This window comes from Cecembia sp. (assembly GCF_007126775.1).
GTDB lineage: Bacteria > Bacteroidota > Bacteroidia > Cytophagales > Cyclobacteriaceae > Cecembia.
This window is the reverse complement of sequence record NZ_SLAP01000187.1, coordinates 1-56791: the sequence shown is the minus strand read 5'-3', so window position 1 is coordinate 56791 and position 56791 is coordinate 1. Positions and strand designations below refer to the sequence as shown.

The window sequence follows — 56791 nt, the reverse complement described above, 5'->3', positions numbered from 1 at the left end:
ATTGTGCCAGCGGCAAACCCATCGGTAGCAAATCCAGCGCCTAAATAAACCCCAACCGTCCCAGCGGGACGGCCTGTAAAATTTAATTTATCCGATTAACTTCACTCAATTTCTTTTATCTGTGTATCTACATTTTTAAATTCATATCCTAAATTTTTAAAAACTATGGCAAATACATATACCCAAATTCATATTCAGGTAGTTTTTGCGGTGAAAAACAGAGCCACTTTAATCCGACCTGAATGGAAAGATGATCTGTTCAAATACATGACAGGAATCATTCAAAAAAGAGAGCATAAATTACTGGCCATTAATGGGGTTCCTGACCATGTCCATATACTTATTGGACTTAGGCCTCATCAATCAATTTCTGATTTGATGAAAGAAACAAAAATCGGATCGATGAACTTTATTAATGATTCCGGTTTGACTAAATCAAAATTTTCATGGCAGGATGGATATGGTGCATTTTCTTACAGCAGGTCCCATATCAGCAGGGTTATTAAATATATTCAATTACAGGAGGAACATCATAAGAAAAAGACCTTTTTGCAGGAGTATACCGAGATGTTGGAAAAATTTCAGGTTCCATTTGAGGAAAGGTATTTGTTCAAACCTGTGTTATAAAAGGTCATTATTTCAAATGCATCCGGATAAATTAAGAAAAGGGAATTTTTCAATGGGCAATCCCTTCAGGATTGACGCGCGAATTCAATTGTCAATCTGCCACCGATGGGAAATCCCCGCGGGATTGGTGGTTGATTTATCTGTAATTCTAGTTAACAATGGGTAATCCCGCTGGGATTATGGGGCACAAATAAATGCTAATTAGCTAACGATAGGCAATCCCTACGGGATTGGTGGATAGGATTGCACGTTAATTGGCTAACGATGGGCAATCCCTCTGGGATTGAATCGTACCATCGACCATCCATTTGCTAACTATAGGGGATCCCTATGGGATCTGATTCATCCCCTATTGTTTTCTCTTCCTTTAATTAAACTCTACAAAATTGAAAACCGGATTATCCTTGCAATTGCTGCCGTCCCCAATTCCAAATCTCTTTCTATCGATTAATTTCCTACCTTATTCAATTTTTGGATTTCAGGGAATTGTGCCAGCGACACAACCCATCGGTAGCAAATCCAGCGCTTCAATGACCCCCACCGTCCCTGTGGGACGGCCTGTTGGTATTGTTTGATAAAAGGCTATGATATTGTTCTTCATTTAAAAAGGAAGATTAATCAAGACCTTCCCTTCAAGAATACGAGTGAAATACAAAAAGGCTTCACCTTGTCATTTCGAAGGAGGAACGACTGAGAAATCTATCAGAATCTCATTTCTTGGTTTATTATAGATTTCTCCTTACAGTCGAAATGACAAGGAAAGACCTATGCTAGTGGCAGACCATCAGAGCAAGGAAAGCCTCAATCCAAAAAACCTTAATGAACCCTTTAACCCCTTAAATCTGAATGGTTTTCTCCTCGCCTGCATCCTGGTCCCTCCCTAAAATCAGCCAAAAGGCTGATTGCTTAACGGTCAGTCCTGAAAACCGAGCTACCCCTTTTTCCTTTTGCCTTTTGCCTTGGCTCTTATTCCTCACACATTCACCGCCAACCAATCCCCCACCTCGGAAGTCTTGTAGGCCTTACCCCCTTCGGCAATATCCTCTGTCACCACTCCTTCCGCCAAAGACTTATTCACTACATCGGTAATGGCCTGGGCCTCGTCCTTCATGTCAAATGCATAATCAAACATCATGGCCGCAGACAATATTGTAGCCAATGGATTGGCAATGTCTTTACCCGCCGCCTGTGGATAAGAACCATGAATGGGTTCAAAAAGCTTATTCTCAGTACCCAAAGAAGCTGAAGGCATCAATCCCATGGAACCGGATATCACCGAAGCTTCATCGGTCAAAATATCCCCAAAAAGGTTTTCCGTAATCAATACATCATAAGCTTTGGGCCATTGAATCAGACGCATTGCCACGGCATCTACAAATTCATATTCCACTTTAACATCAGGATATTCAGGGGCCAGTTCCTGAACGGTCTCCCTCCACAGCCGTGAAGTAGCCAAAACATTGGCCTTATCCACACAAGTGAGTAATTTTCTTCTCTTTTGTGCGGCTTCAAAACCCATTCTGGCCAAACGGGTAATCTCTTCTTTGGAATACACATTGGTATCAAAGGCTTTCGTCCCCTGCTCATTTCGTCCCCGAGGTTCTCCAAAATATACCCCTCCTGTCAGCTCCCTAAAAAAAACAAAGTCCACGCCTTCTACCCTTTCGAGCTTCAAAGGCGATTTATGGATCAAGGAAGGAAAGGTAAAAGTCGGTCTGACATTGGCAAATAAACCCAGCTTCTGCCTCATCCTCAACAAACCCTGCTCTGGCCTGACTTTGGCTTTTGGATCATTGTCATATTTTGGATCTCCAATGGCCCCAAAAAGCACAGCATCTGCCCTCAGACAAACCTCATGGGTGCTGTCAGGATAAGGATCTCCGGTACTGTCAATGGCCGCCGCACCAACGACTGCCTCTTCAAAGTGGATGGTGTGTCCGAATTTCTTTCCTACTGCTCTGACCACTTTTACAGCCTGAGCAATTACCTCTGGGCCGATGCCGTCACCCGGCAACAGCGCGATGTTCATTTCCATATAATGTTGTATTTTCTGTTTCTGGATTGATTTCCTGTCCTTTAATAGGACTTGTATTCCCTTTATCCAATTGCTCAATGATATTCAGCATTTTCTCTGTAGCCTTTAAAGCCGCTACAGTCTGATCACTGTCCAGACCTTTGGTTTTAAAAATCCTGCCATAATCCCAGGTGATCACCGTTTCCACAAAGGCATCTGTTTTCCCTCCCGGAGGAATGGTGACATGATAATTGGTTAGTTTGGGTAATTTCTGGTGAATAGATTTATAAATTTTACTCAGTGCATTCATAAAGGCATCATATTGACCGTCTCCTGATGCGCCTTCCTCATAACTTTCTCCATAAATATTAATTTTCAATTGAACGGTGGGCTTGAGTCCCTTGGAATGACTCAGATTGTAGCCCTCAATAAATATGTTGTGGCTAATAGAATTGTTCTGCAATACGTCAGAAATAATATAGGGAAGGTCTTCTGTTGTCACCCTCTCCTTTTTATCTCCTAATTCAATAATTCTTTGGGTCACCTTGACCAATTCATCAGGGTCCAGAGAAATTCCCAATTCCTGCAAATTCTTGACAATATTGGCCTTTCCAGAAGTCTTTCCCAATGCATATTTCCTTTGCCTACCGAAACGCTCAGGCATCAGGTCATTGAAATAGAGATTCTTTTTATTGTCCCCGTCCGCATGGATACCGGCAGTCTGGGTAAAGACATTTTCACCGACCACAGGTTTATTGGCAGGGATATGCTGTCCGGAAAATTGTTCTACCAACTTACTCACCCGATAAATCTTATTTTCCCTAATATTCAATTTGAAATCTGTAAAATCCTTAATTACAGCCGTAATAGATTCCAAAGGTGCATTACCAGCCCTTTCTCCCAGGCCATTGACTGTGGTGTGTATTCCACTCACTCCATTATGAATAGCCTCCAAAACATTAGCTACAGATAGATCATAATCATTGTGGGCATGGAAATCAAAATGTGTGTCTGGAAACTCTGTTGTAATCAACCTGATAAAATGAGAGACTTCTCTGGGATTCAATAATCCCAAAGTATCTGGCAACATGATCCTCCGAACCCCTAATTCAGATAACATGCCGATCAAATCCATGGTGTATTCCTGAGAATTGCGCATGCCATTAGACCAGTCTTCCATGTATACATTCACGCATTGCCCCTGAGACCTGGCATAACGAACACATTCCTGAATTTCCTGAAAATGTTGTGCTTGGGTTTTGCGAAGCTGATGGATCAAATGATTCAAAGAGCCTTTGGTCAGAAGATTCAACACCTTACCACCTGCAGCTGTTATCCAATCCACAGATGCAGGGGTATCCACAAATCCCAAGACCTCTACCCTATCCAGAAAGCCTTTCTCCGATGCCCACTGAGTTATCCTTTTTACACCCTCCATTTCTCCTTCAGATACCCTGGCAGACGCTACCTCAATCCTATCTACCTTCAATTCCTCAAGCAACCATTTGGCTATCTGAAGCTTCTCAGAAGGTAAAAAGGAAACACCCGAAGTCTGTTCTCCATCCCTTAAGGTAGTATCCATGATTTCTATTTTCCTTTGATAACCCATATTGGTTGATTGGTTATTAGTTAATTAGGGATTATTAATTAGAGAAGATTGATAAGTAATTAGTGATCAGTAATTGGTTGATTGGAAGAAGAATTATGGATTAAGGTTAGCCATTGATATTCATTCACTCCAATCCTAATTCTACATTCTACATTCTAAATCCTCTCCCTGCATCCTGGCACCTCTCTAACCCGAAAGCTTTCGGGGGTCCACTCCACATTTTATTAACGCTCGGTCCTGAAATCCGCCTTACCTTTTCGATGCAAACTCCTCTATCTCGACTTTAATGTTGAGAAGGTAATCGATATCATCAAAACCATTTTTCATGTTTTCCTTCTTGTAAATATTGATATCAAACTGTTCTGACTGACCTGTACTTAATAAGGTAATGGTCTGCTTGTCAAGATCTACCGTCACCTGGGTATTCGGGTCAGCTTCAACCGCCTGAAAAAGAGTCTCCGCAAATTCGGGACTGATTGTTACGGGCAATACACCGATATTCAGACAGTTATTTTTAAAAATATCTGCGAAAAAGCTGGAAACTACGCATCTGAATCCATAATCATAAAGGGCCCAAACTGCGTGTTCTCTGCTGGAACCGGAACCAAAATTTTTACCTGCCAATAGGATTTTACCGGAATAGGTAGGATCATTCAATACAAAATCCTTTTTAGGTTGGCCCTCAGAATCATAACGCCAATCTCTGAAGAGATTATCTCCAAAACCTTCCCGTTCAGTGGCTTTGAGAAATCTGGCAGGAATGATCTGATCAGTATCCACATTCTCACTGGACAAGGGCACTACTGTGCTTTTCAGCAAATTAAATTTATCGTAAGGCATTTTTTTGCAATTTTTAATTAAAATACATCTCTGGGGTCTGTGATTTCTCCGGTAACTGCAACAGCAGCAACGGTCAAAGGACTGGCGAGAAGTGTCCTTGCTCCAGGACCTTGACGTCCTTCAAAGTTTCTATTAGAGGTAGAAACTGCATATTTACCCGCGGGAATCTTGTCATCATTCATTGCAAGACAGGCCGAGCAACCTGGTTGCCTGAGTTCAAAACCTGCTGCTTCTAGAATTTTAACCAAACCTTCCTCATGAGCCATTTTCTCTACTTCTCTAGAACCAGGTACTATCCAAGCTGTGATGTTACTGGCTTTCTGCCTTCCTTTTACAAATCCTGCTACGGCCCTGATATCTTCGATTCTACCATTGGTACAACTCCCTACAAATACATAATCCACTTTCTTGCCCTTAATTGGTTCCCCAGGTGCAAACCCCATATAATCCAAGGATTTCATAAATGAGGCCTTATTACTGCCCTCCATGCCTTCGGTGGTGGGAATACTGTCTTTTACTTTGATCCCCATGCCTGGATTGGTACCATAGGTAATCATCGGCTCAATATCATTGCCATCGAAATGGTATTCTTTGTCAAAAACTGCCCCTTCATCTGTTTTTAACGTTTTCCAATAGGTCAACGCTTTCTCCCAGTCTGCTCCTTTTGGGGTATATTGTTTGCCTTTGAGGTAATTGAAGGTGGTTTCATCGGGGGCAATCAAGCCCCCTCTTGCTCCCATTTCAATACTCATATTGCAAATGGTCATCCGCGCTTCCATGCTGAGCTTTTGAATGGCTGAACCCGCATATTCTACAAAATAGCCTGTTGCTCCTGCAGCGGAAATCTTGGAAATGATATACAGTATAATATCCTTCGAAGTTACCCCCCTTCCTAACTCTCCATCCACGGTAATTCTCATTTTCTTGGCTTTGGTCTGCATGATACATTGCGTAGCCAGCACCATTTCCACTTCAGAAGTACCTATACCAAAAGCGATGGCTCCGAAAGCTCCATGGGTAGATGTATGACTATCCCCGCAGACGATGGTCATGCCTGGTTGAGTAACCCCCAATTCCGGACCGATCACATGGACAATGCCATGATGCGCTGAACCCAGATCGTGCAACTCTATCCCATACTTTTTACAATTTTCCCGAAGTTTTTCAACCTGCATACGGGATAATTTGTCCTTGATGGTCTTATCCTGGTCTACCGTAGGAACATTGTGATCCGGAGTAGCTATGGTCCGCTCTGGATAAAGCACACCTATTCCACGTTTTTCCAAATTCAGAAAGGCAACCGGACTGGTTACTTCATGAATAAAATGTTTATCAATGAAGAACACATCGGGCCCGTCCGGTACAGAACGGACAACGTGTGCATCCCATATTTTATCAAATAATGTTTTCTTTTCCATGTTAATCGATAGTCACTTTGTCTTTGACGGGTATTTTGTTTAAGGCATCCACAAAAGCCTGCGCAGAAGCCAGCACTATATCTGTATGAGAAGCAAAGCCATAATACGGTTTTTCCCCCTGCATCAAACGCATGTGTACTTTTGCAACATCATCACTGCCTGCAGTAATGGCCTGAATTAGAAACTCTTCCAATACATAATGTGGTTTTACAATAGACTCTATGGCTTTTAGCGCAGCATCAACCGGACCATTCCCGGAAGAAGTGGCTTGATGGCTTTTATCACCAATTTTCAATTTCACATCTGCTTTGATGGCACCATTGGACTGATAACTGATCTCCTGTAATTCGATAAAGGTGGACTCATCCATATATTTACCAACCAAGGCCAAAAGGTCCTTTGGTCCTATATCCCTTTTGGAATCAGCAAGGGTTAGGAACTCTTCATAAACCTTATTCAGGTCTTCACCCTCAAGCACAACACCAAGGTTATCCAAATGGTGTTTCAATGCTGCCCTTCCACTTCTTGCTGTCAATACGATAGAAGATTCATGTACACCAACTTCTTTCGGATCAATGATCTCATAATTTTCTCTATGTTTCAAAACACCATCCTGATGAATACCGGAAGAGTGTGCAAAAGCATTCCTTCCCACAATGGCTTTGTTTGGCTGAACCGGCATATTCATCAACTTGGAAATCAAACGGCTTGTACCATAAATCCTTTCGGTTTTGATGTCAGTATGGACAGGTATGCTTTGATGACATTTAATGGCCATCACTACTTCTTCCAAGGAGGTATTACCAGCCCTTTCACCAATGCCATTGATGGTCAGCTCGGCCTGTCTTGCCCCATGCTGAATGCCGGAAATGGTATTGGCTGTAGCCATTCCCAAATCGTTGTGACAATGGGTGGAAATGATAGCCCTGTCGATGTTGGATACATTTTCTTTCAGGTAACGGATAATCGCACCGTATTGCTCCGGAAGACAATAACCCGTAGTATCCGGAATATTGACTACAGTAGCCCCAGCTTTAATGGCCTCCTCAATGATTTTTGCAAGAAAAGGAAGCTCTGCCCTTCCTGCATCTTCTGCATAGAATTCCACATCCTCCACAAAACGTTTGGCAAATTTTACAGCCTTCACCCCTCTCTCGATGATGTTTTCAGGAGTAGATCTCAGTTTGTACTGAATGTGATAAGGCGACACACCAATACCTGTATGTATCCTTCCCTTTTTTGCATATTGGAGTGCTGCAGCAGCTACTTCTATATCCTTCTCCACAGCTCTGGAAAGGGCGCAGATGATAGGATTAGAAACTGCTTTTGAAATTTCAACTACTGAATTGAAATCACCAGGGCTGGAAATTGGAAATCCAGCTTCAATGATATCTACTCCCAGTGCTTCCAAAGCCTTAGCCACCACTATCTTTTCCTGGCTGTTCAACTGACAACCGGGTACCTGCTCTCCATCACGGAGTGTAGTATCGAATATCCATAGCTTTTCACTCATCATTTTATCAGTTATTTTCGGGTCTCAATTTTCTGACTACGGCTCCCGCCTGCCACATTTCTGATTCTCTTAATTCCTTCAACTCTTCCTCCAATTTTTCTCTGTAATCGGATTTTGAATTAGAATCAATGGACTTTTGTGCCTCTTTCCCAGTTTTTACACTGTTATAAAGCTCCTCAAATACGGGTTTGGTGGCATCTCTGAATGGTTTCCACCAGTCCAAAGCACCCCTTTGTGCTGTAGTGGAGCAATTGGCATACATCCAGTCCATACCATTCTCTGCCACCAAAGGCATTAAGCTTTGGGTCAATTCTTCTACTGTTTCATTAAAAGCCTCAGAAGGTGTATGTCCATTAGCCCTTAATACTTCGTACTGTGCTGCAAAGATTCCTTGAATAGCCCCCATCAGGGTTCCTCTTTCCCCTGTAAGGTCAGAAGTCACCTCACGGTAAAAATCCGTTTCAAACAAATAACCGGAACCTACTCCGATTCCCAGGGCAACTACCCTTTCTTTTGCCCTGCCAGTACCATCTTGGAATATAGCATAAGAGGAATTCAAACCCCTGCCTTCCACAAACATTCTTCTTAAGGAAGTACCTGAGCCCTTAGGGGCTACCAGAATCACATCTATATCAGCAGGAGGAATAATACCTGTTTTTTCTTTGTAAGTAATTCCGAATCCATGAGAAAAATAAAGCGCTTTTCCAGGTGTCAGGTATTTTTTAACAGTAGGCCAAAGGGTAATCTGACCAGCATCAGAAAGTAGGAATTGAATGATGGTCCCTTTTTGACAGGCCTCTTCAATTTCGAACAGAGTTTCACCCGGTACCCAACCGTCAGCTACTGCTTTATCCCAGGTTTTAGAATTTTTTCTTTGACCTACGATCACATTGAAGCCATTGTCTTTGAGGTTCAATGCCTGACCTGGACCTTGTACCCCATAGCCCAAAACGGCAATCACTTCATCTTTCAATACTTCTCTTGCCTTCTCCAAAGGAAATTCCTCTCTGGTGACAACATTTTCTTCTACTGATCCGAATTTCAGTTTCATAGTGTTATGTATTAGGTTTGATTATTTAAATACTCTTGAACAGAAAATTTGGGTTTGGCAATAGCCACCCTTCCCGAACGGGAAAACTCCAACAAGTTAAAAGGCTTGAGAATCTCCAATAAGGCTTGGGTATCCTCTTTATGCCCTGTGAATTCAATCACGACAAACTCTTTTTCTGCAGCAATGATATGTGCATTGAATTGCCTGATTACTTTTTCCAGTCCTGGATCCAAACTTTCTATAGGCACCTTGTAAAGGGCAATTTCCTGATAGACCACCTCATCATCCTTGAAGCAATAGGCCTTGATCACATCCACTATTTTTTCAATCTGTTTGGTAAGTTGGATGATCTGCTCTTCTGTTACAGTGACTTCGATGGTGATTTTATGTATGCCATCCAACCTGCTTTCTGAGGCAGTCAAGGCGTCGATATTAATGCCCCTTCTGGTAAAGATGATGGTAATCCTGTTGAGGATACCAATGAAATTTTCTGTATAAACTAATATGGTATATCGATTCATAAATGTGTGTTCTGGATTAGCTTAACCTTACTTCTTCAACAGAACAACCTGTAGCAATCATTGGGAAAACGTTGTCTTCTTTTTCCACCACGACTTCCAGAAAATAAGGTCCTTGATGCAACAACATTTCGGCAACTGATGCTTCCAAATCATCTCTTTCTGTCACTTTCCTCGCTTTGAAGCTGTAGGCCTCAGCGATTTTGATGAAATCCGGATTTTCCAATTCGGTAAAGGAATACCGCTTATCGAAAAATAATTGTTGCCATTGGCGTACCATGCCCAAATAATTATTGTTAAGCAAAACAACTTTTACAGGTGCTTTGGTCTGCATAATGGTCCCTAATTCCTGAATGGTCATTTGTATTCCACCATCGCCGACTACACATATGACCTGCCTTTTATAATCGTGTAACTGCGCACCAAGAGCAGCCGGCAAAGCAAATCCCATAGTCCCCAAACCGCCCGATGTTACTTGGGTTCTGGTAGTCTTATAGTCAAAGTACCGCCATGCAATCATTTGATGCTGCCCCACATCGGTCACCAGGATGGCATCATCTTCTTTAAACTGGTTAACCAAACGTATAACTTCACCCATATGTAGTCCTCCATGCGTTCCATGAAGATCATTGGTCATAACAGCCATTTTTTCTTCATTTTCAAGCTCACGGAAGCGCTCCATCCACTCAGGGTGTGCATTTTTATTCACTGCTTTTGTCAACAAGGCCAAGCTCTCTTTACAGTCTCCCTGCAAAGCCACCGTAGTCTTCACGTTTTTATCAATTTCAGCAGGATCAAGTTCCAAATGGATCACTTTTGCCTGTTTGGCGTAACGTTTCAGGTCACCTGTTACCCTATCGTCGAATCGCATACCTATAGCAATCAATACATCGCATTGATTGGTCAATAGGTTGGGCGCATAGTTTCCATGCATCCCCAATTTACCTACATAAGAAGCATGATCTTGAGGTATAGCTCCAGATCCTAGTAATGTAGAAGCTGCTGGTATCCCCGTCTTGTCCAAGAAAGCTTTTAATTCCGCTTCTGCTTTAGCAAGCACTACTCCCTGACCATAAAGTACATAAGGTTTCTTGGCTGTGTTGATCAATTCAGAAGCCGATTGGACCGCCTTTCTGTCAATGGTGACATAAGGCCTAAAGGACCTTACTGCCAAACATGGAGCATAATTGAATTCTCCGAATTCTACTTGGGCATTTTTGGTGATATCTACCAATACTGGTCCCGGCCTTCCTGTTCTTGCAATATGAAAAGCCTTGGCGATGGCTGGTGCGATATCCTCCACCCGCCTTACCTGAATATTCCATTTGGTTCCGGGCATGGAAAGTCCTACCACATCTGTTTCCTGAAAGGCGTCAGAACCCAAAAGATGGGCCGCTACCTGACCTGTAATGCAAACCAAAGGTGTACTGTCTATTTGAGCATCCGCAAGACCTGTGATCAAGTTGGTGGCCCCTGGCCCAGATGTTACTAAGACTACCCCCACTTTTCCGGAGACCCTGGCATAACCTTGAGCAGCATGAATCGCTCCTTGTTCATGTCGCGTCAATACATGCTTGATCTGCTCACTGTAATCATAAAGTGCATCATAAACCGGCATGATGGCTCCCCCGGGATAACCGAAAATATATTCTGAATTCTCAGCAATAAGTGATCTGACAACGATATCTGCTCCTCTCATCATGGTCTTTTGAGTTTAATTTATTTGTCGGTCACGCACCCTTCGGAAGCGGAGGCAACTAATTTGTTATATTTTTTCAAAGTACCTTGAAGGCCTGAAAGATCTTTGTTCTTCCAATTTTCCTTCCTTTCTGCAAGCTCTTGCTCTGTCAATGCCACCTTCAAAGTAAGACTATCCGCATCTATAGTAATTACATCTCCATCCTTAATCAGCCCTATTGGACCTCCGGAGTAGGCCTCTGGCGTTACGTGTCCTACCACAAATCCATGAGTCCCACCTGAAAATCTTCCATCTGTAATTAGGGCTACATCAGCTCCTAAGCCTGCACCAATGATCATTGAAGTAGGCTTAAGCATTTCCGGCATTCCAGGACCTCCTTTCGGACCTATATACCGAATTACAATCACTTCCCCCTTTTTTACCATTTTGTTTTTTATACCTTCATTGGCTTCAACTTCCGAATCAAATACCCGCGCAGGACCAGTAAAAGATTTTCCTTCTTTACCTGAAATTTTAGCTACTGCCCCTTCAGGTGCAAGATTACCTTTCAATACACACAGATGGCCTGTTTCCTTTAAAGGCTGCTCAATAGGATGGATTACATTGACTAAAGATGGTACTACCGGGTCTATATCAGCCAGGTTTTCCGCCAGCGTTTTCCCTGTTACCGTCATACAATCCCCGTGCAGCAAACCCTTGTTGAGCAAATATTTCATAAATGCCGGCAGTCCTCCCTGCTCAAATAAATCTTCCATCAGGTATTTTCCGGAAGGCTTAAAATCTCCTAAAAGTGGGGTTTCATGATTCACCCGCTTGAAATCTTCCAATGTGAAATCAACACCAGCCGTCTTGGCAATGGCCAGAATATGCAAAACTGCATTGGTACTCCCTCCTAGGGCTACTGCAACGCGGACTGCATTTTCCAGACTTTTTTTGGTAACAATATCCTTTGGTTTGATATCCTTTTCCAATAGCACCTTGATGTACTCATTGACTTTTTGGCATTCCTTTAGTTTTTCTTCCGCATTAGCGGGTGTAGAAGAAGAATAAGGAAGAGACATGCCCATGGCCTCAATAGCTGAAGACATGGTATTGGCGGTGTACATCCCACCACAAGCCCCTGCCCCAGGACAGGCGTTTTGTATGACACCTTGGTAGTCCTCATCATTCATTTCCCCTTTGATACGCTTGCCATAAGCCTCAAATGCGGATACAATATTAAGTTTTTCTCCCTTGTAATTCCCCGAACGAATGGTGCCCCCATAAACCATGATAGAGGGCCTGTTGATTCTCAACATCCCCATAACAGCTCCAGGCATGTTCTTATCACAGCCAGCAACAGCCACACAGGCATCAAAAGAATGGCCCAGAATAAAAGATTCAATTGAATCTGCAATGATTTCCCTGGAAACCAATGAGTAACGCATCCCAGCTGTTCCCATAGATATCCCATCTGATATCCCCATGGTATTAAAAATCAAACCGGTCAGATCATAGGCTTTGGAAGCTTGCTTGATCAGACCGGCAAAGTCATTCAGGTGCATGTTGCAGGGATTACTTTCATAGCCACAACTTGCTATCCCCAAGAAGGGCTGGTTCATCTGTTTGTCCGTCATCCCCGTAGCATACAACATCGCTTTGCCTGCGGGATGCTCTTCGTTCTGGCTGATTTCCCAACTGTGTTTTTTGAGACTCATATTCTTAATAACAGGTCAAAATAGGTTTATAAAAAAAGTGCCCCATTGACTGAGGCACTTTTGGTTCTATGGTTGATAGTTCAAATAGTCTAGCGCCTCATCATTTATTACAAATGAGAATAATAAAGCTGAGGGGAGTGACCAATTCAAACATATGATTGCTTTGTTTTAAATGTTCATACAATATTACGTCTGAATTCTGACAGATACAATATTTAATTTCATTTTTTGAGGCATTAATAGTTTTATTATGTATGCCAAATATTTTTTAAAAGAATTATATTTTTTAAAATACTGATTATTCAGTTCATCATCTAAATTAATTTTCAGCCTTTTAGAAAATTCAAAATAATGTTCCGAGTTTGATGTCGGATAAATAAATAACCATTTTTTTTATTTTTTCTTCAATCTTCACTTTATATGGCCATCATTTTTTTAACAAATTGCTTTATTTACTACGGTTAAATCAATAAGGTTTCCGATATTTTATTACCATATTTACTGCAATTACTTTATTTGCTTCTATGATATGTTTCCCTAATGCCAAAATAAACCTTGGCCTTCACATTATTTCCAAAAGAAAAGATGGCTATCATGATGTCGAAACCTGTATGGTTCCTATTCCCATTAATGATGCCTTAGAAATAATCCTCAGCAAAAAAGCCGTTTTTGAAACTTCCGGTTTGGATATCCCCGGTGAGGAGAAGGATAACCTTATACTAAAAGCTGTAAAGATTCTTCGAAAAGATTTCAATGACCTCCCCGATTTACATATTCACCTGCACAAAAACATCCCGATGGGGGCAGGGCTTGGTGGTGGTTCGGCAGATGGTGCTTTTGCTTTAACTTTGATGAATACATTATTTGAACTGCATCTGGAAGATTGGATTTTAGAGGATTATGCCTCCCAACTGGGAAGTGACTGCCCATTTTTCATTCAAAATACACCTAAAATTGCTACTGGAAGGGGAGAGATTTTAGAACCAGTCGATGTAAATATTCAGGGTGACCATATTGTCTTAATCAAACCGCCCATACATGTCGGCACCAAGGAAGCCTACGCAGGCATCAAGCCCCAAAAACCAAAATTTCAACTTAGGGAAATACTGAGTGACAAAAGCAGCTGGAAAGAAATGCTTGTCAATGATTTTGAAGCCAGTATCTTCCCCCAATACCCTGAGCTGGCCGAAATCAAAGCCAAACTATATGAGATGGGCGCTTATTATGCCGCCATGTCCGGTTCAGGTTCGACTGTGTTTGGACTGTTTACAGCTAAACCAGAACCACGCAGCTGGCCCTCAGGATACTTTGTTTTTGAGAGTGTAGTGTGATTTATATTTATGTTTTATATTTACAAAAAATACAGTAAATATGATCACTATCACTACTTCACTCCCCGATGACCTCGTGCAAAGGCTTGCTGAGTATGCAAATACCATGGGTATGCCTAAAAATAAACTGATAGAGAAGGCACTCAGTCTCTATCTGGACCATCTGAAAAGAGCAGCTTATGTAAAATCTTACAAAACCGCAGCTGATGATGAGGATATCCTGACTTTAGCAGAAGAAGGCATGCATGCGTACTTCAAACAGCTGGAAGATGAGGCAAGGTGAGATTTGGTATGCAGACTTGAATCCTGTTAGAGGTTCGGAACAAGCTGGATTTAGACCTGTAGTCATTATCAGTGGAAACCTGCTCAACAAATACCTGAATGTGGTCATTACGGCACCATTGACTACAAAAATCAAAAATTACCAAGGCAATCCAATCCTACAGCCTAACCCTGCCAACAACCTGAAAGCACCTTCTGAAATGATGATTTTCCATATCCGATCGATTGCCAAAGAGCGGCTGGTAGAAAAGATTGGGGAAATTTCTGAGGAGGAGGTTAAAAAGGCCTTAGAAACTTTGCAGGATATTACTACTTTGCACTGACAAACTCCCTAAAATCTCCCCTATTCACCTAGGTATTTTGACTTTTATAAGCTTCTGTGAAGGTCTTTGAAAAGTTAACTTTTCGCTTGGAGTTCAATTCCCGTAAAGTCATAACTTTAGAAGATTTTATTCCTGTAAAGTCATAACTTTGAAGGATTACATTGTCGTAAAGTTAAATTTATCAAGCTGTACTTAAGTCTATAATTTCAAAAAAGAGGCAAAGGTTCAATCTGAAAATTCTTCATAATTTAACTTTAAAATCTATTTAGGAGTTTTTTGAACATTAAGTTAATTTTTTAAGAAATTTATTACTGCTTGAACTTAGATTAGTGACCGATACCTGACAAGCTCGAGAGAAGGGTTAACTGTATGAATAACACTTTAACAAATAAAAAAATTGTGTTTTTCATGTCTCGGTCAAGGACACTATTGTCACTATTTTCTTCCTATATCAAAAGACACATTTAACAAAATTAATCTGGGAAGGATAGAATAGGTTGTACTATTCTTCAGAGTATTTGAAAGATTCAGAAAGGTGAGTTATGAATTATTCAGCAGATTGGTAGCATTGTGGTACGGATGATTTTTTCTCAGCAAGAAGCATGGATGTATTTATCACCAAAATCCGGAAATATCTTAAAGATGATCCTTTAATAAAAATTGTTAATATCAGAGGTATCAGATTTAAGCTGGTTGTTTGATTTTTTTTGCAAATAAAAGAACTTTTAAATTAGTACAGACACTAAAATGATCAAGGTACCCAAATAAAATCCTCCGGTCATTTAAGAATTCTCAAATATCAATTATCTTCTCTCATGCCCGCAACAGGTTATTTCCCTTTGCCTTTCTCCTCAGGTAATAATTATACACCGGGTAAATCAACACAGACACCAAAATAATCAAGGTGCCCAGATAGAATCCCCCGGTCATTTTTTCCTTTTCTCCAAAAATCAGGACAGCTAAAATGATCCCATAAACCGGTTCCAGGTTGATGGTCAGATTGACAGCAAAAGCGGTAATCCTACGCATAAGCTCCACGGAAACAGAAAAAGCATAAACTGTACAAACTCCACCGAGCAGAAACAACCAGAACCAATCCATGGCACTAGGAATCAGTTGTAAGCCCTCAGGCGCAAAAAAATATCCATAAACCGGTAAGAGCATGGCAGCAAAAACACAAGCCCCAAACATCTCATAAAAAGTTAATATATAGGGATTATGGCGCTTGGCAAATCTCCCATTGATGACGGTAAATACTGCGCTCAAAAAAGCAGAGCCGATGGCCATAACCAAACCCAGCCAATAATCCAATTCAAATCGGAAAATCACATATAATCCTGCTATTACCAATAAGCCTAAAAAAATTTCAAAAGCTTTGACTTTCCTCTTATTTGCAATGGGTTCCAAAAAAGCAGTCCATAAAGAAGTTGTAGCCATACCTGCCAGACAAACTGAGGCAGTGGACACCCTTGCTGCCCAGAAAAAAAGCAACCAATGCAGGCAGATGATAAAACCAGTTCCAATAATTTTCCCCAATTCCTTTCGAGGAAGATGGATGGGAGTTTTTCTCCAAAAGAAAATCAACCCTAAAATTACCGTAGCAATCAAGGTTCTATAAAAAACAATCTCCAAAGAGGCTATGCTGATCAAAAGGCCAAGGATAGCCGTAAATCCCCAGATCAAAACGATGAAATGGAGCATCAGGTAGTCTTTGACTGTTTTGTCGGGCAGCATCTTATCTGGGAACAGTTTTGTAAAGTAACATGCCGGTCACGGCAAAAACGATATTGGGAATCCAAACAGACAGTAAAGGAAAGGCAGTACCTGCTTCTGCAAAAGTCCTGGAGAGCAAAAACATCAGGATATAAATAAATGCCAAAAGAAAACCTAGGGCAATCTGAAAGCCTGAACCTCCTCTTGTCTTTCTTGAAGAAACTATGACACCAATAAAAGTAAGTATCAATGCCGAGAAGGGTGACATAAACCGGACATACTTCTCAATCCTGTAATAATTGACATTATCTGCCCCCCTTTCTTCCAAAAGAATAATCTGCCTATTGAGATCAGGGAGCTTCAGCGTCTCGTGGTGGTTGACCGGCAAATCAAAATCATTGGGTGTAATGGAAAGCAGTGTATCCAGTGACTCTCCGACGGTATACTCCTCACCCCAGTCATGCAGTTCCCTCAATCTCCAGTTTTTAACCGACCAGGAATTGACTGCTGTATCCCAGACTATTCTATCAGCGGATAACTTGGATATCAATTGCCCATCTCGGATTTGCTCTAAAGTGAAGTTATAACCGGTATTTCCTGAGGAGTAATACCTGGAAATATAAGCGTACACATCAGGAGCTACTTTGATATGAATATTGTTTTCTGTGTAGAACTTGCTCTCCTCCATCCATCTGGACTTGAATTCAGTTACCCCTGCAGTAGCTCCGGGAAGGACCCAACCATTGAGAAAAAAAGCAGCAATCCCTATCAGGGAAGCACCTATGAGGTAAGGGACCAATAAGCGCACAAAACTTACGCCACTGCTCAAAATAGCGATGATTTCAGTCCTGCCTGCCATTTTGGAGGTAATGAAAATGACCGAAATGAAAACAGTGATAGGGGTCAATAAATTGTTGAGATAAAGTCCATAATTCAACAAATACACCAAAATGTATTTTGCTGGCACCTGGTTACGGATAAAGGCATCATTCTTTTCGGTAAAATCCAGTACCAAAACAATAAGGATCAGCATCAAAACCACAAAAAAATAGGTCTTGAGGAAGTCCTTGATGATCAATTTATCCAGTATCTTCATGCTTATAATCTCCGACTGACTTTTTCTACCATCTGATTTTTCCAAATGGCAAAATCTCCTTCAATAATGTGTTCTCTGGCCTGCCCCACTAGCCATAAGTAAAAGCTCAGGTTATGGATACTGGCAATCTGAGATGCCAATATTTCTTTGGCTATAGTCAAATGACGCAAATAGGCCCTTGAGTAAAACGAACTTACATAAGAATTAATATGTGGATCAATGGGACTAAAATCAGCCTTCCATTTTTCATTCCGGATATTGATGATTCCTTCCGAAGTAAACAACATGCCGTTTCGGGCGTTTCGGGTAGGCATTACGCAGTCAAACATATCCACCCCTAGGGCTATACTTTCCAATATATTGGCCGGAGTACCCACACCCATGAGATATCTTGGCTTATCTTTTGGCAGAATTTCGGTCACCATAGCCGTCATTGCGTACATTTCCTCCACAGGCTCCCCTACAGACAAACCACCTATGGCATTTCCTTCTCTGTTACAGGAAGCTACAAACTCTGCTGATTGTTTCCTCAATTCGGGGTATACCGATCCCTGAACAATAGGAAATAAGGTTTGACTATATCCATACTTGCCTTCTGTACTGTCAAAGCGATCAATACAGCGTTTCAACCAACGATGGGTCAATTCCATGGATTTTCTGGCATAGTCAAAATCACAAGGGTAAGGAGGGCACTCATCAAATGCCATAATGATATCTGCACCAATAACCCTTTGGATATCCATGACCCCTTCGGGACTGAACAAGTGTTTGGATCCATCTATATGGGATTTAAACACAGCCCCTTCCTCTGTCAATTTGCGGTTTTCGGCCAAAGAGAAAACCTGATACCCGCCACTATCCGTCAGCATGGGTTTGGACCAACCATTGAATTTATGCAAACCACCTGCCTTTTCTATAATATCTAGCCCAGGTCTAAGATAAAGATGATAAGTGTTACCAAGTATGATCTGGGCCTTGACATCATACATCAACTCGCGCTGATGCACAGCTTTGACTGAACCTGCTGTACCAACCGGCATAAAAATAGGAGTTTGAATATCTCCATGATCGGTTATTAAGGTGCCTGCCCTGGCTTTGCTCTTTGTATCGCTATGCTCTAATTTAAATTTCATCTTAATTTTTTGGGGAAACGTGCTTTTTCTTCTAATCTGATAAGTCTGTCCCAATCCAGAAGACAAAAATATAAGCTTATTCTTAATCCATCCTCAATTTGATTCTATATTTGCCATGTAAAGGTAAAGGAATGGTTACAGAAATTCTATTGGTGGTTTTTTTGATTGGATTGGGAGTACAGCTTTTTTATATCCTGATCATTTTTGGCCGCATGTCCTTTTTGTATAAAAAGAAAGACCAAAACCCAGATTCAAAAACCGAAGGCGTTACAGTCATCGTGGCTGCGCATAATGAAAAAGAAAACCTTAAAAAATTAATCCCTGTCCTCTGTAGTCAGGATTATCCAAATTATGAAGTGCTGGTAATCAATGACAGGTCTTGGGACGGCACTAGGGGGCTTTTGGAGGAAATGATGTCTCAATATCCCAAATTACGAACGGTGACCGTAGAATACACGCCAAAGCATGTGACAGCCAAAAAATATGCCCTGACATTGGGAATCAAAGTTACAAAAAATGATGTCCTGCTATTGACTGATGCGGATTGTATTCCAAAAAGCAATAAATGGGTGAGGCTGATGACTGCACCTGTACGCAATGAAGGAAAAACCTTTTCACTCGGATTTTCTCAGTATAGCTGCGGAAAGGGGCTTTTGAACAGCTGGATTCAATTTGAAACTTTGTGGACAGGGCTACAATACATATCCTTTGCGCTCTGGAAATCCCCATTTATGGGAGTAGGTAGAAATCTCTGCTACAGGAGGAGTTTCTTTATGGATCAAAAAGCATTTAAGGGCCTGTGGCATATCAATGGAGGTGATGATGACCTTTTTGTCAACCTGTATGCAAAAGGAAAAAACACAGCTGTGGTAATAGATCCTGAAAGCATTACCATCTCAGAACCCGAGGTGAGTTGGAAATCTTACTTCACGCAGAAAAAAAGACATTTTCATGCTGGAAAATATTACCATATAGGAGACAAACCAAAAATAGGAATTTACGCTTTTAGCCACCTGCTTTTTTGGGTTTCCTCCATTTCTTTAATTATTATTGCTGCTTTAGAAGAAAACTGGGAACATTTTGGAATTATTTTAGGTATAATTATTGTTCGATCCATACTGCTTACATCAGTATTCACATCAGCAAGGAAAAAACTGGAAGGGAAGGCCGCTGTCTTTTGGATAGGTTTTTTCGATTTGATGTACCTGGGGTACTTTTGGATCCTTGGCGCATTAGGATACCAATCAAAAAAAGTTAAATGGAAGTAAACGAAAGAGGATTTTCCAATAAGGCACTAGAAGATTTTGATCTTATTGACAGGGCGGTCATAGAAAAGGATCAGCAAGCTTTTGCTGCCCTTATGAAACGCTACAAAAAGGCAGTGTATTTTATGATCTTGAAAATGATCAGGGACGCGGACGATGCAGAAGACCTGACTATGGAAGCCTTTGCCAAAGCTTTCAAAAACCTCCATAAGTTTAAAAAGGATTATACCTTTTCAACCTGGCTTTTTAGAATAGCCACCAATAATACCATTGACTTTATCCGAAAAAAGAAACTGAAGACTATGAGTCTAAATACCACCATGAGCGATGACAGTGGCAATGCTGTAAACATCGATGTGGAAGACGATGACAACAATCCTCAGGATGAATTTATCAGGTCTCAAAGAATCGAAATGGTCAGAATTTTTGTAGACAAGCTTCCGGCCAAATACCGAAAATTGGTGCAATTGCGCTATTTCGATGAATTGTCCTATGAAGAAATTGCACAGGAGTTGGAAAAACCTCTCGGCACAGTAAAGGCACAACTTCACCGCTCCAGGGAATTGTTGTATGAAATCGCCCAAGGTAAAGAACGGCACATATAAATTCCAATACTTTACCACTTGTTTCTCAGTGTTAATTTTGTTGAATTCTTTTGCTGGAAAGCATGGATAATTCATCCCCTTGGCACAATTATTTTGATTCTTTGGGGCAACATTTTCATGCTCAACGGGGTATATCCTACAAATTCCCCATCTATATCTATGGGCATAGGGATGAGAGAATCAATTTGACATGCACTAGCTGATAAATACTTGATTTCTCTATGTTGTAACTTTTCGCCTCTTCTTAATTGAGGTAAATGCCTTAAAAAATCAAGCCATCCTACCTTTCCAACAATCACAATTTCAGCTTTCCCATCATCAAGGAGGGCACTGGGGGCAATAGCAAGTCCGCTCGCGAAAAATCTTCCATTCGCCATACAAATGCTTATGATTTTTCCACTGTACTTCCAATCAGAACAAGACAATACAACATCTTGGGCAGTATACATCCACAAAGACCGTAAGATTGACCAAAAATATGTCCAGTTGGCTCCTAAAAACCGGGGACTAGTTCTTACCATTTGGGTGGCCAAACCTCCTAAACCAATGTCAGCAATATTGATAAAATACCGGGACTTTAAATTTTTTTGAGGAAAATCGAAAAATGATAATTTTCCTACATCAAGATTTTTGAATTCGGAATTTGAAAGGCTCCTATAAAGCAACTTTAAATCATTTTTGATTCCTAAACTTTTGACAAGATCATTACCTCTTCCTAAAGGAATAACCCCTAATGGAATAATTTTAGTCGTCTGAAATTGCAAATAACCGTTTACTACCTCATTTACCGTACCATCTCCGCCTACTGCCACAAGGAAATCTGTACTCTCCTTCAGTGCTTCGATCGAAAGGTCAATCGCATTTATTGATTGGGTAGTAACTTTGAAATCCAAGACAAAATCAGGGAAAAATATAGCTTCAATTTCCTTTTGAAGCTTCAAACAGCGCCTTATTTTACCATGTATGATAAAGGAAATTTTTTTTATTGCACGCATACTACAAACCAATGATTTAAGCTAAAGATAAGTTATAAAAAAATTGTACTAATTGGATTTTATCTAAGCTTTATTGATTGAAAAACAGTGCTTGAATACCTGTATTCTTATTCCAAATTCTCAAAGTATTTCCATCAATTGAAAAGTCGATGGTATCTTTTACTTGAAGAATAGCATGAATGCTGTCATACTTGTGGAGGCTGTTCAGTGAGTTGTTGACGAAATTATCTCTATCCCGATTGGATGGGCCTGGATTACTTGTCAAAGGAATCAACCCAGAAAATACTACCAATTGATTGGAATTCAGTCTTGAGTATAACTTTACTCCATCCCCTGGTCTTTCGGATACCCATACCTCACTACTCAGTTCAAAGTACTTGGCATCAGGATCACCTAAAGAAACAAAAGAAGGATCACCTTCTTGTATGTCCTTCCTAAAACTCAAAGCAACATTTTGATCTTCGCAGGAAGGAGTTGAATATATTTCGCCCCATTCATTCAAAAAACCAATAAATCTCCAATTGGTATCTTCAAAAACAAGCTCTGAATCCATCTTTTCCCATGCAATCGGACAATATTCTAATTTTTTAAGTTCCTTTAGATCGAAGGGAAGACCTGTAAGCTGATCCGAAGGATCTGATGCTTTGATATCCCCTGAAACTACTACATGTAGGCTCGACTTAAGCGACCTTTGTCCTAAATTCCTAAATGAAAAATAATAAGACAAACCGCAAACCTCCGGATCAGGAGTACCATATCCATATCCAACATATTTGCCGACAAATTCACAGAGAAGTTCCTTGTTATTAGGACTTAAAATCAAATTATCCTCCGCATCGAATAGCCTCAACAAAAACCGGTATTCTACCTGATTATCTCCAAGTTCTATCATTTCCGCATCTAAATAGGTTAACCTTTCAGATAGCACACTGACAGTTTCCCGTTCATTGAAAGGCTTTGGCATCTTATCTATAAGATCTCCTTTTTCAAAAAGGGAACAGGAAAAAACTAATCCCAGAGCAAAAAACAGCCAATATCTCATAAAAATAATTTTTACATAAGGTATTGATAAAAAGCAACTTAACCAAGAAATAACCTTAGAAAAATAGTTTCTTATCCTTGATATAGTCCACTACGGCTTGAGGCAATAGATATTTCACAGAATGTCCCTTTTTTATCGATTCTCTGATGAAAGTAGCAGAAATATCCATCAAAGGAGCCTCAACAAATATAACTTGTGGGTGCTGAAAATCAGGATTTTCTCCTGGCCTGGGATACACATAAAGTCCAAAATATTCTAAAATCTTCTCATGATTTTTCCATTTATGAAAATGGGTGAGATTATCACCTCCAACAATGAGTTTAAATTGGTGCTGGGGATATTTGTCCGAAAGTAGGGACAATGTATCGATAGTATAACTTGGACGGGGCATGTTGAACTCTACATCGGATACCCTAAAATAAAAATGATCGGCGATGGCGAGCTCTACCATCTTAAGCCGATCAAACTCATGTAATAATGATTTCTGTTTTTTTAAAGGATTATGTGGACTTACTACAAACCAGACTTCATCAAGATCAGTCCTATCCTGCATCACATTGGCAATAATCAAATGACCTATGTGAATTGGATTAAAAGATCCGAAAAAGAGTCCGATTTTCAAAACAACAAGAGAATTATTTGGAAAGGAATTCTGCTACCATTTTTTCCGCCTCTTCAAATGACTTTTTCATATTGTCGTTAAGTATAATGGTATCAAATTTATCTGCAAATGTAGACTCGAATTTGGCTTTATACAATCTTCTGGAAAGGCTTTCTTCTGATTCTGTGCCCCTGTCCTTTAGTCTTTCATGAAGTACTTCAAGTGAAGGGACTTTAACAAAAACGGCCAAAGCTTTATCCCCGAAATATTTTTTAAGGTTGAGCCCACCCTTTACATCCACATCAAAAATAACATGCTTCCCTTCATCCCAAAGGCGTTGAATTTCTTCTTTCAAGGTTCCGTAAAAGTTTCCTTCGTATACCTCTTCCCACTCTATGAAAGCATCTTCATCTATTTTTTTCTTGAAATCTTCAGGGGAAAGAAAATAATAATCTTTTCCATTCTGCTCGGTCCTTCCCCTTTTGTCCCTGGTAGAGGCAGAAATTGAAAATCCTAAATTTGGAAACTTATCCAATAAATGTCTAACAATAGTGGTCTTCCCAGAGCCAGAGGGTGCTGAAAAAATAATGGCTTTACCTGAAGTCATGGATCTCTACTTTGCTTCCTCTACTTTTTTACGGATGTTATCCAGAAGATCCTGAGGAGTTATCTGGTGACAACACTTGGTTTTTAACAACTCTTTGATTGCCATTTCCAAGTGAAAATGCCTGTAACAGGGTTCACATTTCTCCAGTTTTTCCTTTAATATCTTATCACTGTCAGGTATGTTTTCCCCGTCTAAGATACTTTCCAATAGCTGGAAACATTTGCTCTGCTCCGAACAGTTTGTCTTCTTTTCTCCAGCTGATGATAAATTTTTATCCATTTTAATCTTAATAAATAATGCCTTTCACCTTGTACATTCCCAACTTTTAAAAGCCAAGCTCAAGTAAATTCTTCTCCATCGGTATCGTACCCCATACTCTGTGCATAGGAACGCAATTTCTCTTTCAATAAGTTCCTGGCCCTGTGTAATCTTGACCTTACCGTACCGATTGGAATATCTAAAATCTTGGCCATCTCCTCATAGGTAAAACCTTCCAGATCACATAGGATGATCACTGTACGGAAGTCTACAGCCAGGCTGTTTAAAGCATTGGATATCTCATCACCCAACATGTCTTTTACAGCATCTACACGGAGATCCGTAGTTCCGCTGTAATCAACATCATCTGAGTTGTAATAAGTTTCAACTTCCTGATAATCGACTTTAGCAGGTTGTTTACTTTTTTTCCTGTAATCGTTGATAAATGAATTTTTCAGAATTCTGAAAAGCCAGGCTTTTGCATTGGTCCCTTGCTCAAAAGAATTGATAAAGCGGTAGGCCTTCAAATAAGTATCCTGCACCAAATCCTTGGCATCATCCTCATCGAAAGTCAAACGGTAGGCAAAATTGTACATGGAATCTATGTGTGGCATAAATTCCTGGTCAAATATATGGTTCTTTTCCTTATCGGAATATTTTTTGCGCTGCACTTGAGACATAAGTACCAAAAGTAATCAATGGTTAAATTTATCACTAATTTTTTTCAATAAAGTCAGGGCTTTTAGCTTATTTTGAATGCTTTTAGCAGACGACACCAAGCCAACGGCATGTTTCTATTCAGACTGATATCCTACTTACCCTTATCCTTACTTTATCTTTTTACAGATATCCTGTATCTATTTGGGTACCATATTTTGAAATACAGACAAAAAGTCATCTTAGAAAACATCCGGCATGCCTTCCCAGACAAATCCGCTGAGGAACGAAAACGAATCGCAAAAAAGTTTTTCAGGAACCTCACTGATTCTTTCGCAGAAACCATCAAGGCCTACAGTATGTCGGCTGCGGAATTTGACAAGAGGGTAAAGATTATCAATTTTGATTTTGTAAATCAACACATTGACAATTCTGAGGTACTGATTGGGATGACAGGACACTTTTTCAATTGGGAATGGCATCTCTTACATATGATGGCAAACATCAACAATCATGTCGATGTAGTCTATTCAAAAGTAAATAACCCCTTCTTTGAAAGACTGATGATGAAAATCCGGACGCGTTTCGGTGGACAGATGGTGGAAAAGGGGGCGTTTCAAAGAGATTATTTGAGAAAAAGAAACCAACCTAGAATGATTGTGCTGGCAGCAGATCAAAGACCCGGAAACAGAGATATCCGCTATTGGACAGATTTCATGAATAGGGAAACAGCTTTTTTTGAAGGGGCAGAAAAATTAGCCAAAAGATTCAGTCATCCTGTCCTTTATGCCCATGTATCCAAACCCAAAAGGGGACACTATGTCTTCCGGTATGAAATGATTGATACCCCTCCCTACACTGAAAAGCCAGAACATAGCATTACAGACCGTTTTATAACCTTGTTGGAAAACAATATCAAAGAAGCACCAGAAATCTACCTTTGGAGCCATAATCGTTGGAAGTGGAAGAAGGGGGAGTGAAAAAAATCCTTAAATTTGAACCTTGTTGGAAAAAAGAAGCATGGATTATTTAAAAGGACTCAATCCCCCCCAAAGAGAAGCAGTTGAACATACCGAAGGCCCCCTGATGATCATCGCGGGTGCAGGTTCTGGTAAAACAAGAGTACTTACCTACAGAATTGCCCACTTGATACACGGAAAAGGTATTGATCCTTTCAATATTCTTTCGCTTACTTTTACCAATAAGGCTGCTGCAGAAATGAAAAACCGGATCGAGCAGTTGATCGGCCTTGAAGCGCGAAATACCTGGATGGGAACTTTTCACTCTACCTTTGCGAAAATCCTGCGGGTAGAATCTGATAAAATAGGCTATCCTTCCAATTTTTCCATCTATGATACCGACGATAGCAAATCCCTCATCCGGACCATCGTCAAAGAAATGAAACTGGATGATAAAGTATACAAACCCAATACCGTGCTTTCCAGAATTTCAGGAGCTAAAAACAGGTTAATCTCTTGGGAAACTTACCTCAATGACCCCTTTATTAAAACCGATGATGAGGCAGCGATGAAGCCCCGGATGGGCGAAATATACAGAAACTACCAAAGAAGGCTCTTCAAATCTGGTGCGATGGATTTTGATGATCTGCTTTTCAATACCAATGTACTCTTTCGGGATCACCTCGATGTGCTGAACAAATACCAGCAGCGCTTCAAATATGTGATGGTGGATGAGTTTCAGGATACCAATGTCTCCCAATACCTGATCACCAAAAAGCTGGCTGCCGTACACCAAAACATCTGTGTAGTGGGTGATGATGCGCAAAGTATATATGCCTTTAGAGGTGCGGATATCCAGAACATACTCAATTTTGAGAAAGACTACCCTGACCTATTTGTAGTCAAGTTGGAGCAGAACTACCGCTCCACCAAAAATATCGTTCAAGCAGCGAACAGTATCATTGCAAAGAACAAAGCCCAACTCAAAAAAGAAGTCTGGACCCAAAACCACCATGGTGAGCTGATCGAATTGATCAAAGCGAGTTCTGATAATGAGGAAGGCAGGATGGTTGCAACGACCATCTTTGAAGAAAAAAATAATAAAAAACTTGATAACAGCGATTTTGCAGTACTTTACCGGACAAATTCCCAGTCAAGATCCATTGAAGAAGCCTTGAGGAAAATGAATATCACCTACAAAATTGTGGGTGGCCTTTCATTTTATCAAAGGAAAGAGATCAAAGACCTGATGGCCTACATGCGCTTTGTAGTCAATAGAGAAGATGAGGAAGCCTTCAAAAGGGTCATCAATTACCCCAAAAGAGGAATAGGAAATACCACTGTAGAAAAAATACTTGTGGCGGCTTATGAACACGATATCCCCCTTTGGGAGGTCCTTACCAATGCCAACAGCTTTTTAAATGGCAGGGCCGCCAATACAGTGGAAGACTTCACTACGATGATCAAGAGTTTTGGCATAGAGATGGAAAGAAAAGATGCTTATGAAGCTGCCAACTCCATAGCCAAACAATCCGGTCTGCTCAGGGAATTGTATGAAGACAAGACCATAGAGGGGCTTAACCGGTACGAAAACGTGCAGGAATTGCTCAACGCCATAAAAGAGTACGTGGACAATCCCGAAAATGAAGACAAAAGTCTGGGGGCTTTCCTCCAGGAAATAGCACTTCTGACAGATAATGACAGGGACAAAGATACCACAGATGCGGTGACATTGATGACCATACACTCTTCTAAAGGATTGGAATTCAAACAGGTTTTCGTAGTGGGAATGGAGGAGGACCTATTCCCCTCCCAAATGATGATGCAGAGCAGAGAGGATCTGGAAGAGGAAAGGAGACTGTTTTACGTGGCATCTACAAGGGCGATGGAAAAACTCTACCTTACTTATGCCCTGACAAGGTATAGATTTGGTAGACTCCTCAACTGCGAACCTAGCCGCTTTCTAGAAGAGGTAGATCCAGCCTGTATCCGTGTAAATAAAAGAATGACCACAGCCCTTTCAGGTGCCTTAAGGAATGAATCTTCAGAGGGAAGGTCTGGTTTTGTCGGGATAAAAAAACCGGCCAACCGGCCAATGACTACAGCCAAAATACATACCCCCAGCCCGGACTTCAAACCTTCCAATACCAATAATCTTCAGGAAGGCATGCTGGTAGAGCATCCGAAGTTTGGTTATGGAAAAGTCACCAAAATAGAAATTGAAGGAATAAATAAGAAAGCTAGCATACAATTTGATAACTTTGGAGAAAAGGTATTATTACTTAGCTTTGCAAAGCTTCGGATTATAGATTAGCGGGACCAAGAAAATTATTTTTTCAATTGGTGTGCCCGGGTAAATCAACACTTTATGGAAAATGTAGAAACAAACAAACATGCCGTTACTCTAAAAGAGTACGGTAAAAACATTCAGCGTCTGGCCAATCATATTGTTGGAATAGAAGACAGAGATAAACGTACACAAAGTGCTTTTGCATTGGTCGAGCTGGTCAAGCAGCTTAATCCACACATGAAAACTGAAAACGACCAAAAAATCTGGGATGATATCCATATCATGTCCGGTTTTGCCTTGGACGTGGATGGTCCATATCCAAAGCCTGAAGAAGATTTACTTTTTAAAAAACCACAACGTGTGGGCTACCCCAAAGGAGAAATCAAGTTCAAACACTACGGAAGAAACATTGAAAAACTGATAGAAAAGGCGGTTGAAATAGAAGATGATGAAGAGCAGGAAACTGCCATTATCTATATCGGCCAACTGATGAGAAGTTTTCATTCCACTTGGAACAGGGACAACTTTGACGATGCCATTATCATTGATGATATCAAAACACTGTCGAAAGGGAAGTTGCATATCGATCTTGAAAAAGTAAGGGAAATGGGCCTCTTTGAAACCAATACCAGAAGAGATTTCAAATTGCCATCCGAAACAGAAAGAAGTTCTTCCGGAGGAGGCAGGAAGAAATTCAATGGAGGAGATAGAAGAAGAAATGGGGGACATTCCAAAAAACGCAGATAAATGTCATCATTCAGAGTAAAAGGAGGTTTAAAGCTTAAGGGAGAAATCATCCCTCAAGGAGCTAAAAATGAGGCATTACAAATTCTTTGTGCCGTACTTTTGACTTCAGAGAAAGTCACCATACATAAAATTCCAAATATCCGCGACGTTAACAAGCTCATTGAACTGTTATCTGATATGGGGGTAAAAGTCCTCAAATTAGGTCCTGAGTCCTTTGAATTTCAAGCTGACAATGTAGATTTAAAGTATCTTGAAACGGAAGATTTTTTAAAAAAAGCATCTTCACTCAGGGGTTCTGTGATGATACTGGGGCCTCTTTTGACAAGATTTGGTCACGGGAGACTATCCAAACCCGGGGGAGATAAAATTGGGAGAAGAAGAATGGATACGCATTTTTATGGTTTCCAAAAACTCGGTGCCCAATTCAATTATGACAGTAAAAAAGAGATCTACCACATAGACGGCAAAAATCTGAAGGGAGCTTACATGCTTCTTGACGAAGCATCTGTTACAGGAACTGCAAACATCGTCATGGCAGCTGTTATGGCTGAAGGCAAAACCACCATCTATAATGCAGCCTGTGAGCCTTATTTGCAGCAATTGTGCGATATGCTCAATAGGATGGGGGCCAAAATTACGGGGATAGGTTCCAATTTACTACAAATAGAAGGTGTCAAAAAATTGAAAGGAACAGAACACACAATGCTTCCTGATATGATTGAAATTGGCTCATTTATAGGAATGGCAGCCATGACGCAGTCAGAGATCACTATCAAGGATGCAAAGATTCCGCGTTTGGGTATTATCCCTGATACTTTCAAAAGGATGGGAATCAAAATGGAATTCAAAGGAGATGATATCTTTATCCCTTCCCAAAAGCATTATGAAATAGAATCCTTTATTGATGGTTCAATACTTACCGTAGCCGATGCCATTTGGCCTGGATTTACGCCTGACCTTTTAAGTATAGTACTTGTAACGGCTACACAGGCAAAAGGAACTGTTCTGGTACATCAAAAAATGTTTGAAAGTCGGTTATTTTTCGTTGACAAGTTAATTGATATGGGCGCCCAGATCATCCTTTGTGACCCACATAGGGCCACTGTAATAGGCTTGGATAGAAAATACCCTCTCAAGGGTATAAGGATGACTTCACCGGACATTAGAGCTGGCGTTTCCTTATTAATCGCAGCCATGTCAGCTGAAGGCACATCAATTATAGATAATATCGAGCAAATAGATCGTGGCTACCAATACATAGACCAAAGACTCAATGCCCTTGGTGCAGATATTGTAAGAATAAACTAATTATCAAACTGGAAATGTATTTCAATAAAGGCGGCTTCCTAGGAGCGGCCTTTTTTTGTAAATCGAAAAGGAGAATACATCTGGGAAATTGTTTCCTATTTGTAGACTTTGTTAACAACAGTTCATAAAAAAAGGCCCTCCATAATGGAAGACCTTTTATCATCTATTGCAATTAATCAAATTATTTTACTTCGAAGCTTACTCTTCTTGCCAACTGACGGGCATCTGCAGAACGCTTATCTACGCTGGTATCTTCACCATAACCTTTAACGGTCAATCTTGAAGCATCGATACCTGCAGCAACCAATACATCATGCACAGCTTTAGCTCTTCTTTCAGAAAGCTTCATGTTGTAATCTTCAGGGCCTAATTCATCTGCATAACCTTTCAATTCAACATTTACACCAGGATTTCTTTTCAAGAAGTTCGCTACATAATCTATACCTGAAGCGGAGAAACCTAGTGGTTTAGCGCTATCAAAAGCGAAATACACATTAACATATCCTTCATTGATTGCTTTCTTAAAGAAATCAACTTCTTTAACTTCTTCTATTGGACAACCATCGTTAGATGCTGGACCAGGTACGAATGGACACTTGTCTAAGTGATCAGGAATACCATCGCCATCAGAATCCAACGTTCTACCATGAGAGTCAACTCTTGCTCCTGCAGGAGTATTTGGTTCTTTGTCAAGGTAATCAGGAACTCCATCTCCATCAGAATCTTTCAACATATCCCTGATTTCACCGATCTGCTGAGCCAACTCATCTTTGGTAGCATACTTGTCTGCTGCTATATACCAGTCAGCATGTACATCTTTGCTACCCAAGTAGATATTTAAACCTAATGAACCTGTCCACCATGTTCCATTGGCACCATAAAATCCTGGATCCATTGGGCCGATGAGTGAACCACCGTCAAAGGCTACAGTTTGTCTACCATTTAAAATGGTACTGATATCACCCGTTAGGGCTATTCTATCAGACAATCTTATCTGACCTGTAAGTCCAGCGATAATATTGTATACATTATCATTGAAATCAGTGAACTGACCGGTTTGTGGCCTTACTTGTCCAAAACCACCACCTAAATGTGCTAAAAGGCCAAGTCTTTGGGTGAATGTTTCAAAATTCATAATCCTACCAAGGTTAGCAACACCTTGTAGGTTAATTCTGTGATAATTGGTAGAAAACTCTGGGTTGTTATCCCTTGAAGCTTCACTGAATGAACCGAAACCAAAATCAAGTTTCGTACCAAATTTTTCGTTGAACATGTATCTGACGCCTAGTTCAGCATGTCCAATGTTAAGAGATGGGGAATAAAAACCAGGGGTAATTGGGGCCATTGGTTTATTAAATCCACCACCAAACTCAACAGACCACCTGTTGTAGTCAACCTGTGCATTTGCTCCTAAAGCCAATGCACCCGCCATAATTGTAGAGAGTACTAATTTTTTCATAATAAAAAATTTTTGTCCAAATTTTTTAAGTGTTTGATTGATTTAACTGCAAATTTATAAACTTCTAACTAACCACAAATGTATATTTTATTTTTAAAACTTTAAACTTTCTTCAAATTCTTTTGATTATTAGGGCAAAATTTTCTCATAAATTTGATGATCAGAAACCATGCCAAGATGAATTTATTGAAAGACCTCTTAGAAATACAAGGCGTTTCGGGTGATGAATCCAGAATGACAGCGTTCGTTTATAACTATGTATTACAACGAAAAGATCAATGGAAGGTTTTGCCAAAAGTATATTCCGGAGAAAAATTTCATGATTGTTTGTTACTGAAATTTGGAAATCCAAGTACCGCTGTATTTGCTCATATTGATACCATTGGTTTTATGGTAAGGTACGAAAACCAACTGGTGCCCATTGGAGGACCAGAGATTATTGATGGGATGCAACTGGTGGGAGAAGACAGTCTTGGACCTATACAGTGTAAACTCATAGAAAAAGAAGATCAAATCTTTCATGATTTTGCCAGGCCTATTGAACGTGGCACAAGGCTTTCCTTTGCTCAAAACATTAAAATTGACGAAGATTTTATTCAAGCCTCCTACTTGGACAATAGGTTAGGGGTTTACAATGCCCTAATGCTATGTGAAACCATTGAAAATGGCTGGATAGTATTTTCAACCTATGAAGAGCATGGTGGGGGAAGCATGCCTTTCCTTTTAAAATTCATACAGGAAACCTCCCCTATCCAAAATGCCTTGATTTCTGACATTACTTGGGTAACCGAAGGCGTCCAACATGGCAATGGCGTGGCTATTTCCATTCGTGATAAATTTATTCCTCGGAGAAAATTTATTGATAAAATCATCCAGCTGGCAACGGATAGCGGTATTCCCTATCAATTGGAAGTAGAGGGAATTGGCGGAAGTGATGGAAGGGAAATCCAATTTGCCCCATATGCCATAGATTGGTGTTTTATAGGTGCCCCGGAGGACAATGTACACAGCCCCCAGGAGAAGGTTGCCTTACAAGACTTGGAAGCAATGAAAGAAATGTACAGGTTTCTTTTAGAGAATCTATAGGCTTTAGCAATTTAATAAATGCGCTGGATGCATTTTTTTATATATTTGTAAGGCCCTGCCTCAAGGGCTTTTTTATTTAACCCAATGATTGAAGTCAAAGACAAAATATTTAAACCCTATCTAGGACAGCCCACAATAGAAAAAAGGGTCAAAGAATTGGGCAGGGAAATATCAAAAGACTATCGGGGAAAAGATCCCATTATTATAGGTGTGCTCAATGGTGCCTACATTTTTCTGTCGGATCTTTCAAAAGCCATTGATATCCCGGCAGAAATTTCATTCATTAAAATTTCTTCCTACGAGGGGGATTCATCCACAGGAAAAGTCAAAAGATTGATCGGGTTGGATGTAGAATTGAAAAATAGACATGTATTATTGGTGGAGGACATTGTAGATACAGGCCTAAGCATGATAAATTTACTGTCCCAAGTTAATGAAAAGGAACCTGCATCTGTCAAAACGGTAACTTTACTGTACAAACCTGATGCACTCCGACATAACGTTGCCCTTGATTATATTGGGTTTCAGATACCCAATAAATTTGTTGTAGGCTATGGTTTGGATTATGATGGTTTCGGGAGGAATATTCCTGAAATCTACCAATTGTCCACATGAAAATTGTAAAGTGTTGAATCAAAAAATATCAAAGAAATGCTGAACATCGTATTATTTGGCCCTCCTGGTGCAGGAAAGGGAACCCAAAGTGAAAAAATTATTGAAAAATACCAGCTGACACACTTATCCACAGGAGATTTATTCAGAAAACACCTTGGAGAGGGAACTGAACTCGGAAAGTTGGCAAGGAAATATATGGATGAGGGTAGACTTGTTCCTGACGAAGTGGTCATTGGTATGGTCGATGATAAAATCGCCAATACGCCAAATACAAATGGGTTTATCTTTGATGGATTCCCAAGAACTGTGGCCCAAGCCGAGGCTTTGGATAAATTGATGCAAAAAAACAATTCTGGAATTTCGGTAATGATAGCCTTGGAAGTGGAAGAAGAAGTCCTGAAACAAAGAATCAGGGAAAGAGGAAAGACCTCAGGAAGGGCAGACGATCAGGATGAAGAAAAAATTGCTACGCGTATAGGTGTTTATCTGGATGAAACACTCCCAGTAGCAGGGTATTATGAAAAACAGGGAAAATTATCAAAAGTCAATGGTGTTGGAACCATAGAAGGAATATTCCAGGACATCTGTAATGTAATTGACAGGTACTAATCTCTAAATTATTCTTACCTTTGCATAATACAATTGGCTGAGCTCCAAAGCTTGGCCAATTTTATTTATAAACCATCAAACAAGTGGCTGATAGCAATTTTATCGATTATGTAAAATTCTGTTCCAGATCCGGTGCAGGGGGAAGTGGTTCGGTACATTTCCGAAGGGAAAAACATGTTCCAAAAGGAGGACCTGACGGGGGTGACGGGGGTCGAGGAGGGCATATCATCCTGAGGGGTAACTCCCAACTTTGGACCCTCTTACACTTAAAATATAAAAAGCATGTCATTGCCGAAGAGGGCAAAGGAGGGGAAGGCGGCAGAAGAAAAGGCAGGGATGGCAACGATGTTATCTTAGAAGTACCTCTTGGGACTGTGGCCAAGGATGCTGAAACAATGGCGCTCCGTTTTGAAATTACTGAGGATGGACAAGAAGTCATTTTAACCTCTGGAGGAAGAGGTGGACTGGGTAACGATCACTTCAAAACTGCCACCAATCAGGCACCACATTATGCCCAGCCGGGAGAACCTGGAATAGAGGAATGGATCATTCTGGAATTGAAACTCTTGGCAGATATTGGCCTTGTTGGCTTCCCCAATGCAGGCAAATCCACCCTGTTGTCAAGTATTTCAGCAGCAAAACCAGAAATAGGAGATTATCCATTTACTACCTTGGTGCCTAACCTTGGTGTCATCCCGTACAGAGATGATAAATCATTTGTAATGGCTGATATACCCGGAATTATAGAAGGTGCATCGGAAGGAAAAGGACTGGGATTACGTTTTCTCAGACATATAGAAAGAAATTCCATTCTACTTTTTATGATTCCAGCAGATGCCGACAGCATCTCGCTTCAATATAAAATCCTTCTCAAGGAGCTTGAAAAATACAATCCTGAACTATTAGATAAAAAACGGCTATTGGCAATCACCAAAGCAGATATGCTGGATGAGGAGCTAATGGGAGAAATGAATAAGGATGTTCCAAAAGAATTGCCATCCATATTTATTTCTGCTGTGAGCCAATACAACCTAGACCGCTTGAAAGACATGCTTTGGCAGGCCATAACCGAGCAATAAAGTGTCAGTTTGTCAGTAAAACCGCAATGGCAAATTTATTGATAACGTGTTATTATTAAATTTTGAGAAAGATGAGTGATAAAGATATTATGAATGAAGAGCAAACTACTTCTCAAGAACAGGAAGTAAAACAGGAAGATCTTAGAGAAGCAAATAACAAGTCCAATGCAGAAAATGTAGGAGATGATGGACTATCTTTTATCGAAGAAAACCTAAAGAAAGAGGTAGCTGATCTAAAAGACAAGTACCTCAGGCTATATTCTGAGTTTGAAAATTATAGAAGAAGAACAGCGAAAGAGCGTTTGGACCTAATCACAACAGCTTCTGAGGATTTAATCAAAGAAATTCTACCAATAATCGATGATTTTGAGCGGGCATTCAAAGCCAGTGAAAAGGAAAGTGATGTGGTAAAAGTAAGAGAAGGCAACCAATTGGTTTTCCAAAAACTGGTGAAGACTTTGGAAAACAAAGGAGTGAAGGTAATGGAAGACTTGATAGGTAATTCTTTTGATGCCGATACGCAGGAAGCCATAACCCAAATTCCTGCACCAAATGAAGAAATGAAAGGAAAAGTAATTGATGTAGTGGAAAAAGGCTATACCCTTGGAGATAAGGTAATCCGCTACGCCAAAGTAGTAACAGGAGCTTAAAAAAATATCATGGCTAAAAGAGATTATTACGAGGTATTGGGAGTATCCAAAGGTGCAACAGCGGAGGAAATTAAAAAGGCCTACCGTAAAATGGCAATCCAATACCATCCAGATAAAAACCCGGATAACCCGGAAGCTGAAGAAAAATTCAAGGAAGCAGCAGAGGCCTATGAAGTGCTGAGTAATCCAGAAAAACGACAGCGCTATGATCAATTTGGGCATCAGGGCCTAGGCGGTAACGGTGGTTATGGTAGTGGTGGAATGAATATGGAGGATATTTTCTCCCAGTTCGGTGATATTTTTGGCGGTGGCGGATTTGAATCCTTTTTTGGTGGAGGCCGAGGAGGAAGAAGGGCAAAAAAAGGAACCAATCTAAGGGTCAAACTCAAATTAAACCTCAAGGAGGTTGCCAATGGTGTTGAGAAGAAAATTAAAGTAAAACGACACGTTTTGGCTGATGGCGTTACTTTCAAAACCTGTTCTACCTGCCAAGGATCCGGTCAGATTAAAAAAGTAGTGAATACCATGTTGGGGCAGATGGTCTCAGCAAGTACCTGCCACGTCTGTGGCGGAAATGGTCAGATCGTGGACAAAAAGCCTGCAGAGGCAGATGCCAGAGGCCTGGTACTAAAAGAAGAAATCTTATCTATTAATATCCCCGGAGGGGTGGCTGACGGTATGCAACTCAGCATGTCCAGCAAGGGGAATGAAACTGCCGGTGGTATTCCAGGAGATCTTTTGATTGTTATCGAAGAGATTGAAGACGATACGCTCCAAAGAGATGGTAACAATGTAGTCTATGATCTTTATGTGAGTTTCATTGATGCAGCACTTGGCGCACAGATTGAAGTACCTACCATAGATGGGAAAGTGAAAATCAAACTTGAACCCGGTACCCAAGGAGGGAAAATCCTTCGTTTGAAAGGAAAAGGTATAAAAGACATTAATGGGTATGGAAAAGGAGATCAGTTGATCCATGTCAATGTATGGATACCAAAGCAACTGTCCAAAGAGGAAAAACAAACCTTGGAAGGATTAAGAAACGCAGAGAATTTTCGTCCTGATCCTGGAACAGGAGAAAAAAGTTTCTTCGACAAAATGAAAGAATTTTTTTAAAATTTGGAGCCGGAAGAAATTCCGGCTTTTTTTATATTAACAAAACCTTTACGTATAATTGCCGTAATCTATCCCTATGTTGACCAGATTTTCACTCTTATTTTGCCTATTCTATGGATGGAATGCGGGAGCATGGGCACAATTGTCCAAAGAGTTTATAGTAGAAGAAAAGCATGGATACAACCTTGTTCAGGTTGATTTCAATATTTACAAGGGGATTTCTGAGATCAAAAGACATATAGAAGATATACCTGTTCATATCACCTGCGAGCTTTCCAAGGTGAATATTCTTCCCGACTTCAATCATCAAATAAAAGATCAGGTCCTTAAAACTGAACTGACCCATAGAAATGTGGAATCCGAGAATCTCGGTAAAAGCCTTTCTTACAAGCTTTTTTCGGTTCAAAACAATGATTTTGACCACACTTGGAAAATAAACCTTAATTCAAATTACCTATACGCTTTGAACTTTCATTTTGGCGTAGGTAAAGCCTACTTTGACCTTTCCCACTTACCCATTTCAAATTGTCTTATCAAATCTGCCAGTGCGGATATTTCCTTGGATTACAGTAAGAAAATGGCCAATTCCGTGAAGATGGACACGATTCTTGTAAGTATCAATATGGGGACTTTACAGGCTAATCACTTGAATTTTACCAATGCCAAACACATGATATTTGAGGCCAATTATGGAAGCCTCAACCTTATTTTTTCGGATAAGATGTCTGAAGGTAGCGAAGTATCCGCCACTGTCGGTGCAGGAAAAGTTGATTTACAGTTTCTCAACGATAGCCAACCCACCATTATTAAAATCAAATCCACTGCGATGTGCAGAACAACTATTCCTAAAAATTGGAAAGATATTGGCAACAAGACTTACGTTAACAAATCCTACAAAGAAAATGCTGAGGATTTGTTGAGCTTAAACATTGATGTATCAGTAGGTTCGGTGACAATAAGATAATTCCCCAACTTTTATTAATTTTAGCCAAAACCAAGGCTTTGAAAATTTTAGAAATTCAGCATCTTAATAAATCCTACGGGAGTACCAAAGCACTTAGTGATATAAGTCTCTCCATTTCAAAAGGGAGAATTTTTGGTGTTTTAGGTCCTAACGGGGCCGGTAAAACAACCCTTATCCGGATAATCAATCAAATCATAGACCCTGATTCAGGAATTATTTTATTCAAAAATCAACCCTTAAAAAGGGAACATATCATAAATATTGGCTATCTGCCTGAAGAAAGAGGGCTGTATAAAAAAATGAAAGTTTGGGACCAATTGATCTACTTTGCGCGTTTGAAAGGGCTGTCTGCGAATGAAGCCCAATATAAAGTGGACAATTGGTTAAACAGAATGGAAATTGCCCATTGGAAACATAAGCGAATTGATGATTTATCCAAAGGCATGGCCCAAAAGATACAGTTTATATCAGCAGTTTTGCATGAACCGGAACTACTGATTTTAGATGAACCTTTTTCTGGTTTTGACCCAGTCAATGCAGAACTCATCAAAAACGAAATATTGGCCCTGAGAGAAAGGGGTGTCACTTTGCTGCTTTCCACACACAGAATGGAATCTGTAGAGCTCTTGTGTGATGAAATCGCCATGTTTAACAAATCAGAAAAGATCTTATCGGGTCACTTGTATGATGTAAAAACCCAGTTTCGGACCAACAAATTTGAACTGAAAATAAAAGGCTTTATGGCTGAAAGTATTCCTCCCGGTTGGGAGTTGATCTCAAAAACAGAGGTGGACACATTTTGTGTGCCTCTTCAGGAAGAAGGCAGCAATGGACTCCTACACAAAGCAATGGAATTGGGAGAAGTAGTGGGCTTAAAAGAAATCCTACCAAGTATGGAAGAAATATTTATCCAACAGGTAAAAAAACACGAAAATGGATAAAGTCTGGCTTGTTATCAAGAGAGAGTACTTGTCCAGGGTCCAAAAGAAATCTTTTTTGTTGGCCACCTTGCTGACCCCACTTATATTCCCTGCAATTATGGGCTTCTTCCTATGGATTGCATTGGATGATGTAGATAGGCCTTATCTGAGTATCATTGAAGTCGTAGATGAAAACAACTTCTTTTTTATCGAAAGCTCGGAACAATATGCATTCTCCTTTTCCAATACATCTTTTGAAGATGCAAAAAGAATGGTCAGGGAAGGTGAACGTTTTGGGCTAATTTATATCCCTACTCTGGACATCTCCAATCCAAAAGGAATCACCTATTATAGCAATTCGACTCCTAGTATGGGACTGACTTCTTTTATTGAAGGAAGCCTGAAAAGAAGAATTGAGGAACAAAAACTATATGAAGCCGGAATAGATCCGGATATACTAGATGCTTATAGAACCAAAGTAAACCTTCAAACTGTAACGCTGGATTTTTCGGGAGAAGAAAAAATAGCCGATGCAACGGTCAATTACGCTCTAGGCTTTCTGGCTGGCATTATGATTTATATTTTCATTTTCATCTATGGGAATCAGATCATGCAGGGTGTAATTGAAGAAAAATCAAGCAGAATTATTGAAATACTTGTTTCTTCAATCAGGCCTTTCCAATTGATGCTGGGGAAAATAATTGGTATTGGTGCAGTAGGGCTGACCCAGTTTCTGATCTGGATTATTCTCATAGGCACATTGTCCACGTTTGTGATCGGCTACCTAGGCTTACAGATGCCTCAGCAGCAATTGATGGAAATGGGCAGTGCGGAACTTAACCAGCAACTTCCTACCAATAGCAGTTTGTACCAAGCCATTCAGGTAATTCAAAATATCAATTTCTTTCAATTGATACTAACCTTTATCTTTTACTTTTTAGGGGGCTACCTTCTTTACGGTGCATTATTTGCAGCCATTGGGGCCGCTATAGACGCTCCCTCAGAAGCCCAACAGTTTATGCTCCCCATCACCATTCCCTTACTGATTGCCTACTTAGGACTCTTTATTTTCGTATTGGATGACCCTAACAGCAAGGCCTCTTTTTGGCTATCTATAATCCCCTTTACATCCCCTATTGCCATGATGGGAAGGGCGAGTTATGGCATACCCTTTTCTGATCTGCTACTATCTATGTCACTCCTGGTGATAGGATTCATTTTTAGTACATGGATTGCCGGGAAAATTTATCGCATAGGAATCCTTATTCATGGAACCAAGATAAACTATAAGACAATCTGGAAATGGCTTAAATCTGCATAAAAGCAGCGCAAATGGCGGTTACATTTTACTCTTCAGCAACATTAAAAATGTCAACCTGCTCCTTCACCCAATCTTTGTACTTATCCAGCCGGTAGGTGCTCCACCTTTCATTGTACTTTCCTGAACTGTCAATTAAAAATTTGAAGGCTGTGGCCGCTTTGGGCTTACTCAGGGCATTGAATAATTCATCCTGAAAATTCCTCTCTTTCACGACTCTTTCCACAAAATTCTCCATCATTTGATGCTCCTGAGCCGGTTCCATTCTGGTAAACTCGGCAAAATTATCAGGATCCTCGTCGATTTCGTCAAGAATGTCCTCTTCTTCTGGAGTAAGATCATAATTGAAATAATCTTCATCGTCGGGAAGGTGGTGGAGTTTTTTCTTATCCAGTTGATAAAAACAGATCATTCCTTTGAGCAGCTGTGCCGCTATGTTCTCGACTTCTTTTTCTGATAGGGTAAGCATTTGAAATGAATCATAAAATTTTGAGAAAATTAACTAACTGTAGCTTAAAATCAAACAGTTTTTTATTGTCATTAAAATATCTAGCTAAATATTCAATAAGCGGGACAACAGCTCAGTGTCCAAATCATGTCCTCCAGGATAGCGCACCTTTTCGGCCTTGATACTCAGGGAATTTATCAACTCTTCCTGCTTAAGCAGTGACTCCTCAGTTATCATGCCATCCTGCTCCCCCAAAGCGATGAAACATTTACTTTGCTTTAATTTGCTGCCGAATTTTTCTGGATTAAGATCATGTGCAAAACCTCCTCCCCAAAGAATGAGGGTATCTACAGGCATGGTCAGTTGGCTCACCCAACGGGTAGCTGTAGCCGCCCCTTGAGAAAAACCAAGCACTTTTAAAGTTGGCCTGTAATTGTATTTGACCAGTATGGAATCCAAAATTGCATTCAGGTATTTGTTGTTGTTTTGAATGGCAGCCTCCCGCTCATGTTTAGTCATCCAATTCGCACCTACCCTTCCTGAAAACCCCTCAAGATAGGCATGGTTGGTTGCTTCAGGAACAACGATCAACCGCTCTTCTTGGAACAGAGGCTTCATTTTTTTCAAAAAGTACTCAGATAACTGTCCGTAACCATGAAGGGCAAAAAGTATTTCATTTTCGTTCCTGTTTACCAAATGGGAAATTCTAAAATGGGCTTGATGCTCGTATCTTATCGCGTTTTTCATCAGGCATTTAAATCATTGAATCTAAAAGGCAACAATTGTTCAATATTTTTGGCTACCAAAAGATTGCCATCAGGTCGCAACATCATGACTTGGATAGCATTATCAAACTTGAGTTCATACTCATTGATGGTCTGTCTACAAAGTCCACAAGGTGTAACTGTTGCATACCTATCTGAGGCCCTTTTTTTGGCAACGATGATTATTTTTACGGGTCTGGATTCAGGATGGTTGCCGGTAGCATAACTTAGCACAGCCCTCTCTGCACAAACACCTACCGGAAAAGAAACATTTTCCTGATTATTGGCCGCAAACTTTTCTCCATTTTCCAAAAGCAAGGCTGCACCTACCAAAAAATCGGAATAGGGAGCATATGCCTGTTGCATGATGTTTTTTGCCATTTCAGTCAGTACCCGATCTTCTTCAGACCATTCTTGAGGGGGGTAAACCTCAAGCGCTACTTTCATCTCAATCTTTTTGCGCATATTTCCAGTTAAAAATGATTTGAATTAACGAAAAAAAAAGCGGAAAGTTACTTTTCATGGAATTTATCCCTTCTCACTTTTGAGCATGGTTCTTTTTTCCCAACTTGTATTGTCAATTCAATAGAAAAATATAAAATGAAGAAAATCCTGATCATCGGTGCTGGCAAATCTTCCACTTATTTGATTGAGTACCTTTTGAAGTCTGCCCTGGAAAAAAATAGAGAAATTACAGTTGCCGATCTTCAACTTGACGTTGCTTTGAAAAAAATAAATGGACACGCTGCTGGCAAAGCTGTTGAATTGGCCATTGATGATACGGATGCAAGGAGAAGAATAATCGCCAACTCCGATTTGGTTGTCTCCATGCTTCCGGCTTTTTTACACCCGCTTATTGCCAAAGATTGTCTTGAGCTAGGAAAACACTTTTTCTCCGCTTCCTATGAATCGGAAGATTTACGCAGATTAAAGGAGGAAATAGCCTCCAAAAATCTGCTTTTTTTGAATGAATGTGGGTTGGATCCCGGAATTGATCATATGTCTGCCATGCGGATAATTGATCATGAAAAAAAGAAAGGACATGAAATAACTGCTTTTAAATCCTACACGGGCGGTGTCCTTGCTCCTGAAAGCGAAGACAACCCATGGAAGTACAAGTTCACCTGGAACCCTAGAAATGTAGTCTTAGCAGGACAGGGAATGTCCAGGTTTATACGCAATGGCAAATACAAATTTATCCCCTACCATATGCTCTTTAGAAGATTGGAAAAAGTCCACTTCGATGAAGTTGGTGGATTTGACGCTTATCCCAATAGAGACTCTTTGACCTACAGGAAGATTTATGGATTACAAGATATTCCTACCCTCTTGAGAGGTACGCTAAGAAGGACTGGATTTTGTGGGAGCTGGGATGTTTTTGTTCAACTCGGCATGACTGACGATACCTTTGAAATGGATTTACCTGATGGTTTTACGGCTAGAGAGTTTATCAATGCTTTCCTGCCATTCCATGCATCGAAAACTATTGAAGAAAAAATCTATGAACTTTTGCCTTCGGTAAATGCAAAAATCATGGAGAAAATAAAATGGTTGGGCCTTCTTGAAGAAATACCCATGTCCAAAACCAAAGGCAGTCCCGCCAGTTTATTGCAGGATTTATTGGAAAGAAAATGGGCACTACAACCCGATGACAAAGACATGATTGTCATGCAGCATTTATTTGAAGTTAAAACACCTGAAGGATTGAAAACCATTACCTCAAGTTTGGTCTGCAAAGGGGAAAACCAGGTGCATACAGCAATGGCAAAAACAGTTGGACTACCCTTAGCCATGGCTGTAGATCTTTTTTTGGACGGAACTATCCAGTCCAGAGGTTTAAGACTACCGATCAGTGCCGAATTCTATAACCCTATCCTCAATAAGCTTGAGGAAGAAGGAATAATTTTCAAAGAATCAACGCTTGAAAGCTGAATTTAATTGGAGGGTGGATTCCAAAAAGAAGGGGGATTCAGGGTCGCATTGGGAACCGTTCTGCAGTCATCAGCAATAATCCTTGGCGTAGCCAGAAATTCCAGGTCCTGGTTATCGATATACACAACCTGCGATTTAACATCTGCTGCAATGAAATAACCCAAGACGAGCTCATCAGGGTCATCCAAACTGATCATATTGCCTCGGATATTGGCAGGTGGCTGGTCAAATACGCTCCCTGTAATGCTCAATTGTTGATCTACCAGTCTCAGAAAGCGGTGTGCATTCTGTGTAATACCCATTTGTAATACTTCTGTCCTGTAAGTCCTTTTAAACCTTGATCCATTGTCCTCAATAAAGGTAATGGTCTGTCTGGTGTCCAAACCGTTAAAGTCCTCATCTGAAGCAATGGCAAAATTTTGTATGCGGTTATTTTCAGTCAGGTAGCAAATGTCGCAACAATCTTTCGGATTGGGTCCTCTAGGATTGGTAGGGTGATTTGGTGGATTGGTAAATAATTCCGGATTGGCTACCACCACATAAGTCCCTGGAGTAGTTCTCCAATAATAAAAATTATTCTGATCTCCAGGATCTTTGAAATGTGCCAAAAGTTGCACTCCTACCCTATCCTGCAACCGATTATCTGTAGCTACACTCACACTTCTTATGGAAACGGAATCTATCGGAGCTACTGGGTTTACCTTTTCAGGAAAAGAAGAATATAGCCTTCCGTTCAATAGTTGGATCTGCAAAGTATAGCTCAATCCTATCTGGGCCTGAAAACCAACTGGCGTATGGTAAACACCAGGTTCTACTTCTTCCAAAAATGTAACAAGCCCCTCCGAATCCCTCACATTGACCTGGGCCTGACGTATGGGCCTGATCAACCCTTCAAATACCGATCCATAAGTATCCGTACGTGTCAGCCGGATAGCATGAGGGCCAGGCATTGTATTGATGAAACCCTCTACAGTCAATAATTGCTCTCCTTCTTCTAAAGCTAAATTGTAAGGATCGATACAGGAAAAAGGCAATAGGAAAAGGATATAAAATAAATGAATAAACCTTTTGAGCATGGATTTAGAATTTAAGAGAATAGCTTAATGTAGGTAATGGCACTCCCAAAATCGCTAACCTGAAAGCCTGAGGTGGTGCCCCAGGCTGATCGGCGAAAAAGATGGAAAAAGGGTTTTTACGACCATAAACATTCATGACAGCGAAGGTCCAATCTCCATCATAAAATTTTCCTTTGCCTTCAAACTTAAAATTAAGCGACAGGTCGAGTCGGTGGAAATCAGGAATTCTTTGAAGGTTTCTATCTCTGAAAAATGCCAATGAATTGCCTGCAAAATCAAATTTTGCTTCAGGGAAAGTAACAGGCCTACCCGTACTGTAAAAGAAAGTAGCTGACAAAGAGGTAAAGGAGCTGAGTTTATAATTTCCAATCAAAGTCAGATCATGAGGCCTATCAAAATTAGAAGGAAACCAATTGCCATCATTGATAATTTCTTCCTCAAATGGAGTAATCACCCTTCTAAGGGCTCTAGAGTAGGTATAGCTTGCCCAACCTGTAGCCCTTCCTAGATTTTTTTTCACATACACCTCTACCCCATAAGCTTGACCTTGCCCTGGAATAATTTCAGTTTCCAAATTGTTCTGAAGCAATAGCCTAGCACCATCCTTGTATTCTACCACATTTTGGATATCCTTGTAATACACCTCAAATGAAGTTTCAAAAATGTTCCCTTTGAAGTTTTTGTAAATTCCCAGAGAATATTGGTCAACTATCTGAGGTCTCAAAAACTGATCACTCAATTTCCAAACATCCGTAGGGGCTATAGTGGCCGTATTGGATATCAAGTGGATAAACTGATACATTTTATTATAACCTGCCTTTATGGAAGTCTTAGGATCTATAGAATAACGCATAGATATTCGGGGACCCCATCCATCGTAGGTTTGAATCAATTCCCCATCTTCATAAGTTCTCTCGCCAATAACATTTCCACTGTTTATCGGCAGATTAGGACTATACTCTCTTACGGTCCTAGGACCGAAATATTGATATAGGTCATATCTAATCCCATAAGAAAACCCAAGTTTTTCACCCACTTCAAAATCATGTTGAAAATAAAATCCAGACTCATTGGCATATTCATTTTGAACTTTTTGGGGAAGAACGCCAGATTCACCATTGCTCCCGGGGATCAACTCACCAGGTTGAATGGTAATTCTCTTGGTATCCCCTCCTAAACTGATGCTGTTTCTCTCACTGAAATTATACCTAAAATTAAATCTGAGGCCAGTATCAATAATTCCTGACACCAAGTCAAAATTATTAATACCTGACTGATTGAAAATACTGAAATCATAAAGGGTATGAAAACCTATCAAATCCACCTCGGCCTTTTCACCAAACCTCCCGGAATAATGTACAGACTGACTTTGATTGGTCCAGGATATGGTCGTATCAGAAGCTAGAGCAAAATCATCGTAACTTCTATAAAAGCTATAGGTCAGATTATGGTTCTCGTTGATTTCTCCATATAGAATGCCATTGATATCATTGAAATTGGCCTGGCTTGTCCTTAATTCCGGATTATTGAGTGAATTCAATAGCCAATTAATATAAGAGCCTCTGAAACTTAGCTGTGCCGAAACAACATCTTTGACAATTGGTCCATTTACTGATGCTTTTCCGGTTACTGTCCCTACCATCAAATCTCCCCCCCATTGGGTAAGACTTCCTGATTTTGGTGCTATATCTAAGATAGAAGAACCTCTTCCTCCAAATCTTGCAGGGATTATGGCCTTGTACAAGGTGAAATCATTTACCACATCAGGGTTAAAAGCTGTAAATAAACCAAACAAATGGGATGGGTTATAAACTGGGGCGCCGGCAAACATAATCAGGTTCTGATCAGCACCCCCACCCCTTACATTAAGACCTGATGATGCCTCGCCTACTTGTGAAACACCTGGCAGTGTAGCCACGGATCTGATAATATCAACTTCTCCCAAAAATGGTGGCAGCTCCTTCAGGGTGTTCATACTGACACTTATCGCTCCCATTTCAGTACTTCTGATATTTTTCTCTGGGTCCCTACCAAAAATTACCACATCATCTAGGGTAAAATCTTCCTGAATCATGGTGATATTAATCCTTCCCTCACCTACCGCTACTATGGGATATACAATCGTCTCATAGCCCACATACCTGAATTCAAGAATGTACTCAGCACGGTCCAATACCAGATTAAAATTTCCGTTGGTATTGGTTATTTCCGTTTTATTGATTTCCCTTACAGTCACGGTGGCACCCACCAGCGCCTCTCCTGTTATCTCATCCGTAATTCTTCCACTGATTTTAAGGTTTTTCAGTTCACCGATATCACGGCCCACTACCGTTCTGCTCTGGGCAAATGCTGAACAAGTGAAAGAAATGAATAATGCTGTAAATAAAATTATCCTCATATGATTTTATTTAGAAACCCGATGGGTCAAAAACCCAAAATTCACCTGGAACTCCAAACACCTGAACTTCTGCACTTCTTGTAAAATATATTTTACCGTCCCAAAGAAAGGTAGCCTCTGTTCTTTCAGTTGCACTACCTGGAAAATCATTTTTCCGAATCCAGTTATTGTTGATCAAATCGAGCTCCCACATCTGTAATGAGCGATTACCAAGACCTATTATAGCCCTATCTCCGATAGCAACAGCCACTCCCCTCCCATTACCCAAAGATCCTGGATAAACCGTAATAAATTCCCAATTACCTGTAACCGCATCAAAAGCATAAATCCGACTATTATCCTGATTGATAAAATACTGCCGGTTTCCATATGAAAAATTGAGCAGGGTATAGTCAATAGAAAAAGGCGCATTGCCCACGATCTCCCATGCAACATCACCTGGTGAATACCTATAAATCATATCTCCCAATGACCCACCAGCCACATAAAGATTCCCTTGTAATTCAAATGCGGCTGCATCTGCTACATTGAAGGGAAGATCCCCTAATGGCATAAAGACTCCATTCTCAAGTCGGAAAAAATCCCTGCGAGACTGAGGCGAGATGATGCTGCTGAACCCACCACCAAAAAAGTTTTTGCTGGAAAAAGACCTCCAAAAATCCCCCTCAGGAAAATCAAACAGCTCCCAATTGCTATCTCCTACCTGATACCTCCAGAGGTTTGAATTCAAAGCCTGCCCCCTGTCCGAACCTTTACCAAAATAAAATATATTGTCCTCCTGTAATGATATCCCGTCAAATACCCTGATGGCGGAAGGAAAGTTGGCAATTTTAGTATATTGCCCTATTCTGTAACTGAACTGTCCATTGAGAATTATCTCCCTGCCTTGATTGATAACCTTGATGGCAACCACAGCTTCATCACCTATGGGAGGTACCCTCACCCGAAGAACTGATTCAAAATCGATCCCAATTACCTCTCCTTTGACTGCTCCAAAAAAAACCTCAGTATCAGTTGTGAAATTTTTGCCTGAAATACTGATTACAGAGCCATCCGGGCCATTATTGGGCGTGAAATCAAATGCTGAAGGGGTCAGCGTCTGGATTTCTATGGTATTTCCCTCAAGAACTTCTCCACTTAGATCAACAAATGCCTTGACGTAATATTTTGTATCTATATTCAAACCGGATACTTCTCCTAGAAATCGTCCTGGTTCCTGCCTATCCCCAAGTGATACTTTTATACTTTGATTGAATGAGGGATTGTCAGCAACAAAAAAACCATGATCAATTGCCTCTATCCTTTGGTTGGTTATTATTCTTCCTGAAATTCTCAGCCTTTCTCCACTTGCAAAAATTACATCTTCTGTAACCACAGCGGGATTAAAATCAAAATCTTCTTCGCAAGAAAAAAACAAAATCCCGCATAGAATAAGACAGGATAAAACAACAGAAAATCTTATTTTCATGCTAACTTTATACTTTTAGAAGTGCTAAAATTAACTGATTATTGTTTTAAAAAAAATTTAGACGAAAAAGTGTTTTCTTTTTTTTACCCAACTTAAAATATCAGCAAATAATCTCTCAATAAGGTGGAATAAGCGGCTAAATATGCGCCATTTTGATCCTTAATTAGGAGTTCAGAACCATCTTCTTTCTCAGGTAAAAAAGAAAAGCGGCCAACAGTTCTCAAAATCGGTTTTGACGCCCTATCTCTGATAAAAATCTGCCTATTCAAATACAAACCCTGATCAGCTGCAATTTTCTCCATTTGCCTCATCCCTTCAGGAGGCAAAATCAACCAAAAAGCTCCTTTTGGCGCCAAAAGTTTTCTGACTCCCGATACCAATTCGGAAAAACTCAAATTCTCGTGGTGCAAAGCCATATTTCTCTTCGGATCAACGGATTTTAGGTGATTGAAAAAATAGGGTGGATTACTTACAATAAGGTCAAATTTTTCAGATACGCTGTCAGAATATTCTTGAAAAGACTGGTGAAGGAATTTGATCCTTTCTGACCAAGGCGATTGGCTGGCGTTTTCACTTGCCTGTTCCCAAGCATCTATGTCTATTTCAACACCCGTAATTTCAAGTGACCCGTAACGCTGCGCTATCATCAATGAGATGACTCCCGTTCCAATACCTACCTCTAGCATATTTTTAGCCTTTTCCTCTCCTGCCAATGCGCCCAATACTACCCCATCTGTACCCACTTTCATGGCACAGCGGTCCATGTGGATTCCAAATTGTTTGAACTGAAAAAATGATTGGGACATTTTTTTTAAAGCAGATTAAAACATAGATCCCTCATCTGGATTTTCGTAGCCCTGATCGGGAGGAAGATGAGGTTTTTCGGCAGCTGATACTGCCAATTGGTCACAGCGTTCATTTTCAGGGTGGCCAGCATGGCCCTTTACCCAGATAAACTTGGGTTTATATTTCATGTGTAATGGGATATATTGGCGCCACAAATCTGGATTTTTTTTGTCTTTAAAACCTTTTTTTTGCCAAGACCAAAGCCAACCCTTTTCCACAGCATCCACCACATACTTGCTGTCTGAGTAGATGGTAACAGGAATCCCTTTTACCTTGATCTCCATAAGGGCCTTAATGACAGCCAATAGCTCCATCCGGTTATTAGTGGTCATCCGGAATCCCTCAGAAAGTTCTTTCCTATGCTGCTTGTATTGAAGAACCACACCATAGCCCCCAGGGCCTGGGTTGCCTTTGGCTGCCCCATCTGTATGAATGATAATCATGGCACAAAGAAAAAGGATTAATTGACAAGTCTTGCATAACAAATTGTTTACCCGGATAAGAAATCACAACAATTCACTTCCCGACAATGCTGTTTTGAAAATCTTAATGGCGATAGATAATAGAATAATTCCGAAAATTCTCCTTAAAACGTCCAATCCTGTCTTGCCAAGCTTTCTTTCCAGCCAGTTGGTACTCTTCAAAACCGCATAGACTATCCCTAAATTGATAATAATGCCCACAGCAATGTTCCATTGGCTGAATTCTGACTTAAGGGTCAAAATAGTGGTCAAAGTACCTGCGCCTGCAATCAAAGGGAAAGCTATGGGTACAATGGATGCCGATGTGGTAGATGCTTCCGGATCCGGTTTAAACAACTCAATCCCCAAAATCATCTCAGCCCCCAATGCAAAAATAATCAAGGCTCCCGCTATGGCAAAATCCTCCACCCCGATACCGAATAAGGAAAGAATAGATTTTCCGATCAACAAAAATAAGAGCATCAGGACGCCAGCTGCCAAAGTAGCTTTTCCTGATTGAATATGCCCCACTTTTTTTCTGAGATTGATGATAATGGGAACGGAGCCCAAAATATCTATCACCGAAAATAATATCAGCGTAACTGAAAATATTTCCTTGAGATCAAACATGACTAATAGGTTTTGAGGAAGGTTATCAATCGCTCCATTTCCTGATCCGTGATGGCCGGAAAATTGGCAATCCTAAAACTTGAAGGCTTCAATGGACCATAACCACTCCCCAATTGCATTCCTTCTTTTTCAGCATTTTTCTTAATTTGGCTGATAAATTCTTCCCTACCGGTCACCGCCAGGACCGTACTGCTCCTGGCTTCGGGGTTTTGGATCAAAAGCCTAAACTTAGTGGTATTGGCTATGGCATCCTCCAGTTTCCTCATACGCTCTCTTGTAATCCGGTCCACATGTTGGATCTCCTGCATGTCCTGCAGGACCCTTTTCAACAAATAAATAGCAAAGACATTTGGGGTATAATGTGTCTGGTAAGTCTGCGCATTTTCCAACATAAAATTGAGACTATTGTACCTGCCTGTTTCCCCCTTGTCCTTGGCTTTAGCAATGGCTTTGGGAGAAACCAATAAAACACCTAGTCCAGCAGGTAGCCCAAAGCACTTCTGTACGGATGCATACCAGATATCCGCTAACTTGAAGTCCAACTCTATTCCAGCCATGGAAGAAGTAGTATCCACCGCAATCATCTTTTCAGGATACTTATTGGCAATGGCGGCAATGCTGGCATTGCTTACCTGGGTGGCATTGGATGTTTCATTTTGCGTGATTGCAATCAGATCAAAGTTTTCACCAATCTGCAAGCCCTCTATATCAATGGTGTCTTCAGCAGCAATAATGTGGGCAAAAGAAGTCGGTGCAATGTGTTTGGCATAATTGAACCATTTTTTGCCAAAGGATCCTGAAAAAATATGATAACTGGAAGATTGTACTATGGATTGACTGATGATTTCCCAGCTCTCAGTAGCTGATGAAGTAAATAAAAGCCGGTATCCTTCGGGAAGATGCAGTTTTTCCTTCATGAGGGTTTCTGTTTCCTGATACAGGTTCATAAAAACAGCAGACCTGTGATTGGCGCTTAATATTCCCTGTTGATAGGCTTCCTGCATGTATTGAGGCAACTTATCATACACTTTGGAAGGTCCCGGTGCAAATGTTATCATGTTTAATATTGATTAAGAAAATAATGTATACCCAACTCATAACCTTTCAGTCCCAATCCTGAAATCATTCCTACGCATTCTTTGGAAATAATACTTTTGTGCCTGAACTCCTCCCTTTTGTAAATGTTGGAAATATGCACTTCAAGTACGGGAGTTTTAATTCCAGCAATCGCATCAGATATCGCCACAGAAGTATGGGTATAGCCCCCTGCATTCAGCAAAATGGCATCAAAACTAAAGCCCACTTCATGGATTTTATTGATCAGCTCTCCCTCAATATTGCTTTGGAAATAGCTGAGCGCTATTTGAGGAAATTTCTCCTTCAGTATCCGGAAATAATCCTCAAATGAAGTATTCCCATAAATTTCAGGCTCCCTTTTTCCCAAAAGGTTTAAATTAGGCCCATTGATGACAATGATTTTCAAGGCTAATTGGTTGTTTGGTATGAATCCACAAAAGTATCAGTTATTTGGGAGATTGCCCAAACTAAGTCAATAACTCAGGCTTTTATTTTTTTGAATAGAATGTGTATCTTTCATGTGATATTTTCAATATTGCATTTTATGGGCAATAAGAAACAAATGACCTTTAAATCATTGGCACTTTCAGGCGCTATAGCTGGACTTATTCCGGGAGTAATTCATTACTTTTGGTTAGCTGAAAACCCAAATGTTTTTTTATCCTTAATGGGCTTTTTAGTATTCAACCTGGTTTATCTTACATTTATTTGCTTCAGTTATAAAATCAATCCTTTGAAAGGTAGATTTACTAGCCCCGATCGGGATTAAAGATGGAAAAAAGAAGGGACTGGGAGAGCCTGATCAGGCAGTTTGAGCATCATTTGAAAATCGAAAGGTCCTTGAGCAAAAACTCCATTCTTGCCTACCGGCAAGATATGCATAAATTCAGCCGTTTCATGGAAAATAACTTTCCTGAAGTGGGTCCCACAGCGGTCAAACTGCAACATCTCCGGTATTTTGTGAATGGCTTGGCAGCATTGGAAATATCAGCCTATACCCAGGCAAGGATTATTTCAGGCATTAAGGCTTTTTACAGATTTCTCATGTATGAGGACAAAATCACTGAAGATCCTGCACAACTTTTGGAGACGCCCAAACTTGGCAGAAAATTGCCTGACACCTTAAGCTATGAAGAAATCAACCAAATCCTGGAAAGTATTCCTCTTGGAGAACCTGAAGGCCATAGGAATAGGGCAATTTTGGAAATGCTGTACAGTTCCGGTTTAAGGGTCTCCGAATTGACTGATCTGAAAATAGGAAATATTTATGCGGATGTTGGTTTTTTACGCGTAATAGGAAAGGGGAATAAGGAGCGGCTTGTTCCGGTAGGAAGAGATGCATTAAAATACTTAAACATTTATCTGGAAGAATTCAGGAAAGAAATGCAGCCCGCCAAAGGGCATGAGCAGTTTGTCTTTTTGAATAGAAGAGGAAAAAAACTCAGCCGCGTCATGATTTTTTTGATTATCAAAAAACAAGCAGAAGCGATAGGGCTGAAAAAAAATGTAAGTCCCCATACTTTTCGGCACAGCTTTGCCACCCATTTGATTGAAGGGGGTGCTGATCTCCGTGCTGTTCAGGAAATGTTGGGCCACGAAAGCATCACCACCACTGAAATTTACACCCATTTGGACAGGGATTACCTGAGGCAGGTTCTCAATGAATTCCATCCCCGGAAGTAGAAAGGACTCAGTATAATTCCCAGCATATCCTGTAAAACGCCTCTTCAAAAGTTTTCAATTTTCCATAAAACAATAACTAGGATAAAACACGACTGTGGAAACAGCGCGTCAGGAAATGAACTGCTATAAAAGCAAAACTTTTAGTTGAACTTAACGTTAAAAATCTACCAATTACATCTGATCTGTCTATGAAGAAAATTTTTACAACCCTCATTGCTATCATCCTGGGTTTTGCCAACACACCATCCCTTTTTGCCCAACTCCAAAAGGGAAATTTAATGGTTGGAGGCTCCCTAAACTTCAACCGTTCAAATACTGAAGCTTTCGATTTTTTCAGTGCAGCAAGCCAAGACGAAATAAGAACATTTACTTTAAACCCGAGGGTCGGTTATTTTATTTCTGATACTTGGGTAGTCGGATTAGAAGGTAGGTTTTCCAGTTTCAATAGTAAAGTAGAAGTCATGCCCCCCTCACCTTCTACCAGTGTATTAGAAATAAACGACATAGGAGCCGGGGCTTTTGCCAGAAAGTTTTTCCCGATTCAGGAAAAGCTTGCATTCTTTGGACAATTCAGCACAGCCTTTTTGAGTAGTAACCAAGAAAATTCCATTGATCAGAATAACAGTACACTGGTTTTTGAAAGCAATGTGCGTAGGTGGGACTATCAAATTGGTGCAGGATTGGCATTCTTTCCTACGCCTTGGATAGCCGTAGAACTGCAGGTAGTTCCGATAAATTTTGGATTCAATTGGAATGAATCCAAAAGTTCCGGAGCACCAGGATGGAGTACAGAAATCTCCTCTTCTTATTTCAATGTAGATTTGAATACTACTTCTGTTTTTTTGGGGGTCAACTTTTTTATCAATAGGAATAAATGAAAAAGATGCTGCTCATACCCCTCTTATTGATCCTGTCCCAGACCTTGGTCTTTGCCCAATTCGAAAAAGGTACTTTCATGGGCAGAGGTAATGTCAGTATCAATCGCGTTAGTACTGACAGAACATTTATCAATCCGCAATTTCCAAATGAGGACAATCAAACGGAGAATGTATGGACAATACTTCCCGGGCTTGGTTATTTTATTCAGGACAATTTAGCTGTAGGTGCCCATGGAGGAATGGGAAGGGGCACCTATGCCCTTTCGATGGAAGGTTACTCCGGGGCTAGAACTGTTACAAGGGATTTTTACGCGGGAATCTTTATCAGGAAGTTTATGGTATTGGACGAGAAATTTTCGTTTTTCCTGGAAGGATATGGAAATAGGATCTGGGAAAGACCATTCTTTGAAGATTCCGATGGTAAGTTCTACGATACCAAAGGTGATGGCTGGCACGCAGGGATATCACTTGGGCTTCATTATATGGTTTCCAAAACCATTGGATTGGAATTAAAGTCTGGTCTATTCGAGTACAATACCACAACAAGCACTAACTTGATGGAAGAATCTCCGATCAACCAACAAAGCACCTTGAAACTAAACCTTATCTCTCAATTTGGCCTTGGTTTGAATTTCTTCTTCTAGAGTCCCACAACAAAAGAAGTCTATTCTCCAGACCTTAAAATATTTGATTTCAAGTGTCAAGCTATTGAATTGCAGGTTAATTCAGAAGATCCTCAAACTTTATTCCCAGACTTTATCCAAAACGTTTAATTTTGCTGGCGTCATTAACCTCATGCAGCGTGTACAAATCGATTATCAAACCCATTCTTTTTAAAAAAGATCCGGAAAATGCCCATCATTTTACGTTTTCCTGGATCAAAAGAACTTTTAACCTTCCCCTAATCCGGCCAGGAATCAAATCCCTTTTTCATTATGAAAACCCCATATTGGAAAAAGAAGTATTCGGCCTGAAGTTCAAAAACCCAATAGGTTTGGCTGCTGGCTTTGACAAAGACGCCAAACTGATCGACGAAATGGCGCTTTTGGGATTTGGATTCATAGAAATCGGTACACTTACTCCAAGACCCCAGGAGGGCAATCCCCAACCAAGATTGTTCCGACTACCCAAAGATGAAGCTTTGATCAACCGTATGGGATTCAATAATGGAGGGGTAGAAGATGCCGTAAAAAGACTGAAAAAAAGAAATTCCGATGTCCTCATTGGTGGAAATATCGGTAAAAACAAAAGCACATCGAATGAGGACGCCGTATTGGATTACCTGTATTGCCTGGAAGTATTACACCCTTATGTGGATTACTTTGTGGTCAATGTGAGCTCCCCTAACACGCCTAATTTAAGGGCATTGCAGGAAAAAGAACCTTTGAAAAAACTGCTTACGGAAGTCAAGCAGGCCAATGTCAAAAAAAATAAACCCAAGCCTATCCTACTAAAAATTGCACCGGACCTTACCGTAGGCCAACTGGATGATATCATAGAGATAGTGCAGGAAACCAACATTGACGGGGTAATTGCCACCAACACTACCATTGACAGGGACCAATTGCAGACCAAGGCTGAAATGGTGCAAAAAATGGGTGCCGGAGGGCTTAGCGGCAAGGTACTTGCCAAAAGGAGTACAGAGGTAATAAAATACCTGGCCAGCCAATCCAATCATTCTTTTCCTATCATTGGTGTAGGGGGAATATTCACTGCCCAAGATGCCATTGATAAAATCAAAGCAGGTGCCTCTTTGGTTCAAGTATATACAGGCATGATTTATGAGGGACCCGCAATGGTAAGAAGAATAAAAAAAGGTTTGGCCGAATATTTGGAAAAACAAGTCAAGTAAATCCATAAATTTCGATTATCTTCAATTCAAAAAAGAGACTGACTGCATCAAAAATGGCTTCAGAGACACCCAGAACAAATACTTTTAGGAAAAAGAACGAACCAAAATCAAAGACAAAGTCAGGCAATAGAAAATGGTTTTCGATGTCCTTTGTCCAAGATAAAAGAATTCCCCTGACATTTGGCATCATTCTGATCTCCTTGTCCGTTTTCATGCTTTTTGCATTTGTAAGTTACCTTTTCGAAGGAAAGGCAGATCAGGACATTGTTGTCTCTCCTATGGATCAAGACCTTAGAAGTACTGCTGAAGAAGCCCGCAACTGGCTGGGCTTTTGGGGTGCGCAGGTCTCACACCTCTTCATCCATAAATGGTTTGGAATCGCTGCTTTTTTGCTGCCTCCCTTTATTTTCATTCTTGGCGTTAAAGTCGCTTTCAAAAAACTGATTTACTCCCTTTCAAGATACCTGGCTTTTGCCTTGTTTTTCACTTTCTGGATTTGCTTGTTGACTGGTTACCTTGTACAAAAATCAGAAGGCTACCATAGCTTGGGTGACCTGAGTGGCGGTTTTGGTATTGAGCTGGGAATTTTGGCTGAAAACTTTCTTGGCTGGGGTACTTTCATACTGATTGTAGGCTCTTTATTAATATTTATCGTTTTCTTTTTCAATATTGATCAGTTCAACTGGTTCTCTTCCCCTGGCAAAGAAGAAGAGGAAGACCTATCTAAGGATTTGTCAGAGCCTGCATACAAAAGGAAGGAAGACCCAGTCCATGACCAAGAAGATGAATTGGACCTGGATGATGAGACAGTGCTTGAAGATGATGGCAACTCCTGGACAATCAATAAGGAAGACAACAAATCAAAAACACCCGTCCCCTCTCCCATATTTAATGTAGAGGGTGCAGAGGATCTACCTGAAAATTTACCTGAGGTTCAAGAGGTCAAGGAGGAAAAAAAATTCTCGGTGGTCACACAGGCCGGTGAAGAGAAATCTGCCGATGCAGTTGAAAACCTTGATCCATACGACCCCAAACTCGATCTACCCCATTACCAATACCCGACTTTGGATTTATTGAATGAGTACGATTTCCAAAAAGTCACGGTATCCAGACAGGAATTGGAGGAAAACAAAAACAAAATTGTCGAAACCCTGGTCAATTTTAAAATAGGCATACAGGAAATTAAAGCGACGATTGGCCCGACTGTCACCTTATATGAAATTGTTCCTGACCCAGGTGTAAAAATTTATAAAATAAAAAACCT

The 56791-nt window shown here is 40.4% G+C and carries 56 protein-coding genes; 25 read left to right on the top strand and 31 right to left on the bottom strand.

Annotated elements, in window-relative coordinates; translation table 11 throughout:
• Window positions 1–165: 165 nt before the first annotated feature.
• Window positions 166–627 (top strand): IS200/IS605 family transposase, encoded by a 462-nt coding sequence (gene tnpA, locus QZT73_RS12600; protein ID WP_291788464.1) that lies wholly within the window; start codon window positions 166–168, stop codon window positions 625–627.
• Window positions 628–1600: 973 nt separating this feature from the next.
• Here tnpA and leuB read toward each other — a convergent pair.
• The 9 genes from leuB to ilvD all read right to left on the bottom strand — a co-directional run bounded on the left by leuB (window position 1601) and on the right by ilvD (window position 12986).
• Window positions 1601–2662: a 3-isopropylmalate dehydrogenase gene (gene leuB / locus QZT73_RS12595; protein ID WP_291788461.1), complete on the bottom strand. Its 1062-nt coding sequence runs from the start codon at window positions 2660–2662 to the stop codon at window positions 1601–1603.
• A complete protein-coding gene (locus QZT73_RS12590; protein ID WP_291788459.1) occupies window positions 2631–4250 on the bottom strand; it encodes an alpha-isopropylmalate synthase regulatory domain-containing protein in 1620 nt (539 codons plus the stop codon). The genes leuB and QZT73_RS12590 overlap by 32 nt, the downstream gene beginning before the upstream one ends.
• Before the next feature lie 249 nt (window positions 4251–4499).
• On the bottom strand, window positions 4500–5090 hold the full coding sequence (leuD, locus tag QZT73_RS12585; RefSeq protein WP_291788457.1) for a 3-isopropylmalate dehydratase small subunit: 591 nt from the start codon (window positions 5088–5090) through the stop codon (window positions 4500–4502).
• Between the two features lie 17 nt (window positions 5091–5107).
• The gene (leuC, locus tag QZT73_RS12580; RefSeq protein WP_291777843.1) at window positions 5108–6508 is read right to left on the bottom strand and encodes a 3-isopropylmalate dehydratase large subunit; all 1401 of its coding nucleotides are present in this window, start codon (window positions 6506–6508) and stop codon (window positions 5108–5110) included.
• 1 nt (window position 6509) lies between these two features.
• Window positions 6510–8021, bottom strand: a complete 1512-nt coding sequence (locus QZT73_RS12575; protein ID WP_291777849.1) for a 2-isopropylmalate synthase — start codon at window positions 8019–8021, stop codon at window positions 6510–6512.
• A gap of 7 nt (window positions 8022–8028) precedes the next feature.
• On the bottom strand, window positions 8029–9072 hold the full coding sequence (ilvC, locus tag QZT73_RS12570; protein ID WP_291777839.1) for a ketol-acid reductoisomerase: 1044 nt from the start codon (window positions 9070–9072) through the stop codon (window positions 8029–8031).
• Between the two features lie 11 nt (window positions 9073–9083).
• On the bottom strand, window positions 9084–9593 hold the full coding sequence (ilvN, locus tag QZT73_RS12565) for an acetolactate synthase small subunit (RefSeq protein ID WP_291777836.1): 510 nt from the start codon (window positions 9591–9593) through the stop codon (window positions 9084–9086).
• 16 nt (window positions 9594–9609) lie between these two features.
• Window positions 9610–11292, bottom strand: a complete 1683-nt coding sequence (gene ilvB, locus QZT73_RS12560) for a biosynthetic-type acetolactate synthase large subunit (protein ID WP_291777833.1) — start codon at window positions 11290–11292, stop codon at window positions 9610–9612.
• 17 nt (window positions 11293–11309) lie between these two features.
• Window positions 11310–12986, bottom strand: coding sequence for a dihydroxy-acid dehydratase (gene ilvD, locus QZT73_RS12555; protein WP_291777831.1), 1677 nt, complete (start codon window positions 12984–12986; stop codon window positions 11310–11312).
• 524 nt (window positions 12987–13510) lie between these two features.
• Here ilvD and ispE point away from each other — a divergent pair.
• From ispE to QZT73_RS12540, 3 genes are read left to right on the top strand one after another with little or no spacing between them, the layout of a single operon-like run.
• The gene (gene ispE / locus QZT73_RS12550) at window positions 13511–14317 is read left to right on the top strand and encodes a 4-(cytidine 5'-diphospho)-2-C-methyl-D-erythritol kinase (RefSeq protein WP_291777828.1); all 807 of its coding nucleotides are present in this window, start codon (window positions 13511–13513) and stop codon (window positions 14315–14317) included.
• Window positions 14318–14357: 40 nt separating this feature from the next.
• On the top strand, window positions 14358–14600 hold the full coding sequence (locus tag QZT73_RS12545) for a ribbon-helix-helix domain-containing protein (RefSeq protein ID WP_291788456.1): 243 nt from the start codon (window positions 14358–14360) through the stop codon (window positions 14598–14600).
• A complete protein-coding gene (locus QZT73_RS12540; protein ID WP_291788454.1) occupies window positions 14587–14922 on the top strand; it encodes a type II toxin-antitoxin system PemK/MazF family toxin in 336 nt (111 codons plus the stop codon). The genes QZT73_RS12545 and QZT73_RS12540 overlap by 14 nt, the downstream gene beginning before the upstream one ends.
• 813 nt (window positions 14923–15735) lie before the next feature.
• Here the strand turns inward: QZT73_RS12540 and QZT73_RS12535 are convergent.
• Genes QZT73_RS12535 through tgt form a run of 3 tightly spaced genes read right to left on the bottom strand, consistent with a single transcriptional unit; the run spans window position 15736 to window position 18864 of the window.
• On the bottom strand, window positions 15736–16656 hold the full coding sequence (locus QZT73_RS12535) for a DMT family transporter (RefSeq protein ID WP_291788452.1): 921 nt from the start codon (window positions 16654–16656) through the stop codon (window positions 15736–15738).
• Window position 16657: 1 nt separating this feature from the next.
• The gene (locus QZT73_RS12530; RefSeq protein WP_291777816.1) at window positions 16658–17731 is read right to left on the bottom strand and encodes an LptF/LptG family permease; all 1074 of its coding nucleotides are present in this window, start codon (window positions 17729–17731) and stop codon (window positions 16658–16660) included.
• 2 nt (window positions 17732–17733) lie between these two features.
• On the bottom strand, window positions 17734–18864 hold the full coding sequence (tgt, locus tag QZT73_RS12525; protein WP_291777813.1) for a tRNA guanosine(34) transglycosylase Tgt: 1131 nt from the start codon (window positions 18862–18864) through the stop codon (window positions 17734–17736).
• Between the two features lie 131 nt (window positions 18865–18995).
• Between tgt and QZT73_RS12520 the strand changes: the two genes are divergently transcribed.
• Window positions 18996–20132, top strand: a complete 1137-nt coding sequence (locus tag QZT73_RS12520; protein WP_291788449.1) for a glycosyltransferase — start codon at window positions 18996–18998, stop codon at window positions 20130–20132.
• The gene (locus QZT73_RS12515; RefSeq protein WP_291778926.1) at window positions 20123–20734 is read left to right on the top strand and encodes a sigma-70 family RNA polymerase sigma factor; all 612 of its coding nucleotides are present in this window, start codon (window positions 20123–20125) and stop codon (window positions 20732–20734) included. Before QZT73_RS12520 ends, QZT73_RS12515 begins: the two co-directional genes overlap by 10 nt.
• A 71-nt stretch (window positions 20735–20805) precedes the next feature.
• Here the strand turns inward: QZT73_RS12515 and QZT73_RS12510 are convergent, their stop codons facing one another.
• The 6 genes from QZT73_RS12510 to QZT73_RS12485 all read right to left on the bottom strand — a co-directional run bounded on the left by QZT73_RS12510 (window position 20806) and on the right by QZT73_RS12485 (window position 24917).
• Entirely contained in the window at window positions 20806–21675 is an 870-nt protein-coding gene (locus tag QZT73_RS12510; protein ID WP_291778923.1) for a diacylglycerol kinase family protein, read from the bottom strand.
• A gap of 124 nt (window positions 21676–21799) precedes the next feature.
• Complete coding sequence (locus tag QZT73_RS12505) at window positions 21800–22771, bottom strand: hypothetical protein (protein ID WP_291778920.1); 972 nt, start codon at window positions 22769–22771, stop codon at window positions 21800–21802.
• A gap of 55 nt (window positions 22772–22826) precedes the next feature.
• A complete protein-coding gene (gene nadD, locus QZT73_RS12500) occupies window positions 22827–23393 on the bottom strand; it encodes a nicotinate (nicotinamide) nucleotide adenylyltransferase (protein ID WP_291778916.1) in 567 nt (188 codons plus the stop codon).
• A gap of 13 nt (window positions 23394–23406) precedes the next feature.
• Complete coding sequence (gmk, locus tag QZT73_RS12495) at window positions 23407–23979, bottom strand: guanylate kinase (RefSeq protein ID WP_291778913.1); 573 nt, start codon at window positions 23977–23979, stop codon at window positions 23407–23409.
• Between the two features lie 6 nt (window positions 23980–23985).
• Window positions 23986–24258 (bottom strand): anti-sigma factor, encoded by a 273-nt coding sequence (locus QZT73_RS12490; protein ID WP_291778911.1) that lies wholly within the window; start codon window positions 24256–24258, stop codon window positions 23986–23988.
• A 59-nt stretch (window positions 24259–24317) separates the two neighbouring features.
• Window positions 24318–24917, bottom strand: a complete 600-nt coding sequence (locus tag QZT73_RS12485) for a sigma-70 family RNA polymerase sigma factor (protein WP_291778908.1) — start codon at window positions 24915–24917, stop codon at window positions 24318–24320.
• A 108-nt stretch (window positions 24918–25025) separates the two neighbouring features.
• On the opposite strand from QZT73_RS12485, the gene QZT73_RS12480 reads away from it, so the two are divergent.
• From QZT73_RS12480 to murA, 4 genes are read left to right on the top strand one after another with little or no spacing between them, the layout of a single operon-like run.
• Window positions 25026–25874 (top strand): lysophospholipid acyltransferase family protein, encoded by an 849-nt coding sequence (locus QZT73_RS12480; RefSeq protein ID WP_291778906.1) that lies wholly within the window; start codon window positions 25026–25028, stop codon window positions 25872–25874.
• A 40-nt stretch (window positions 25875–25914) separates the two neighbouring features.
• A complete protein-coding gene (locus QZT73_RS12475) occupies window positions 25915–28167 on the top strand; it encodes a UvrD-helicase domain-containing protein (RefSeq protein ID WP_291778904.1) in 2253 nt (750 codons plus the stop codon).
• A 54-nt stretch (window positions 28168–28221) separates the two neighbouring features.
• Window positions 28222–28890 carry a DUF4290 domain-containing protein gene (locus tag QZT73_RS12470; RefSeq protein WP_291778902.1) on the top strand — a complete coding sequence of 223 codons (669 nt, stop codon included), beginning with the start codon at window positions 28222–28224 and terminating at the stop codon, window positions 28888–28890.
• Window positions 28891–30198 (top strand): UDP-N-acetylglucosamine 1-carboxyvinyltransferase, encoded by a 1308-nt coding sequence (gene murA / locus QZT73_RS12465; protein ID WP_291778901.1) that lies wholly within the window; start codon window positions 28891–28893, stop codon window positions 30196–30198.
• A 181-nt stretch (window positions 30199–30379) separates the two neighbouring features.
• Here murA and QZT73_RS12460 read toward each other — a convergent pair whose 3' ends face one another.
• Window positions 30380–31657, bottom strand: a complete 1278-nt coding sequence (locus tag QZT73_RS12460) for an OmpA family protein (protein WP_291788446.1) — start codon at window positions 31655–31657, stop codon at window positions 30380–30382.
• Between the two features lie 177 nt (window positions 31658–31834).
• Between QZT73_RS12460 and QZT73_RS12455 the strand changes: the two genes are divergently transcribed.
• The 9 genes from QZT73_RS12455 to QZT73_RS12415 all read left to right on the top strand — a co-directional run bounded on the left by QZT73_RS12455 (window position 31835) and on the right by QZT73_RS12415 (window position 40017).
• Window positions 31835–32743, top strand: a complete 909-nt coding sequence (locus QZT73_RS12455) for a M20/M25/M40 family metallo-hydrolase (protein WP_291778932.1) — start codon at window positions 31835–31837, stop codon at window positions 32741–32743.
• Between the two features lie 84 nt (window positions 32744–32827).
• Window positions 32828–33358: a hypoxanthine phosphoribosyltransferase gene (hpt, locus tag QZT73_RS12450; protein ID WP_291778897.1), complete on the top strand. Its 531-nt coding sequence runs from the start codon at window positions 32828–32830 to the stop codon at window positions 33356–33358.
• A 36-nt stretch (window positions 33359–33394) separates the two neighbouring features.
• Window positions 33395–33967, top strand: coding sequence for an adenylate kinase (locus tag QZT73_RS12445; RefSeq protein ID WP_291778895.1), 573 nt, complete (start codon window positions 33395–33397; stop codon window positions 33965–33967).
• An 83-nt stretch (window positions 33968–34050) separates the two neighbouring features.
• Window positions 34051–35046, top strand: coding sequence for a GTPase ObgE (gene obgE / locus QZT73_RS12440; protein WP_291778892.1), 996 nt, complete (start codon window positions 34051–34053; stop codon window positions 35044–35046).
• A 71-nt stretch (window positions 35047–35117) separates the two neighbouring features.
• Complete coding sequence (locus QZT73_RS12435) at window positions 35118–35696, top strand: nucleotide exchange factor GrpE (RefSeq protein WP_291788443.1); 579 nt, start codon at window positions 35118–35120, stop codon at window positions 35694–35696.
• Between the two features lie 9 nt (window positions 35697–35705).
• Window positions 35706–36812: a molecular chaperone DnaJ gene (gene dnaJ, locus QZT73_RS12430; protein ID WP_291788440.1), complete on the top strand. Its 1107-nt coding sequence runs from the start codon at window positions 35706–35708 to the stop codon at window positions 36810–36812.
• A 76-nt stretch (window positions 36813–36888) separates the two neighbouring features.
• Window positions 36889–37776, top strand: coding sequence for a hypothetical protein (locus tag QZT73_RS12425; protein WP_291784667.1), 888 nt, complete (start codon window positions 36889–36891; stop codon window positions 37774–37776).
• A 38-nt stretch (window positions 37777–37814) separates the two neighbouring features.
• Entirely contained in the window at window positions 37815–38717 is a 903-nt protein-coding gene (locus QZT73_RS12420; protein ID WP_291784665.1) for an ATP-binding cassette domain-containing protein, read from the top strand.
• Window positions 38710–40017 carry an ABC transporter permease gene (locus tag QZT73_RS12415; protein WP_291784663.1) on the top strand — a complete coding sequence of 436 codons (1308 nt, stop codon included), beginning with the start codon at window positions 38710–38712 and terminating at the stop codon, window positions 40015–40017. The genes QZT73_RS12420 and QZT73_RS12415 overlap by 8 nt, the downstream gene beginning before the upstream one ends.
• A 25-nt stretch (window positions 40018–40042) precedes the next feature.
• Here the strand turns inward: QZT73_RS12415 and QZT73_RS12410 are convergent, their stop codons facing one another.
• From QZT73_RS12410 to QZT73_RS12400, 3 genes are all read right to left on the bottom strand, one after another.
• Window positions 40043–40483 (bottom strand): UPF0158 family protein, encoded by a 441-nt coding sequence (locus QZT73_RS12410; RefSeq protein ID WP_291784661.1) that lies wholly within the window; start codon window positions 40481–40483, stop codon window positions 40043–40045.
• A gap of 84 nt (window positions 40484–40567) precedes the next feature.
• Complete coding sequence (locus tag QZT73_RS12405; protein WP_291784659.1) at window positions 40568–41209, bottom strand: alpha/beta hydrolase; 642 nt, start codon at window positions 41207–41209, stop codon at window positions 40568–40570.
• Window positions 41209–41691 (bottom strand): cytidine deaminase, encoded by a 483-nt coding sequence (locus tag QZT73_RS12400; protein ID WP_291784657.1) that lies wholly within the window; start codon window positions 41689–41691, stop codon window positions 41209–41211. The genes QZT73_RS12405 and QZT73_RS12400 overlap by 1 nt, the downstream gene beginning before the upstream one ends.
• Window positions 41692–41826: 135 nt before the next feature.
• Here QZT73_RS12400 and QZT73_RS12395 point away from each other — a divergent pair, with 135 nt between their 5' ends.
• Window positions 41827–43158 carry a saccharopine dehydrogenase C-terminal domain-containing protein gene (locus QZT73_RS12395; protein ID WP_291788437.1) on the top strand — a complete coding sequence of 444 codons (1332 nt, stop codon included), beginning with the start codon at window positions 41827–41829 and terminating at the stop codon, window positions 43156–43158.
• Window positions 43159–43160: 2 nt separating this feature from the next.
• On the opposite strand, the gene QZT73_RS12390 is transcribed toward QZT73_RS12395, so the two are convergent.
• The 8 genes from QZT73_RS12390 to aroQ form a co-directional block, all read right to left on the bottom strand.
• Window positions 43161–44234, bottom strand: a complete 1074-nt coding sequence (locus tag QZT73_RS12390) for a DUF4249 domain-containing protein (RefSeq protein WP_291784655.1) — start codon at window positions 44232–44234, stop codon at window positions 43161–43163.
• Between the two features lie 4 nt (window positions 44235–44238).
• The gene (locus QZT73_RS12385) at window positions 44239–46632 is read right to left on the bottom strand and encodes a TonB-dependent receptor (RefSeq protein WP_291784654.1); all 2394 of its coding nucleotides are present in this window, start codon (window positions 46630–46632) and stop codon (window positions 44239–44241) included.
• Window positions 46633–46642: 10 nt separating this feature from the next.
• Window positions 46643–48100, bottom strand: coding sequence for an IPT/TIG domain-containing protein (locus QZT73_RS12380; RefSeq protein ID WP_291788435.1), 1458 nt, complete (start codon window positions 48098–48100; stop codon window positions 46643–46645).
• Between the two features lie 92 nt (window positions 48101–48192).
• Window positions 48193–48906: a methyltransferase gene (locus QZT73_RS12375; protein WP_291788433.1), complete on the bottom strand. Its 714-nt coding sequence runs from the start codon at window positions 48904–48906 to the stop codon at window positions 48193–48195.
• Between the two features lie 15 nt (window positions 48907–48921).
• Entirely contained in the window at window positions 48922–49389 is a 468-nt protein-coding gene (gene rnhA, locus QZT73_RS12370; RefSeq protein ID WP_291783783.1) for a ribonuclease HI, read from the bottom strand.
• A 63-nt stretch (window positions 49390–49452) separates the two neighbouring features.
• Entirely contained in the window at window positions 49453–50037 is a 585-nt protein-coding gene (locus tag QZT73_RS12365) for a MarC family protein (RefSeq protein ID WP_291783781.1), read from the bottom strand.
• A 2-nt stretch (window positions 50038–50039) separates the two neighbouring features.
• A complete protein-coding gene (locus QZT73_RS12360; RefSeq protein WP_291788431.1) occupies window positions 50040–51095 on the bottom strand; it encodes an aminotransferase class V-fold PLP-dependent enzyme in 1056 nt (351 codons plus the stop codon).
• Window positions 51096–51097: 2 nt separating this feature from the next.
• On the bottom strand, window positions 51098–51520 hold the full coding sequence (gene aroQ / locus QZT73_RS12355; protein WP_291783776.1) for a type II 3-dehydroquinate dehydratase: 423 nt from the start codon (window positions 51518–51520) through the stop codon (window positions 51098–51100).
• A gap of 365 nt (window positions 51521–51885) precedes the next feature.
• Between aroQ and xerD the strand changes: the two genes are divergently transcribed.
• The 4 genes from xerD to QZT73_RS12335 all read left to right on the top strand — a co-directional run bounded on the left by xerD (window position 51886) and on the right by QZT73_RS12335 (window position 55527).
• Window positions 51886–52797, top strand: a complete 912-nt coding sequence (xerD, locus tag QZT73_RS12350; RefSeq protein ID WP_291783775.1) for a site-specific tyrosine recombinase XerD — start codon at window positions 51886–51888, stop codon at window positions 52795–52797.
• 188 nt (window positions 52798–52985) lie between these two features.
• On the top strand, window positions 52986–53675 hold the full coding sequence (locus QZT73_RS12345) for a hypothetical protein (RefSeq protein ID WP_291783772.1): 690 nt from the start codon (window positions 52986–52988) through the stop codon (window positions 53673–53675).
• Window positions 53672–54319, top strand: a complete 648-nt coding sequence (locus tag QZT73_RS12340) for a hypothetical protein (RefSeq protein ID WP_291783769.1) — start codon at window positions 53672–53674, stop codon at window positions 54317–54319. Before QZT73_RS12345 ends, QZT73_RS12340 begins: the two co-directional genes overlap by 4 nt.
• A 158-nt stretch (window positions 54320–54477) precedes the next feature.
• Window positions 54478–55527, top strand: coding sequence for a quinone-dependent dihydroorotate dehydrogenase (locus tag QZT73_RS12335; RefSeq protein ID WP_291783767.1), 1050 nt, complete (start codon window positions 54478–54480; stop codon window positions 55525–55527).
• On the opposite strand, the gene QZT73_RS12330 is transcribed toward QZT73_RS12335, so the two are convergent.
• Complete coding sequence (locus tag QZT73_RS12330) at window positions 55520–55741, bottom strand: hypothetical protein (RefSeq protein WP_291783766.1); 222 nt, start codon at window positions 55739–55741, stop codon at window positions 55520–55522. The genes QZT73_RS12335 and QZT73_RS12330 overlap by 8 nt on opposite strands.
• On the opposite strand from QZT73_RS12330, the gene QZT73_RS12325 reads away from it, so the two are divergent.
• Window positions 55740–56791 (top strand): DNA translocase FtsK 4TM domain-containing protein (locus QZT73_RS12325; protein ID WP_291788429.1); only part of this gene is annotated, 1052 nt, incomplete at its 3' end. The two genes, QZT73_RS12330 and QZT73_RS12325, sit on opposite strands and share 2 nt — an antisense overlap.

What these genes read in the sequence shown, in the direction of transcription:
- leuB (WP_291788461.1), bottom strand. Translation starts at nt 2,662, where the DNA reads ATGGAAATGAACATCGCGCTGTTGCCGGGTGACGGCATCGGCCCAGAG.
- QZT73_RS12390 (WP_291784655.1), bottom strand. Translation starts at nt 44,234, where the DNA reads ATGCTCAAAAGGTTTATTCATTTATTTTATATCCTTTTCCTATTGCCT.
- QZT73_RS12490 (WP_291778911.1), bottom strand. Translation starts at nt 24,258, where the DNA reads ATGGATAAAAATTTATCATCAGCTGGAGAAAAGAAGACAAACTGTTCG.
- QZT73_RS12535 (WP_291788452.1), bottom strand. Translation starts at nt 16,656, where the DNA reads ATGCTGCCCGACAAAACAGTCAAAGACTACCTGATGCTCCATTTCATC.
- QZT73_RS12485 (WP_291778908.1), bottom strand. Translation starts at nt 24,917, where the DNA reads ATGTCTCAAGTGCAGCGCAAAAAATATTCCGATAAGGAAAAGAACCAT.
- QZT73_RS12425 (WP_291784667.1), top strand. Translation starts at nt 36,889, where the DNA reads ATGTTGACCAGATTTTCACTCTTATTTTGCCTATTCTATGGATGGAAT.
- QZT73_RS12530 (WP_291777816.1), bottom strand. Translation starts at nt 17,731, where the DNA reads ATGAAGATACTGGATAAATTGATCATCAAGGACTTCCTCAAGACCTAT.
- QZT73_RS12405 (WP_291784659.1), bottom strand. Translation starts at nt 41,209, where the DNA reads ATGAAAAACGCGATAAGATACGAGCATCAAGCCCATTTTAGAATTTCC.
- QZT73_RS12590 (WP_291788459.1), bottom strand. Translation starts at nt 4,250, where the DNA reads ATGGGTTATCAAAGGAAAATAGAAATCATGGATACTACCTTAAGGGAT.
- QZT73_RS12460 (WP_291788446.1), bottom strand. Translation starts at nt 31,657, where the DNA reads ATGAAAAAATTAGTACTCTCTACAATTATGGCGGGTGCATTGGCTTTA.
- leuC (WP_291777843.1), bottom strand. Translation starts at nt 6,508, where the DNA reads ATGGAAAAGAAAACATTATTTGATAAAATATGGGATGCACACGTTGTC.
- xerD (WP_291783775.1), top strand. Translation starts at nt 51,886, where the DNA reads ATGGAAAAAAGAAGGGACTGGGAGAGCCTGATCAGGCAGTTTGAGCAT.
- QZT73_RS12400 (WP_291784657.1), bottom strand. Translation starts at nt 41,691, where the DNA reads ATGCGCAAAAAGATTGAGATGAAAGTAGCGCTTGAGGTTTACCCCCCT.
- ilvC (WP_291777839.1), bottom strand. Translation starts at nt 9,072, where the DNA reads ATGAAACTGAAATTCGGATCAGTAGAAGAAAATGTTGTCACCAGAGAG.
- QZT73_RS12380 (WP_291788435.1), bottom strand. Translation starts at nt 48,100, where the DNA reads ATGAAAATAAGATTTTCTGTTGTTTTATCCTGTCTTATTCTATGCGGG.
- QZT73_RS12330 (WP_291783766.1), bottom strand. Translation starts at nt 55,741, where the DNA reads ATGAAAACGGACAAGGAGATCAGAATGATGCCAAATGTCAGGGGAATT.
- ilvN (WP_291777836.1), bottom strand. Translation starts at nt 9,593, where the DNA reads ATGAATCGATATACCATATTAGTTTATACAGAAAATTTCATTGGTATC.
- QZT73_RS12410 (WP_291784661.1), bottom strand. Translation starts at nt 40,483, where the DNA reads ATGCTTACCCTATCAGAAAAAGAAGTCGAGAACATAGCGGCACAGCTG.
- QZT73_RS12435 (WP_291788443.1), top strand. Translation starts at nt 35,118, where the DNA reads ATGAGTGATAAAGATATTATGAATGAAGAGCAAACTACTTCTCAAGAA.
- QZT73_RS12365 (WP_291783781.1), bottom strand. Translation starts at nt 50,037, where the DNA reads ATGTTTGATCTCAAGGAAATATTTTCAGTTACGCTGATATTATTTTCG.
- QZT73_RS12575 (WP_291777849.1), bottom strand. Translation starts at nt 8,021, where the DNA reads ATGAGTGAAAAGCTATGGATATTCGATACTACACTCCGTGATGGAGAG.
- QZT73_RS12385 (WP_291784654.1), bottom strand. Translation starts at nt 46,632, where the DNA reads ATGAGGATAATTTTATTTACAGCATTATTCATTTCTTTCACTTGTTCA.
- QZT73_RS12415 (WP_291784663.1), top strand. Translation starts at nt 38,710, where the DNA reads ATGGATAAAGTCTGGCTTGTTATCAAGAGAGAGTACTTGTCCAGGGTC.
- hpt (WP_291778897.1), top strand. Translation starts at nt 32,828, where the DNA reads ATGATTGAAGTCAAAGACAAAATATTTAAACCCTATCTAGGACAGCCC.
- QZT73_RS12375 (WP_291788433.1), bottom strand. Translation starts at nt 48,906, where the DNA reads ATGTCCCAATCATTTTTTCAGTTCAAACAATTTGGAATCCACATGGAC.
- QZT73_RS12480 (WP_291778906.1), top strand. Translation starts at nt 25,026, where the DNA reads ATGTTTCTATTCAGACTGATATCCTACTTACCCTTATCCTTACTTTAT.
- murA (WP_291778901.1), top strand. Translation starts at nt 28,891, where the DNA reads ATGTCATCATTCAGAGTAAAAGGAGGTTTAAAGCTTAAGGGAGAAATC.
- QZT73_RS12505 (WP_291778920.1), bottom strand. Translation starts at nt 22,771, where the DNA reads ATGAGATATTGGCTGTTTTTTGCTCTGGGATTAGTTTTTTCCTGTTCC.
- ispE (WP_291777828.1), top strand. Translation starts at nt 13,511, where the DNA reads ATGATATGTTTCCCTAATGCCAAAATAAACCTTGGCCTTCACATTATT.
- ilvB (WP_291777833.1), bottom strand. Translation starts at nt 11,292, where the DNA reads ATGATGAGAGGAGCAGATATCGTTGTCAGATCACTTATTGCTGAGAAT.
- QZT73_RS12360 (WP_291788431.1), bottom strand. Translation starts at nt 51,095, where the DNA reads ATGATAACATTTGCACCGGGACCTTCCAAAGTGTATGATAAGTTGCCT.
- ilvD (WP_291777831.1), bottom strand. Translation starts at nt 12,986, where the DNA reads ATGAGTCTCAAAAAACACAGTTGGGAAATCAGCCAGAACGAAGAGCAT.
- QZT73_RS12475 (WP_291778904.1), top strand. Translation starts at nt 25,915, where the DNA reads ATGGATTATTTAAAAGGACTCAATCCCCCCCAAAGAGAAGCAGTTGAA.
- tgt (WP_291777813.1), bottom strand. Translation starts at nt 18,864, where the DNA reads ATGAAATTTAAATTAGAGCATAGCGATACAAAGAGCAAAGCCAGGGCA.
- QZT73_RS12540 (WP_291788454.1), top strand. Translation starts at nt 14,587, where the DNA reads ATGAGGCAAGGTGAGATTTGGTATGCAGACTTGAATCCTGTTAGAGGT.
- QZT73_RS12395 (WP_291788437.1), top strand. Translation starts at nt 41,827, where the DNA reads ATGAAGAAAATCCTGATCATCGGTGCTGGCAAATCTTCCACTTATTTG.
- QZT73_RS12470 (WP_291778902.1), top strand. Translation starts at nt 28,222, where the DNA reads ATGGAAAATGTAGAAACAAACAAACATGCCGTTACTCTAAAAGAGTAC.
- QZT73_RS12520 (WP_291788449.1), top strand. Translation starts at nt 18,996, where the DNA reads ATGGTTACAGAAATTCTATTGGTGGTTTTTTTGATTGGATTGGGAGTA.
- QZT73_RS12515 (WP_291778926.1), top strand. Translation starts at nt 20,123, where the DNA reads ATGGAAGTAAACGAAAGAGGATTTTCCAATAAGGCACTAGAAGATTTT.
- QZT73_RS12340 (WP_291783769.1), top strand. Translation starts at nt 53,672, where the DNA reads ATGAAAAAGATGCTGCTCATACCCCTCTTATTGATCCTGTCCCAGACC.
- rnhA (WP_291783783.1), bottom strand. Translation starts at nt 49,389, where the DNA reads ATGATTATCATTCATACAGATGGGGCAGCCAAAGGCAACCCAGGCCCT.
- gmk (WP_291778913.1), bottom strand. Translation starts at nt 23,979, where the DNA reads ATGACTTCAGGTAAAGCCATTATTTTTTCAGCACCCTCTGGCTCTGGG.
- leuD (WP_291788457.1), bottom strand. Translation starts at nt 5,090, where the DNA reads ATGCCTTACGATAAATTTAATTTGCTGAAAAGCACAGTAGTGCCCTTG.
- QZT73_RS12445 (WP_291778895.1), top strand. Translation starts at nt 33,395, where the DNA reads ATGCTGAACATCGTATTATTTGGCCCTCCTGGTGCAGGAAAGGGAACC.
- tnpA (WP_291788464.1), top strand. Translation starts at nt 166, where the DNA reads ATGGCAAATACATATACCCAAATTCATATTCAGGTAGTTTTTGCGGTG.
- QZT73_RS12545 (WP_291788456.1), top strand. Translation starts at nt 14,358, where the DNA reads ATGATCACTATCACTACTTCACTCCCCGATGACCTCGTGCAAAGGCTT.
- dnaJ (WP_291788440.1), top strand. Translation starts at nt 35,706, where the DNA reads ATGGCTAAAAGAGATTATTACGAGGTATTGGGAGTATCCAAAGGTGCA.
- QZT73_RS12345 (WP_291783772.1), top strand. Translation starts at nt 52,986, where the DNA reads ATGAAGAAAATTTTTACAACCCTCATTGCTATCATCCTGGGTTTTGCC.
- QZT73_RS12455 (WP_291778932.1), top strand. Translation starts at nt 31,835, where the DNA reads ATGAATTTATTGAAAGACCTCTTAGAAATACAAGGCGTTTCGGGTGAT.